This is a genomic window from Neorhizobium sp. P1_A6 (assembly GCF_056406795.1).
In genome coordinates, this window is the sequence record NZ_JBFTZM010000011.1 from 53,421 (window position 1) to 107,653 (window position 54,233).

61 protein-coding genes and 1 tRNA gene (2 of these 62 cut by a window edge) are annotated in these 54,233 nt (G+C 62.6%); 32 read left to right on the plus strand and 30 right to left on the minus strand.

The window, feature by feature from the left end:
- The 4 genes from AC1D3C_RS21250 to AC1D3C_RS21265 all read right to left on the minus strand — a co-directional run.
- Positions 1 to 76, minus strand: the 5' portion of a protein-coding gene (locus tag AC1D3C_RS21250) for a PIN domain-containing protein (protein ID WP_477484232.1). It extends 302 nt beyond the left edge of the window; the window shows 76 of its 378 coding nt (coding positions 1-76); the start codon lies at positions 74 to 76; its stop codon lies beyond the left edge, outside the window.
- Positions 70 to 285, minus strand: a complete 216-nt coding sequence (locus AC1D3C_RS21255) for a ribbon-helix-helix protein, CopG family (RefSeq protein WP_080719124.1) — start codon at positions 283 to 285, stop codon at positions 70 to 72. Before AC1D3C_RS21255 ends, AC1D3C_RS21250 begins: the two co-directional genes overlap by 7 nt.
- 126 nt (positions 286 to 411) lie before the next feature.
- Positions 412 to 1,770, minus strand: coding sequence for a virulence factor family protein (locus AC1D3C_RS21260; protein ID WP_477484233.1), 1,359 nt, complete (start codon positions 1,768 to 1,770; stop codon positions 412 to 414).
- Complete coding sequence (locus AC1D3C_RS21265; RefSeq protein ID WP_247137340.1) at positions 1,767 to 3,086, minus strand: phosphatidylglycerol lysyltransferase domain-containing protein; 1,320 nt, start codon at positions 3,084 to 3,086, stop codon at positions 1,767 to 1,769. The genes AC1D3C_RS21260 and AC1D3C_RS21265 overlap by 4 nt, the downstream gene beginning before the upstream one ends.
- Before the next feature lie 257 nt (positions 3,087 to 3,343).
- Here AC1D3C_RS21265 and AC1D3C_RS21270 point away from each other — a divergent pair, with 257 nt between their 5' ends.
- Positions 3,344 to 4,687, plus strand: coding sequence for a chloride channel protein (locus AC1D3C_RS21270; protein ID WP_477484234.1), 1,344 nt, complete (start codon positions 3,344 to 3,346; stop codon positions 4,685 to 4,687).
- A gap of 10 nt (positions 4,688 to 4,697) precedes the next feature.
- Here AC1D3C_RS21270 and AC1D3C_RS21275 read toward each other — a convergent pair whose 3' ends face one another.
- The 6 genes from AC1D3C_RS21275 to AC1D3C_RS21300 form a co-directional block, all read right to left on the minus strand.
- Positions 4,698 to 5,735: a sulfate/molybdate ABC transporter ATP-binding protein gene (locus AC1D3C_RS21275; RefSeq protein WP_477484235.1), complete on the minus strand. Its 1,038-nt coding sequence runs from the start codon at positions 5,733 to 5,735 to the stop codon at positions 4,698 to 4,700.
- A 15-nt stretch (positions 5,736 to 5,750) separates the two neighbouring features.
- A complete protein-coding gene (cysW, locus tag AC1D3C_RS21280; protein ID WP_477484236.1) occupies positions 5,751 to 6,629 on the minus strand; it encodes a sulfate ABC transporter permease subunit CysW in 879 nt (292 codons plus the stop codon).
- On the minus strand, positions 6,622 to 7,479 hold the full coding sequence (gene cysT, locus AC1D3C_RS21285; protein ID WP_038540790.1) for a sulfate ABC transporter permease subunit CysT: 858 nt from the start codon (positions 7,477 to 7,479) through the stop codon (positions 6,622 to 6,624). Before cysT ends, cysW begins: the two co-directional genes overlap by 8 nt.
- A gap of 13 nt (positions 7,480 to 7,492) precedes the next feature.
- Complete coding sequence (locus AC1D3C_RS21290; RefSeq protein WP_038540787.1) at positions 7,493 to 8,539, minus strand: sulfate ABC transporter substrate-binding protein; 1,047 nt, start codon at positions 8,537 to 8,539, stop codon at positions 7,493 to 7,495.
- A gap of 435 nt (positions 8,540 to 8,974) precedes the next feature.
- Positions 8,975 to 9,127, minus strand: a complete 153-nt coding sequence (locus tag AC1D3C_RS21295) for a type II toxin-antitoxin system ParD family antitoxin (protein ID WP_105419099.1) — start codon at positions 9,125 to 9,127, stop codon at positions 8,975 to 8,977.
- Positions 9,128 to 9,190: 63 nt separating this feature from the next.
- The gene (locus AC1D3C_RS21300; RefSeq protein ID WP_247138699.1) at positions 9,191 to 9,646 is read right to left on the minus strand and encodes an RrF2 family transcriptional regulator; all 456 of its coding nucleotides are present in this window, start codon (positions 9,644 to 9,646) and stop codon (positions 9,191 to 9,193) included.
- Positions 9,647 to 10,006: 360 nt separating this feature from the next.
- On the opposite strand from AC1D3C_RS21300, the gene AC1D3C_RS21305 reads away from it, so the two are divergent.
- Genes AC1D3C_RS21305 through cysN form a run of 3 tightly spaced genes read left to right on the plus strand, consistent with a single transcriptional unit; the run spans position 10,007 to position 13,273 of the window.
- A complete protein-coding gene (locus AC1D3C_RS21305; RefSeq protein ID WP_477484237.1) occupies positions 10,007 to 10,777 on the plus strand; it encodes a phosphoadenylyl-sulfate reductase in 771 nt (256 codons plus the stop codon).
- A gap of 41 nt (positions 10,778 to 10,818) precedes the next feature.
- Complete coding sequence (cysD, locus tag AC1D3C_RS21310) at positions 10,819 to 11,772, plus strand: sulfate adenylyltransferase subunit CysD (protein WP_105432736.1); 954 nt, start codon at positions 10,819 to 10,821, stop codon at positions 11,770 to 11,772.
- Between the two features lies 1 nt (position 11,773).
- A complete protein-coding gene (gene cysN, locus AC1D3C_RS21315; RefSeq protein ID WP_477484238.1) occupies positions 11,774 to 13,273 on the plus strand; it encodes a sulfate adenylyltransferase subunit CysN in 1,500 nt (499 codons plus the stop codon).
- A gap of 64 nt (positions 13,274 to 13,337) precedes the next feature.
- Here the strand turns inward: cysN and AC1D3C_RS21320 are convergent, their stop codons facing one another.
- Both AC1D3C_RS21320 and AC1D3C_RS21325 read right to left on the minus strand, forming a co-directional pair.
- The gene (locus AC1D3C_RS21320; protein ID WP_477484239.1) at positions 13,338 to 14,363 is read right to left on the minus strand and encodes a LacI family DNA-binding transcriptional regulator; all 1,026 of its coding nucleotides are present in this window, start codon (positions 14,361 to 14,363) and stop codon (positions 13,338 to 13,340) included.
- A gap of 282 nt (positions 14,364 to 14,645) precedes the next feature.
- Positions 14,646 to 14,722 (minus strand) — tRNA-Pro (locus tag AC1D3C_RS21325).
- Between the two features lie 283 nt (positions 14,723 to 15,005).
- Here AC1D3C_RS21325 and AC1D3C_RS21330 point away from each other — a divergent pair.
- Both AC1D3C_RS21330 and AC1D3C_RS21335 read left to right on the plus strand, forming a co-directional pair.
- Positions 15,006 to 15,362: a hypothetical protein gene (locus AC1D3C_RS21330; protein WP_038584378.1), complete on the plus strand. Its 357-nt coding sequence runs from the start codon at positions 15,006 to 15,008 to the stop codon at positions 15,360 to 15,362.
- Positions 15,363 to 15,581: 219 nt separating this feature from the next.
- Positions 15,582 to 16,493, plus strand: a complete 912-nt coding sequence (locus tag AC1D3C_RS21335; RefSeq protein ID WP_477484240.1) for an MBL fold metallo-hydrolase — start codon at positions 15,582 to 15,584, stop codon at positions 16,491 to 16,493.
- A gap of 102 nt (positions 16,494 to 16,595) precedes the next feature.
- On the opposite strand, the gene AC1D3C_RS21340 is transcribed toward AC1D3C_RS21335, so the two are convergent.
- Positions 16,596 to 17,489, minus strand: a complete 894-nt coding sequence (locus AC1D3C_RS21340) for a DUF1499 domain-containing protein (RefSeq protein WP_477484341.1) — start codon at positions 17,487 to 17,489, stop codon at positions 16,596 to 16,598.
- 109 nt (positions 17,490 to 17,598) lie between these two features.
- Here AC1D3C_RS21340 and AC1D3C_RS21345 point away from each other — a divergent pair, with 109 nt between their 5' ends.
- The 3 genes from AC1D3C_RS21345 to AC1D3C_RS21355 all read left to right on the plus strand — a co-directional run bounded on the left by AC1D3C_RS21345 (position 17,599) and on the right by AC1D3C_RS21355 (position 19,792).
- Positions 17,599 to 17,877 carry a hypothetical protein gene (locus AC1D3C_RS21345; protein ID WP_151041327.1) on the plus strand — a complete coding sequence of 93 codons (279 nt, stop codon included), beginning with the start codon at positions 17,599 to 17,601 and terminating at the stop codon, positions 17,875 to 17,877.
- Between the two features lie 86 nt (positions 17,878 to 17,963).
- Positions 17,964 to 18,437, plus strand: a complete 474-nt coding sequence (locus tag AC1D3C_RS21350; RefSeq protein ID WP_477484241.1) for a DUF2231 domain-containing protein — start codon at positions 17,964 to 17,966, stop codon at positions 18,435 to 18,437.
- Positions 18,437 to 19,792 carry a PQQ-dependent sugar dehydrogenase gene (locus tag AC1D3C_RS21355; protein ID WP_477484342.1) on the plus strand — a complete coding sequence of 452 codons (1,356 nt, stop codon included), beginning with the start codon at positions 18,437 to 18,439 and terminating at the stop codon, positions 19,790 to 19,792. Before AC1D3C_RS21350 ends, AC1D3C_RS21355 begins: the two co-directional genes overlap by 1 nt.
- A 3-nt stretch (positions 19,793 to 19,795) precedes the next feature.
- On the opposite strand, the gene AC1D3C_RS21360 is transcribed toward AC1D3C_RS21355, so the two are convergent.
- Together AC1D3C_RS21360 and AC1D3C_RS21365 are read right to left on the minus strand one after the other, a co-directional pair.
- On the minus strand, positions 19,796 to 20,155 hold the full coding sequence (locus tag AC1D3C_RS21360) for a VOC family protein (RefSeq protein ID WP_477484242.1): 360 nt from the start codon (positions 20,153 to 20,155) through the stop codon (positions 19,796 to 19,798).
- An 88-nt stretch (positions 20,156 to 20,243) separates the two neighbouring features.
- Entirely contained in the window at positions 20,244 to 20,675 is a 432-nt protein-coding gene (locus tag AC1D3C_RS21365; protein WP_477484243.1) for a GNAT family N-acetyltransferase, read from the minus strand.
- Between the two features lie 117 nt (positions 20,676 to 20,792).
- Here AC1D3C_RS21365 and AC1D3C_RS21370 point away from each other — a divergent pair, with 117 nt between their 5' ends.
- Positions 20,793 to 20,981, plus strand: a complete 189-nt coding sequence (locus AC1D3C_RS21370) for a hypothetical protein (protein WP_038584365.1) — start codon at positions 20,793 to 20,795, stop codon at positions 20,979 to 20,981.
- A complete protein-coding gene (locus AC1D3C_RS21375) occupies positions 20,974 to 21,261 on the plus strand; it encodes a type II toxin-antitoxin system RelE/ParE family toxin (RefSeq protein ID WP_477484244.1) in 288 nt (95 codons plus the stop codon). Before AC1D3C_RS21370 ends, AC1D3C_RS21375 begins: the two co-directional genes overlap by 8 nt.
- A gap of 10 nt (positions 21,262 to 21,271) precedes the next feature.
- Here the strand turns inward: AC1D3C_RS21375 and ppdK are convergent, their stop codons facing one another.
- From ppdK to AC1D3C_RS21395, 4 genes are all read right to left on the minus strand, one after another.
- A complete protein-coding gene (gene ppdK / locus AC1D3C_RS21380) occupies positions 21,272 to 23,944 on the minus strand; it encodes a pyruvate, phosphate dikinase (protein WP_477484245.1) in 2,673 nt (890 codons plus the stop codon).
- Positions 23,945 to 24,386: 442 nt separating this feature from the next.
- The gene (locus AC1D3C_RS21385; protein WP_477484246.1) at positions 24,387 to 27,848 is read right to left on the minus strand and encodes a chromosome segregation SMC family protein; all 3,462 of its coding nucleotides are present in this window, start codon (positions 27,846 to 27,848) and stop codon (positions 24,387 to 24,389) included.
- 36 nt (positions 27,849 to 27,884) lie between these two features.
- Positions 27,885 to 28,589, minus strand: a complete 705-nt coding sequence (locus AC1D3C_RS21390; RefSeq protein WP_477484247.1) for a DsbA family protein — start codon at positions 28,587 to 28,589, stop codon at positions 27,885 to 27,887.
- 144 nt (positions 28,590 to 28,733) lie between these two features.
- Positions 28,734 to 29,237: a DUF721 domain-containing protein gene (locus tag AC1D3C_RS21395; protein ID WP_037084405.1), complete on the minus strand. Its 504-nt coding sequence runs from the start codon at positions 29,235 to 29,237 to the stop codon at positions 28,734 to 28,736.
- Positions 29,238 to 29,324: 87 nt separating this feature from the next.
- Here AC1D3C_RS21395 and mutY point away from each other — a divergent pair, with 87 nt between their 5' ends.
- Positions 29,325 to 30,410, plus strand: a complete 1,086-nt coding sequence (mutY, locus tag AC1D3C_RS21400; RefSeq protein WP_477484248.1) for an A/G-specific adenine glycosylase — start codon at positions 29,325 to 29,327, stop codon at positions 30,408 to 30,410.
- Positions 30,411 to 30,428: 18 nt separating this feature from the next.
- Positions 30,429 to 31,043, plus strand: coding sequence for an HAD family hydrolase (locus AC1D3C_RS21405; protein WP_477484249.1), 615 nt, complete (start codon positions 30,429 to 30,431; stop codon positions 31,041 to 31,043).
- 25 nt (positions 31,044 to 31,068) lie between these two features.
- Here the strand turns inward: AC1D3C_RS21405 and AC1D3C_RS21410 are convergent, their stop codons facing one another.
- A complete protein-coding gene (locus tag AC1D3C_RS21410; protein ID WP_477484250.1) occupies positions 31,069 to 31,848 on the minus strand; it encodes a S24 family peptidase in 780 nt (259 codons plus the stop codon).
- 244 nt (positions 31,849 to 32,092) lie between these two features.
- On the minus strand, positions 32,093 to 33,223 hold the full coding sequence (locus tag AC1D3C_RS21415) for a DNA methyltransferase (RefSeq protein WP_477484251.1): 1,131 nt from the start codon (positions 33,221 to 33,223) through the stop codon (positions 32,093 to 32,095).
- A 182-nt stretch (positions 33,224 to 33,405) separates the two neighbouring features.
- Between AC1D3C_RS21415 and AC1D3C_RS21420 the strand changes: the two genes are divergently transcribed.
- Positions 33,406 to 33,600, plus strand: coding sequence for a hypothetical protein (locus AC1D3C_RS21420; RefSeq protein WP_105401947.1), 195 nt, complete (start codon positions 33,406 to 33,408; stop codon positions 33,598 to 33,600).
- A complete protein-coding gene (locus tag AC1D3C_RS21425; protein WP_477484252.1) occupies positions 33,597 to 34,049 on the plus strand; it encodes a hypothetical protein in 453 nt (150 codons plus the stop codon). The genes AC1D3C_RS21420 and AC1D3C_RS21425 overlap by 4 nt, the downstream gene beginning before the upstream one ends.
- A gap of 4 nt (positions 34,050 to 34,053) precedes the next feature.
- On the opposite strand, the gene AC1D3C_RS21430 is transcribed toward AC1D3C_RS21425, so the two are convergent.
- Positions 34,054 to 34,401 carry an antibiotic biosynthesis monooxygenase family protein gene (locus AC1D3C_RS21430; RefSeq protein WP_477484253.1) on the minus strand — a complete coding sequence of 116 codons (348 nt, stop codon included), beginning with the start codon at positions 34,399 to 34,401 and terminating at the stop codon, positions 34,054 to 34,056.
- Complete coding sequence (locus AC1D3C_RS21435; RefSeq protein WP_210010954.1) at positions 34,398 to 34,727, minus strand: NIPSNAP family protein; 330 nt, start codon at positions 34,725 to 34,727, stop codon at positions 34,398 to 34,400. The genes AC1D3C_RS21430 and AC1D3C_RS21435 overlap by 4 nt, the downstream gene beginning before the upstream one ends.
- Positions 34,728 to 34,800: 73 nt before the next feature.
- Here AC1D3C_RS21435 and AC1D3C_RS21440 point away from each other — a divergent pair, with 73 nt between their 5' ends.
- A complete protein-coding gene (locus tag AC1D3C_RS21440) occupies positions 34,801 to 35,484 on the plus strand; it encodes an ArsR/SmtB family transcription factor (protein ID WP_477484254.1) in 684 nt (227 codons plus the stop codon).
- Here the strand turns inward: AC1D3C_RS21440 and AC1D3C_RS21445 are convergent.
- The 3 genes from AC1D3C_RS21445 to AC1D3C_RS21455 all read right to left on the minus strand — a co-directional run bounded on the left by AC1D3C_RS21445 (position 35,435) and on the right by AC1D3C_RS21455 (position 37,348).
- Positions 35,435 to 35,905 carry a DUF1284 domain-containing protein gene (locus AC1D3C_RS21445; RefSeq protein ID WP_477484255.1) on the minus strand — a complete coding sequence of 157 codons (471 nt, stop codon included), beginning with the start codon at positions 35,903 to 35,905 and terminating at the stop codon, positions 35,435 to 35,437. The genes AC1D3C_RS21440 and AC1D3C_RS21445 overlap by 50 nt on opposite strands.
- A complete protein-coding gene (locus tag AC1D3C_RS21450) occupies positions 35,902 to 36,489 on the minus strand; it encodes a biotin transporter BioY (RefSeq protein WP_477484256.1) in 588 nt (195 codons plus the stop codon). The genes AC1D3C_RS21445 and AC1D3C_RS21450 overlap by 4 nt, the downstream gene beginning before the upstream one ends.
- Before the next feature lie 190 nt (positions 36,490 to 36,679).
- Positions 36,680 to 37,348: a GntR family transcriptional regulator gene (locus AC1D3C_RS21455; RefSeq protein ID WP_477484257.1), complete on the minus strand. Its 669-nt coding sequence runs from the start codon at positions 37,346 to 37,348 to the stop codon at positions 36,680 to 36,682.
- 149 nt (positions 37,349 to 37,497) lie between these two features.
- Between AC1D3C_RS21455 and AC1D3C_RS21460 the strand changes: the two genes are divergently transcribed.
- Positions 37,498 to 38,187: an HAD family hydrolase gene (locus AC1D3C_RS21460; protein WP_477484258.1), complete on the plus strand. Its 690-nt coding sequence runs from the start codon at positions 37,498 to 37,500 to the stop codon at positions 38,185 to 38,187.
- A 40-nt stretch (positions 38,188 to 38,227) separates the two neighbouring features.
- On the opposite strand, the gene AC1D3C_RS21465 is transcribed toward AC1D3C_RS21460, so the two are convergent.
- Positions 38,228 to 38,797, minus strand: a complete 570-nt coding sequence (locus tag AC1D3C_RS21465) for a PilZ domain-containing protein (RefSeq protein WP_477484343.1) — start codon at positions 38,795 to 38,797, stop codon at positions 38,228 to 38,230.
- A gap of 126 nt (positions 38,798 to 38,923) precedes the next feature.
- Here AC1D3C_RS21465 and thrC point away from each other — a divergent pair, with 126 nt between their 5' ends.
- The 9 genes from thrC to AC1D3C_RS21510 all read left to right on the plus strand — a co-directional run bounded on the left by thrC (position 38,924) and on the right by AC1D3C_RS21510 (position 47,389).
- Positions 38,924 to 40,327, plus strand: coding sequence for a threonine synthase (gene thrC / locus AC1D3C_RS21470; protein WP_477484259.1), 1,404 nt, complete (start codon positions 38,924 to 38,926; stop codon positions 40,325 to 40,327).
- Between the two features lie 33 nt (positions 40,328 to 40,360).
- Entirely contained in the window at positions 40,361 to 41,659 is a 1,299-nt protein-coding gene (locus AC1D3C_RS21475; RefSeq protein ID WP_038584335.1) for a M16 family metallopeptidase, read from the plus strand.
- A gap of 30 nt (positions 41,660 to 41,689) precedes the next feature.
- A complete protein-coding gene (locus tag AC1D3C_RS21480) occupies positions 41,690 to 42,301 on the plus strand; it encodes a GNAT family N-acetyltransferase (protein ID WP_038540698.1) in 612 nt (203 codons plus the stop codon).
- Entirely contained in the window at positions 42,298 to 45,210 is a 2,913-nt protein-coding gene (locus tag AC1D3C_RS21485; protein ID WP_477484260.1) for an EAL domain-containing protein, read from the plus strand. Before AC1D3C_RS21480 ends, AC1D3C_RS21485 begins: the two co-directional genes overlap by 4 nt.
- 195 nt (positions 45,211 to 45,405) lie before the next feature.
- On the plus strand, positions 45,406 to 45,729 hold the full coding sequence (locus tag AC1D3C_RS21490; RefSeq protein ID WP_038584330.1) for an ArsR/SmtB family transcription factor: 324 nt from the start codon (positions 45,406 to 45,408) through the stop codon (positions 45,727 to 45,729).
- Positions 45,726 to 46,157 (plus strand): SRPBCC family protein, encoded by a 432-nt coding sequence (locus AC1D3C_RS21495; protein ID WP_255758869.1) that lies wholly within the window; start codon positions 45,726 to 45,728, stop codon positions 46,155 to 46,157. Before AC1D3C_RS21490 ends, AC1D3C_RS21495 begins: the two co-directional genes overlap by 4 nt.
- Positions 46,158 to 46,229: 72 nt before the next feature.
- The gene (locus AC1D3C_RS21500) at positions 46,230 to 46,445 is read left to right on the plus strand and encodes a hypothetical protein (protein WP_038540691.1); all 216 of its coding nucleotides are present in this window, start codon (positions 46,230 to 46,232) and stop codon (positions 46,443 to 46,445) included.
- Positions 46,446 to 46,456: 11 nt separating this feature from the next.
- Positions 46,457 to 46,924: a DUF1801 domain-containing protein gene (locus tag AC1D3C_RS21505; RefSeq protein WP_477484261.1), complete on the plus strand. Its 468-nt coding sequence runs from the start codon at positions 46,457 to 46,459 to the stop codon at positions 46,922 to 46,924.
- A 21-nt stretch (positions 46,925 to 46,945) separates the two neighbouring features.
- On the plus strand, positions 46,946 to 47,389 hold the full coding sequence (locus AC1D3C_RS21510; protein WP_477484262.1) for a DUF1801 domain-containing protein: 444 nt from the start codon (positions 46,946 to 46,948) through the stop codon (positions 47,387 to 47,389).
- A 335-nt stretch (positions 47,390 to 47,724) separates the two neighbouring features.
- On the opposite strand, the gene AC1D3C_RS21515 is transcribed toward AC1D3C_RS21510, so the two are convergent.
- The 3 genes from AC1D3C_RS21515 to AC1D3C_RS21525 all read right to left on the minus strand — a co-directional run bounded on the left by AC1D3C_RS21515 (position 47,725) and on the right by AC1D3C_RS21525 (position 49,775).
- Positions 47,725 to 48,792: a zinc-binding metallopeptidase family protein gene (locus AC1D3C_RS21515; RefSeq protein ID WP_477484263.1), complete on the minus strand. Its 1,068-nt coding sequence runs from the start codon at positions 48,790 to 48,792 to the stop codon at positions 47,725 to 47,727.
- A 92-nt stretch (positions 48,793 to 48,884) separates the two neighbouring features.
- A complete protein-coding gene (locus tag AC1D3C_RS21520) occupies positions 48,885 to 49,076 on the minus strand; it encodes a CsbD family protein (RefSeq protein ID WP_038540680.1) in 192 nt (63 codons plus the stop codon).
- 93 nt (positions 49,077 to 49,169) lie between these two features.
- Positions 49,170 to 49,775 (minus strand): YqgE/AlgH family protein, encoded by a 606-nt coding sequence (locus AC1D3C_RS21525; protein WP_247038606.1) that lies wholly within the window; start codon positions 49,773 to 49,775, stop codon positions 49,170 to 49,172.
- Positions 49,776 to 49,936: 161 nt separating this feature from the next.
- Here AC1D3C_RS21525 and AC1D3C_RS21530 point away from each other — a divergent pair, with 161 nt between their 5' ends.
- From AC1D3C_RS21530 to AC1D3C_RS21555, 6 genes are all read left to right on the plus strand, one after another.
- Entirely contained in the window at positions 49,937 to 50,794 is an 858-nt protein-coding gene (locus tag AC1D3C_RS21530) for a protein-disulfide reductase DsbD domain-containing protein (protein ID WP_247038608.1), read from the plus strand.
- A gap of 140 nt (positions 50,795 to 50,934) precedes the next feature.
- Entirely contained in the window at positions 50,935 to 51,420 is a 486-nt protein-coding gene (locus AC1D3C_RS21535; protein ID WP_477484264.1) for a redoxin family protein, read from the plus strand.
- 164 nt (positions 51,421 to 51,584) lie between these two features.
- On the plus strand, positions 51,585 to 51,707 hold the full coding sequence (locus AC1D3C_RS21540; protein WP_258718945.1) for a hypothetical protein: 123 nt from the start codon (positions 51,585 to 51,587) through the stop codon (positions 51,705 to 51,707).
- A complete protein-coding gene (locus AC1D3C_RS21545; protein ID WP_477484265.1) occupies positions 51,704 to 52,471 on the plus strand; it encodes a metal ABC transporter ATP-binding protein in 768 nt (255 codons plus the stop codon). The genes AC1D3C_RS21540 and AC1D3C_RS21545 overlap by 4 nt, the downstream gene beginning before the upstream one ends.
- A complete protein-coding gene (locus AC1D3C_RS21550; protein ID WP_477484266.1) occupies positions 52,468 to 53,340 on the plus strand; it encodes a metal ABC transporter permease in 873 nt (290 codons plus the stop codon). The genes AC1D3C_RS21545 and AC1D3C_RS21550 overlap by 4 nt, the downstream gene beginning before the upstream one ends.
- A gap of 16 nt (positions 53,341 to 53,356) precedes the next feature.
- Positions 53,357 to 54,233, plus strand: the 5' portion of a protein-coding gene (locus AC1D3C_RS21555; protein WP_477484267.1) for a metal ABC transporter substrate-binding protein. It continues 23 nt past the right edge of the window; only the first 877 of its 900 coding nucleotides appear in the window; the start codon lies at positions 53,357 to 53,359; the stop codon falls past the right edge of the window.

Genomic DNA, 54,233 nt, shown 5'->3' on the forward strand with positions numbered 1-54,233 from the left:
CCTCACGCCCTTCGGGTACGGAGTTCAGATAATCGACAATAATATTCGTACCGAGAAGGGCGCTATCGCTCACCATTCACCGCGAACTTTTCGTTGAAAATCCAAGCCGTCCACGGCGCGATCACCCCACAGGCCAAAAGCTTCAGCTCTCTTTTGCTTGTCACTTTTTTGCAGAAAATCCCGCACAGCACGCTCGATCAGAACAGACCGAGATATGTTTTCCTTCTGCGCCAGACGGTCCAGTGCCTCGACTTCAGCTTCTGGCAACTCAACAACGGTCTGCAAGTCAGCCTCCACAGCCATGATTGATCGATAATACTAAAAATGATGCGACGAAACCAGCCTACAAGAACCGGATCCACCTGCCGCCAGCTACCACCGTCTCTTGAACGTCAGCCCCGCGATCGAACGTCAGTTGACGGCCATCAGCGCCACGGCCCTGTCGACGATCAGGCGGTTGAGGGCGCGGTAGTCGCCGTCGAAATGGTGGCCTCCTTCGCGGGCGAGAACCTGGGCGCCTGGGATTTCCCTGACGGCAGGGCAGCCGCTGTCCTTTTCCTTCAGCCCATAGATGCACTGGATCTTGGAGGGCTCGACCTTGCGCAGGTCGTCGACAGGATCACCGTGGCCGGTGCCGCGCATACCGAGCCAGCCGCCCACGTCGATCTCGAAATCCGCGTGATGCGACAGCGCCAGAAGCGAAACAAGCGTAATCACCCGCTTGTCGGCCTCCGGCAGAAGCCGATAGGTGGCCGGCAGGACATTGGCACCGAAGGAATATCCGATCAGCAGGACATTATCGACATTCCACCGCTTTCGGTAGGAGGTCATGATCCGCGAAAGATCGGCGGCGGTCTGTTCCGGCGTCCGCTCGCTCCAGAAATAACGCAGCGCATCGACGCCGACGACCGGGATGCCCTCTTCCTTCAGATAGGCGCCGAGCTGCTGGTCGATATCGCGCCAGCCGCCGTCGCCGGAATAGATGATCGCCATCGTGTTGTGCTTCGGCGTCGCGTGGATCGGCACGATCGGCAGATTGAGCGGCGAAGCGGAATGGGCGAGCCTCCGGGCGATGGCCGATATGTTCTCCAGCAAGGCGACATCCGCGCCCTCAGCCGTTTCGCGGAACTCGATCGCGGGATGGATCTCCTTTAGTTCTTCGGCATGGATGCGACCTGCCGCGTCGGCTGACGGACTGAAGACGACACGGATCGGATTGGGGAGGTCGCCTTCGGTCAGGCCGTAGACCGTGCCGCCGGGAACGGGCGTCTTGGGGGCCGGCGTGCAGAGAATGGTCGATAGCGGGATGGTGGTCTGGGGATCGATGGCGAGGGTCTCGGCGATCGTCGAATCCGGTGTCTGGGCGGCGATCGCGAGCGCCAGCGTCGCGCCGTCACCGATCCCCGCCACGACCGGCGGGTGATAGTTGGCAATGTCGGCCGAACGGTGCAGCTGATGCGACAGGGTCTCGATATCGGAGACCAGGTACAGGCAGTCGTCCCGCTCTTCTTCGAGCGCCGCATAATATCTGCGAATATCCACGCCGACCACCAGCGCACCATGCGCGGTCAGCACCTCGGAAACCTGCTCTTCGCGATCCGTCCAGCCTTCGCCATCCGAAAGCAGCACCACGACGCCGGTCGCCTTGCCTTCGGGGAAGGAGATCCGGTCCGTCGGAAGGCTCTTGGTCTTCAGGGCCGGCTCGGAGACGATATTGAAGATGGCAGCGGCCAGCGTGATACCGGCAAAAACAATCGGCAGAAGCCTCATTTGCGAAGGATGCCCTTCAGCCCGCCACCGATCAACATGGTAATGTCGAGCATCGAAACGACCGGCATGCCGCGGCCGGAGACGACCAGATACCGCGGCTGCCATTCCGGATCGAACTTGGCCTTGAATGCCAGCACGCCCTGAAAATTATAGAAACGCTCGCCGCTCCTGAATATCCGTTCGCCCACATGGTTCCAGAGCGGCGCCTTGTTGTGGGTCGAGAGACCGGCAAGCGGCGCCATGCCGAGATTGAGCGTACGGAACCCTTGCGCCTTCATGTGCTCCATGATGCGCACGAAGAGCAGGTCCATCATGCCGCGATGGGTATCGGGAATATGCCGCATCAGGTCGATGAAGGCGTCGCCGTCGGACGCGACCGAAAGGATATTGGCGAAGGCGACGATGCGGCCTTCGAGGCGGATGACCGCGACCGGCCCGGCCGCAACATATCGCGGCTGGAACGTGCCGAGCGAAAATCCTTTTTCGGCAGCGTTCTGGGCCTCGAGCCAGGTACTGGAAACGGCAAGCAACTCATCGAGGACAGCCGGCACGTCCTGCGGCTGCAGCATGGAGAATTGCAGGCCGTCGCGTTCGGCACGGTTGATGGACCGGCGCAGCTTCAGCCAGGCGCCGCCCTTGAGATCGAATTTGGTCAGATCAACGACCGCCTGTTCGCCGAGTTTGTAGGGCTTCAACCCGGCTTCGACGGTGACCGGCAGGAAATCCGGGGAGACCTGGTAGAAAACAGCGCGGCAGCCCGCCTGGCGGGCATGTTCCATGAATTTCAGCGTCAGGCCGGACCAGGCCTTGCGACAGCCGACAGGGTCGAACAAGGCCACCCAGGAACGGCCCTGCTGGGCGTACATGATGAAAGCCTTGCCGCATTCGGAAAACAGGATCTTCTTGTCGCCAAGGCGCACCAGGCCGGCACTGGCATTCGGCTGGGTGGCGAGGATCTCGATGGCGCGGTCCATATCGTCGTTCGCCGGCGGCTTGCGGCAGCGTCGCGGGCGCCGCAGCCGGTTGGTGGCGAATGTGCCGATCAGCAGCGTCAGCGCCAGACCGGTCGGCGCATGAATATCGCTGTTCGACAGAAGCAGGCTCCAGCCGAGCCTCGCCAGGCTTTCCTCCAGGAAAAGATTGACGCCCAGCGAAACCACAAGCAGGGCCAGACCGAATGCCAGGAGAACGCCGGTATCTGGGGTAAGGCGGTCAATCAGTACCCTTCCCATCGACACGGCAGTTTGAGCAGAATGCTTTGCCGGCGAACCGGAAACCGGCTCGGAGGTGTCGTCGAGTTGGGCAAAATCTGCCATAGGTTACCCGTCACAGAAAGAACTTTACGCCAGCGTTCGTCAGGGCCTGCGCCCGTGAGGTTCATACCCGTTCATTGCAAATCAAAAATTGACGCATATCAATTTTGAAAAACTTTTCGTGATTAAGGTAAAAACGTCACGCAATAAATGCAATCCGGACGGTGTTTAGTTGAAAGATTACATCGTATTCGGTGTAACGGGTTTGAAATTATCGCCGCCAAAGCGAATAAGCGAATGCGAATATAGGTCTTCCCTCCATGACTACCCCCAATCGAAGGTCCAGGATGTTCCGCCGCTCCCGCGTCATGCGCGGCTCCTGGCGCGTCTGGAAGCCCCGGATCGTTTTCTGGATCGGCGCGATCGCGATCGGTGTCGTCAGCGTCGGCTTCGCCCGGGCCGCGGACGAAGCCCATCGGCTTTTCGATGTCCTGACCGGAACCGGGACCTACGGTTTGCTGCTGCCAATTGTTCTGACACCCGCCGGCTTTACCCTCTGCGCCTGGCTGGCGATCCGCGTGTTTCCGAACTCTCAGGGAAGCGGTATCCCGCAGGCAATCGCCGCGCGGCATCTCCATGACGATGCGGACAGGCTCGGACTGCTATCGCTGAAGCTTGGCGTCGGCAAGATCGTGCTGACCGTCGTTGGGCTGCTGTCCGGTGCTTCGATAGGGCGCGAAGGGCCGACGGTTCAGGTGGGTGCCTCGATCATGCTCGCCGCCGCCCGTTTCGGCGGAATGGCGCAGGCCCGGGGCCTTATTCTCGCCGGTTCGGCCGCCGGTATCGCCGCGGCCTTCAACACGCCGCTCGCTGGCATCGTCTTTGCGATCGAGGAGATGAGCCGCACCTATGAATCGCGCTCGAACGGCCTGGTCCTGACCGCGGTTATCGTATCGGGCCTCGCGGCGCTCGGGCTGGTCGGCAGTTATACCTATTTCGGCGAGACCTCGGTCATGGCGGCGTCACGCCTCGACTGGGCGATGGTGATCGTCTGCGGCGTCTGCGGTGGAGCGCTCGGGGCCGGCTTCAGCACCGCTGCGATCCGTGCGTCGCGCCGCATCCGCCGCTGGGCGCACCCCGATCCGTTAAAGCGGCTTGTCGGCCTCGCCGCCCTCTGCGGGCTGGCCGTCGCCGCGATCGGTCTCGTCTCCGGCGGGCAGACTTTCGGCACCGGCTACGATCAGGCAAAATCGATGCTGGAGGGCCAGACGATCTCGCCGGTGTTTTTCATCGAGAAGCTCGCGGCGACCTTCCTATCGATGATTTCAGGCATTCCGGGCGGTATTTTCGCGCCATCGTTATCGGTCGGAGTCGGGTTGGGCGCAACACTCGGAACGCTCCTCGGGGCCAGTGTCGCCCTTTCGGCCCTGCTCGGCATGGCGGGTTACTTCGCCGGCGTTGTGCAGGCGCCGATGACGGCCTTCGTGATCATCATCGAGATGACCGGCAACCATCAGGCCGTCATCCCGATCATGGCGGCGTCGATGCTCGGCTACATCACCTCGCGCATGCTTTCGCCGGAACCACTTTATCACGGCCTGTCGCGCGCCTTCATCGCCGCCAGCATCCGCGCGAGACGCGCGGAGGAGCGCACGGCAAGCTAGACCTTAGACCTTATTTGCGGAAAACCTTCCAGCGGGTCGGGCGAAAACGCGTTTCGCTGCCGAGCTCGATCGGCGCATGCAGCGGCACTTCGACCTCGACGTGATAAGGCGCGTGGCCGTCATTGGCGATGTCGATTTCGGCGATGCGGGTGCCGGCAAGGCGGCGACAGGCGGTGACCTTGCCGAACAGCGCGTCCGGCGCGTCGACGAGCGTCACGTCCTCCGGCCGGAAGAACAGTTCCCCTGCCCCGCTGCCGGTTTCCGCAATGCCGATCGGATGGCCCTGGAAAAGCATGGTGCCATCCCTGACCTCGACCGGGAGCTGCGAGGACTCGCCGATGAAGGAGAAGACGAAGGGCGAGCCGGGCCGGTCATAAACGTCGTCGGCCGAGCCGACCTGCTCGATCTTGCCCTGGCTCATGACCACGACGCGGTCGGCGAGTTCCAGCGCCTCTTCCTGGTCATGGGTGACGAAGACGGTGGTGTGGCCGGTGCGGTCGTGGAATTCCCGCAGCCAGCGGCGGAGTTCCTTCCTGACTTTGGCGTCGAGTGCGCCAAACGGTTCGTCGAGCAGCAGGATGCGCGGCTCGATCGCCATGGCGCGGGCAAGCGCGACGCGCTGGCGCTGGCCGCCGGACAGCTGGTTCGGATACCGCTTCTCGAGCCCGCCGAGCTGGACCATCTCCAGGAGCTCGGAGACCCGGCGGCGGATTTCCGTCTTCGGCGGGCGGCTGGCAGCCGGGCGGACCTTGAGGCCGAAGCCGATATTCTCGGCGACCGTCATATGCCGGAACAACGCATAATGCTGAAAGACGAACCCGACATTGCGCTCCTGCACCGAATGGTGCGAGGCGTCCTGATCGCCGAAGAAGATCTTTCCCGATGTCGGGAAATCGAGGCCGGCGATCAGCCGCAGCAGCGTCGTCTTGCCGGAACCCGACGGACCGAGCAGCGCGATCAGCTCGCCGGAGGCGATCTTCAAGGACACGTCGTTCAGCGCCGGGAAACGTTCGAATTCCTTGCGGATATTGTTGATGGTGACTTCCATCTAGCCTCAGACCTTTCAATGCCTGCCGCCGGCAGCGCCGGCACCGAACCGAAGTTCGAGAAGGGTTTTCAATGCAAGGGTGACGAGCGCCAGCAATGCCAGCAGCGACGCCACCGCGAAGGCCGCGACGAAGTTATACTCATTATAGAGTATCTCCACATGCAGCGGCATGGTGTTAGTGAGACCGCGGATATGGCCCGAAACCACCGAGACGGCGCCGAACTCACCCATGGCGCGGGCGTTGCAGAGGAGCACGCCGTAAAGCAGGCCCCACTTGATGTTCGGAAGCGTCACGTACCAGAAGGTCTGCCAGCCGGACGCGCCGAGCGACAGGGCCGCCTCCTCGTCGCCGGTGCCCTGGTCTTCCATCAGCGGGATCAGTTCGCGCGCGACGAACGGAAAGGTGACGAAGACGGTGGCAAGCACGATGCCCGGCACGGCAAACAGGATGGTGATGCCGTGGCTCTTGAGGATCGGGCCGAGCAGACTGTTGGAGCCGAAGAGCAGCACGTAGACCAGGCCGGAGATGACCGGCGAGATCGAGAACGGCAGATCGATCAGGGTGATCAGGAAGGATTTGCCCTTGAACTCGAACTTGGCGATCGCCCAGGCGGCGCAGAGCCCGAAGACGAGATTGAGCGGAACGGAAATCACAGCCACCAGAAGCGTCAGGCGGATCGCCGCGGCGGCATCGGGCTCTATCAGGGCCTCGTAATATTCCAACCAACCCTTGCGGAAGGCTTCGACGAAGACGGATACCAGCGGCAGGAGCAGGAAGAAGGCGAGGAAAACCAGCGCCAGCCCGATCAGCAGGAACTTTGCGAGCGGCCGCTCGTCGGCGGGGCTCCGGAATCGCGGCGGGTTGCCGAGCACTGCGCGGGAGACTTCAGACATTGCCGTATCTCCTGCGGTTCCAGGCCTGGATGAGGTTGATAACGAAGAGCATCACGAAGGAGATGGTCAGCATGATGGTGGCGATCGCTGTCGCACCCGCATAGTTGAACTCCTCCAGCCTGATGACGATCAGCAGCGGCGCGATCTCCGAGACGTAAGGGATGTTGCCGGCAATGAAGATGACCGAACCATATTCGCCGACGCCTCTGGCGAAGGCGAGCGCAAAACCGGTCAGGATCGCCGGCGTCAGCCCCGGCAGGATCACCTTCGAAATCGTCTGGAAGCGATTGGCGCCGAGGGTGGCTGCGGCTTCCTCCACCTCGCGGTCCAGCTCTTCCATGACCGGCTGCACCGTGCGCACCACGAAGGGAAGCCCGATGAAAACCAGTGCCACGATGATGCCGAGCGGCGTGAAAGCGATGCGGAACGGCATGAACAGCGATCCCACCCAGCCGTTCGGTGCATAGAGCGCCGCGAGCGCAATACCGGCGACCGCCGTCGGCAGTGCGAACGGCAGGTCGACGATCGCATCGATCAGCCGGCGACCGGGGAAATTGTAACGGGTCAGCACCCAGGCGACGACGGTGCCGAAAACGACGTTGAGCAGCGCGGCCACGAAGGCCGTGCCGAAGGATATATAAAGTGCGTCCAGCGTGCGCCGGTCGGTCAGAACAGCGAAAAACCCGCTCCAGCCAAGCCCGGCAGTACGCCAAAGCAGGCCAGCAACGGGGATGAGAATGATCAGCGACAGGTAGGCGAGCGAAAAGCCGAGCGTCAACCCGAAACCCGGGATGATGCTCGGCCGTTTCAGTCGCCACTTTGCCGGTGAGGCAGTGGCGTTATGGATCATTTAATATTCCGACTTACTTACCGGGCTTGTAGATCTGGTCGAAAATGCCGCCGTCACCGAAATGTTCGGGCTGCGCCTTCTTCCAACCGCCGAAGATCGGATCGTCAATGGTGACGAGCTTGATGTTCGGCAGCGCCTTCAACAATTCCGGCTTTACCACATCGGGCTTCGAAGGACGATAGAAGTGCTTCGCCGCGATGTTCTGGCCCTCGTCGGAGTAGAGATACTGCAGATAGGCCTCCGCCTGCTTGCGGGTACCCTTGGAATCGACGGTGGCGTCAACGACGGCAACCGGCGGCTCGGCGAGGATCGAGATCGGCGGAACGACGATTTCAAAGGCATCCTTGCCGAATTCCTCGCCGGCGAGATAAGCCTCGTTTTCCCAGGCAAGCAGAACGTCGCCGATCTGGCGCTGCGCGAAGGTGACCGTCGAGCCGCGGGCGCCGGTATCGAGAACCGGGGCGCGCTTGTAAAGCTCGCCGACATAGGCCTTGATCTTGGCCTGATCGCCTTTGTACTCCTCGTTGGCCCAGGCCCAGGCGGCAAGGTAGTTCCAGCGGGCACCGCCCGAGGTCTTGGGGTTCGGCGTGACGATCGCAACGTCGCCCTTCACCAGGTCGCCCCAGTTCTTGATCCCTTTCGGATTGCCCTTGCGGACGAGGAAGACGATCGTCGACGTGTAGGGCGATGCATGGTTTGGCAGACGGTCGCGCCAGCCGGCCTTGATCTTGCCGGACTTCTCGATCGCGTTGATGTCGCTTTCGAGCGCCAGCGTCACGACGTCGGCCTCAAGGCCGTCGATGACGGAACGGGCCTGCGCGCCGGAACCGCCATGCGACTGGCGAATCGTCACATCCTCGCCGCCTTGCGCCTTCCAGTATTTGGCGAAGGCGACGTTGAAATCCTTGTAGAGCTCGCGGGTCGGATCGTACGAGACGTTGAGAAGCTGGCTATCGGCAAAAGCCGGCGCCACGATGCCGGCCGTCAAGGACAGACCGAGAGCGACGGCGCCCAAACGCGCACCTAGCCGCCAGCCCAATCCCGGGGCAAATTTGAACATGAGGTCCCTCCTGTGGTTCTGCCAAAACTCTATCGGTTGGGTCGTCTTAGTCAATCGAGGCCGGCAAGAAGGCAAAACTGTTTCCCTTTGTCGGCCCGCGACGACAAAGAAACCATTAACCCTCACTACATGGACAGAACGCCCGCGTTGGCAAACGGGCGGTTTGCAAAATCACAATCCGGCCATAATCGGGGCTTTGGGGGTGCGGGAGGAGAATTTTGCGGGCGATTTGCGAGAAATCTGCTGAGGTGCTCGCGGATAAGGGTTGGCCATCGAGGCTGGCACCCTCTTCTCCCCAGCGGGGAGAAGGTGGCCCGAAGGGTCGGATGAGGGGGTAGCCGACACCAGGCGAACTTTGCGGGCGCGGCCCCCTCATCGCCTCGCTTTGCTCGGCACTTCTCCCCGCTGGGGAGAAGAGGGAATTCCGTAGTGCGGCTACCGGCCGTACCGTTCACGCATGCGCTTGAGGAAAGCTTCGTTGTCGAAGGACTGCGGCGGCCCGGATAATTCGCCGGCGATCAGGGCATCCTGCAATGCCTTGATCCGCGCTAAATGATCATCGAGGGAGATCGGAGTGTTGTGCGACATGTCAGCCTCCAGCTTCGCGACCATACCAAATTTTGGTACATCACCAAGCCGAAACCAGAGGCCTCAAGCCGTCAGCAGTTCCCTGACCGGGGCCTTGGCGTCGCCGGCGCCTTCGACGGCATCGGCGATCGTGGTGTTGAACAGCACGTCGCGGGTCGCATCGGCGACGCGGGCGAAGACGTGGCGGATTTCGCAGAGGTGTTCGCCGTCGCAATCCTCGCATTTGCGGTAGGCGGTCTGCGACAGGCAGGGGAGCGGCGCGATCGGGCCGTCGACCAGGCGCAGGACTTCGCCGAAGGTGATGGCGTCAGCGGGCTTCAGGAGAAGATAACCGCCCTGCTTGCCGCGGCGGGAAACGACGATGCCGGAGCGTTTCAGGTCGAGCAGAATCTGTTCCAGGAATTTCTTCGGAATGCTCTGCTGGAGGGCAATCTCGGAAATCAGCATTGGCTCTTCGGGATCGGCCTGGGCCAGGGCGGCCAGTGCCCGCAGAGCGTATTTCGCTTTCTGGGATATCATCACGCAACCATCGACAATAGCGCCGCCGCAAGGTAAATAGTCCTTACGGCGCCGCTCAGTTCAGCTTCGTTCGGGGCATCCACGGGGGCGCCGGAAGGGCGCTCAGGGGCTGCATATCCGCCAGGGGAAACAAAGCCCCGGAGACATGTTCCCGCAATAGCCCAAATCACGAGAAAATACAAACCAATGCAGGGGTTTCCGGGATAAATTCGGTCACTTTTGGTTAAGGCGGCAGGTTTTCTGTGTGAGCGTCGCTTTGGAGAGATATTTGCTCCGCATCACCATGGGAAGAAACGGGTTTTCCTGTCTTTACGCGCGTGGAATCTGGATAATCCAGCAATTGCTCACGGAAGAAGACCCATGACACTGCACGACGCCGCCGGCCAGGATCGCTTAGGATTGGCCGCCACCCTCGACGCAAAGCTTGAAAGCCTCGACCTTGCCGGCCGCCTGGCGCTTGCCGCCGAGCTCGGCCGCGCCGTCTTCACCACCTCGCTCGGCATCGAGGATCAGGTGATCACAGCAGCGATCGGCACGCACCGCCTGCCGGTCGAGGTCTCGACGCTCGAAACCGGGCGGCTGTTCAAGGAAACCGTCGACCTGATCGGCGAGACCGAAGAACGCTACGGCATCGAGATCCACCGTTTTCGGCCGGAGCAGGACGACGTCGACGAATACGCCGCGAAATATGGTCTCAACGGCTTCTACGACAGCGTCGAAGCCCGCCACGCCTGCTGTCATGTGCGCAAGCTGAAGCCTCTGGCCAAGGCCTTAGCCGGCGCCGACGTCTGGATCACCGGCCTTCGCCGCGGCCAGTCGGGCAATCGCGCCACGACGCCGTTTGCGGAATACGATGCCGAGCGCAACCTGATCAAGATCAACCCGCTGGCCGACTGGGACATCGAGACGATCAACGCCCATGTGGCGTCGGAAGCGATCCCGGTCAATCCACTCCACAAGCGCGGTTATCCTTCGATCGGCTGCGAACCCTGTACCCGCGCCATCAAGCCCGGCGAGCCCGAGCGCGCCGGCCGCTGGTGGTGGGAAAACGACGAGAAGCGCGAATGCGGCCTGCATGTGCCGGAGAACGCCGCTCAACCGATCGCAGAACCTGGCCCCCAAGCGAACTGAAGCCTTTTTTGTTTGTTTCTAGAGACTACCCGGAGACCGAAATGCCCTTGTCAGTACAGGAAACGGAAGTGAAGAACCCGCCCGTTTCCAGACCGCCGCTCGATCCGCATCTAAAGGCCCTCGAAAACGAAGCGATCCACATCTTTCGCGAAGTGGCGGCGGAATTCGAAAAACCCGTTATGCTCTATTCGATCGGCAAGGACTCCTCCGTCCTGCTCCATCTCGCCCGCAAGGCCTTTTATCCCGGCCGCGTCCCCTTCCCGCTCTTGCATGTGGACACGACGTGGAAGTTCAAGGAGATGATCGAGTTCCGCGACCAGATCGCCGAGAAATACGATCTCGACCTTGTGGTCCACACCAATCCGCGCGGCGCCGAAGAAGGCATCTCGCCGTTCAGCCACGGTTCGGCGCTCTACACCGACATCATGAAGACCGAGGCGCTCCGCCAGGCGCTGGATGCCGGCGGCTATGACGCGGCCTTCGGTGGCGCCCGACGCGACGAGGAAGCCTCCCGCGCCAAGGAACGCATCTATTCGTTCCGCACCCCGGACCACAAATGGGACCCGCGCAACCAGCGCCCGGAACTGTGGAACGTCTATAACGGCATGGTTCGGAAAGGGGAAAGCGTGCGCGCCTTCCCGCTCTCCAACTGGACCGAGGTCGACATCTGGCGTTACATCCAGGCGGAGGACATCCCACTCGTGCCGCTCTATTACGCCGCCGAACGCCCCTATGTGGAGCGCGACGGGATGATGATCCTTGCCGAGGATCCGCGGCTTGAACTGCTGCCCGGCGAAACCGTGCAGCAGGGCATGATCCGTTTCCGCACGCTCGGCTGTTTCCCGCTGACCGGCGCCATCCGCTCGACAGCCTCCAACCTCGAAGAGGTGATCGCCGAGCTCGAAATCGCCACCGTTTCCGAACGCCAGGGCCGCGCGATCGACCGCGACCAGTCCGGCTCGATGGAAAAGAAGAAGCGCGAAGGATATTTCTGAGATGACCGCTCCCGCCCAAAACGCCTCGGCGACCATCCTGCCCTTCGCAGAACCCTTGAAGGCGGTGCGCGACACGCGTCCGCTGCGCCTCATCACCTGCGGCTCCGTCGACGACGGCAAGTCGACGCTGATCGGCCGGCTGCTCTGGGACACCAAGGCGGTCAAGGAAGACCAGGCCGCAACGCTTGCCCGCGACTCGGGCGGCCAGAACGACCTTGGCCTGCCGGACTTCGCCCTGCTGCTCGACGGCCTGCAGGCCGAACGCGAACAGGGTATCACGATCGACGTCGCCTATCGTTATTTCTCGACCGACCGGCGCTCGTTCATCGTCGCCGACACGCCCGGCCATGAGCAATATACCCGCAACATGGCGACCGGCGCCTCGACCGCCGATCTCGCCATCCTGCTTGCCGACGCCCGCGCCGGGCTTCTTGAACAGACCCGCCGGCACGCGACGATCGCCGCCCTGATGGGCATTCGCCAGTTCGTGCTCGCAGTCAACAAGATCGACCTCGTCCACTACGACAAGGCTGTCTTCGACAGGATCTCCCACGATTTCCGGGAATTCGCCCTGTCGCTCGGCGTGCGCCAGATCACCGCCATCCCGATGTCGGCGCTGAAGGGCGAAAACGTCGTTTATCCGGCCGATGCCTCGATGCCCTGGTATGACGGCCCGACCCTGGTCGAGACGCTGGAACTGGCGACCGTGCGCTCCACCCAGGCCGGCGGTTTCCGCCTGCCGGTGCAGCGCGTCGTGCGTCCCGGCGAAAGTTTCCGCGGATATCAGGGGACTGTCGCGGGTGGCTCGGTGAAGCCGGGCGACTCCGTCGTCATCCTGCCTTCCGGCACGGTCGCCAATGTCAGCCGGATCGTCACCTTCGACCTGGTGCGCAACGCTGCAGTGGCGGGCGATGCCATTACGCTGGTCCTCGACCGGCAGGTGGACGTGGCGCGCGGYGACGTCATCGTTTCGCTCGACGGCCAGCCGATGACCGGCCACCATTTCGACGCCCAGCTCGTGTCGCTGCAGCCGGGCGGCATCGAGCCCGGCAAACGCTACTGGCTGAAGAGCGGTTCGCGCCGCCAGCGCGTCGCCGTCGAACCGATCAGCCAGCTCGAGCTTGCGACCGGCAAGTGGCAACCGCATGCCTCGACGCTCGCCATGAATGCGATCGGCAAGGTGCGCCTCTCCTTCGAGGAACTGGCGGTCTTCGACGCTTACGAGCAGAACCGCTCGACCGGCGCCTTCATCCTGATCGATCCGGATACGATGAACACGGTCGCAGGCGGCATGATCACCGCCAAGCGCGCCGAAATCGGCGGCATCCACCGCACTGATGCCCCAGGCGGCCAGCGCGTCGTGCTGTCGCTGCCGGCCGATCTCGCCGAACAGTTGATGGCCAGCGAACTCTTCGCCAGCCGCCGCGACGAGACCGAGGTCAAACGGATGACCGCCAAGCAGGCGGCAGAGCTGTTCTCCAACGCCGGCGGCGATATCTGATCGTTCGGCAGGAAATAGAAAAGGGGCCGGAAGGAAGGTCCCTTTTTTCGTCGCCAGGGTCCCGTCAGGCGATCGCCCGCGTCGAACCGCGCTGGATGAGATCGAACGGCAGCTGGATTACCCGGCTCGGCAGGCATTCGTCGTTGATGGCGCGGATGATGAGATCGGTGGCGCGATAGCCCATCTGGAAACGCGGCACGCGGATGGTCGTCAGCCTCGGTTCGGCGCAGAGCGCAAAATCCAGGTCGTTATAACCGCAGATCCCGAAATCATCCGGCACGCGCAGCCCCGCCCGTTGCGCCTCGAACAGCGCGCCAAGCGCAAGATCGTCGTTCTGGCAGAATACCGCGTCGACATCGGGCGCCGTTTCCAGCAGCCGCTTGAAGAGGTCGCAGCCGAGCTGCATGCTCGTTTGCTTGTGCTCGGTCATGACGAGGCCCGGATCGTAGAGCCCCGCCTCCTGCATCGCCAGCGCATAGCCATCATGCCGCCGCTGGGCGCGAAGATCGCGGCTGCCGCCGATCAGACCGATGCGGCGATATCCGCAGGCGAGCAGATGGCGCGTCGCGGTCTCCGCCGCCTCGCGGTGATTGATGCCGACCGCGATACCCGAGGGCAGCAGGTTGAGATCGACGATCTGAACCACCGGGCACGGCGCGAGTTCAAGCAGATCGCTGACCCGCTGGTCCTGCAATCCCGTCAGCAGGATGCCGGCCGGATGCTGCGACAGGAAAAGCTTGACCTGACGGTATTCCTGGTCCGCATCGTGGTTGGTATTGGCATATTGGATACGGAAATCCGTATCGCGCACCCGATCCTCGATGCCGCTCATGATGCCGAGATAGGCATGATTGGTCAGCGCCGGCGCCAGAACCCCGATAATGCCGTTGTGGCGGCTTGCGAGCGCCCGGGCGGCAAGATCGGGCACGTAACCCATCTGCTCCACCTGGCGGAGGATCTTCTGCCGAAGCGGCTCGGACACCTTTTCCGGTTCTCGCAGGGCGCGGGACACGGTGATCGAGCTGATTCCGAGAACATTGGCGACATCGAGCAGGGTCACCCGTTCCGATCTGGCGCGTCTAGGCGGCATGCGCTTTGCGGCCCTCTCCCCTGCCAGGCGCAGGCACTACCGCCGAAGCGGATCCTGAGCCGGAAGGTCTTTCAACAAGTTACACGTTCCCGCCGCCATGATGCATTAACGGGATGGCGATCCCTAGTATAATCTCGCCCTGCCAAAGTGCGGGTTGTGGATAAGACCGATCCAAAGCGCCAAGCCCGACGCAATCGGCCGTGCCGCGCGCGAGCTGAAACTATGGTTTTTACAGGAAAGGCTATCGGGAGAGCGAAATCTCTTGGGAAACCAAGGATCGGCTGGTCGGAGTGGAGTGATTCGAACACTCGACCCCCACGTCCCGAACGTGGTGCGCTACCAGACTGCGCTACACTCCGTGACCAGCGGCGCCTCTATAGACCAGCATTTTTCATTGCACAAGCGCCGCTCATGAAAAATATGCGACAGCTTCGCGATCGTGCACGCCCTCGCTCCGGAAAGGCGGAAAACCAAGGCGTTGCAAAAAAGCGGCGCAGGAGAAATTTGATGTCGAGGGGCGTTCATCGCCTCGCGAAGCCTGACAAAAATCTGTTACGTGCAGTCTCGAAAGACTTGCCTCAAAAAGCCTCAAAAGCCTTGCCTCCCGGGCACAACAGAAGACATGAAGGATTTTTCACGATCATGAGCCGCCGCGTCCTCGCATCGACCGCCCTTTTCGCRCTCGCCCTTTCGGCCTGCACCACCGTCAGCGTTGCCAGCAATCCGATCGAGACCCGCTGGGTGGGCCACTCGGCCGGCGAGTTCTTCGCAAAGTTCAGCCCGCCGATCAGCGACACCAGCGACGGTTCCACGACCGTTTATACCTGGCGTGGCGGCTACAATCGCATCAAGCAGCAGGGCGGCCGCAGCGCCAGCGTCAGCTGCACCGCGAAGATCACCGTCTCCTCCAGCTACGTGATCCGCGACATCACCATCATTTCCGATCGTCCGGGCGCCAACGGCCCGAGCTACTGCACGGAACTGCTGGCCGCCAGCTGAGGCGAGCGAGCCCGCGATAGCGGATCCACGTCATGAAAGCCATCGGCCGTCGCCCGACGGGGTGACGGCCGGTGGCTATTTTTGAATGCGCCGCAGCAAAAGCGGTGCTAGACCTCTCCAGCGCCTTGAACGGCGCAATCGATGCGATCCGAGACCTGGCGCAAACCGGCAATGCCGTAATGGCCATCATCGATATCGCATCAGGCGCGGAGGCCCGGCATGGCGGAAGACGTTACCTTCGATATGGAATTCACTCCTTCCTACGGTGTGCCGGTCAGCGTGGCCGAAGGCGTGCAGCGGCTGACCGTCAACAATCCCTCGCCCTTCACCTTTCACGGCACCAATAGCTATATCGTCGGCGGCTCGTCGGTGGCGGTCATCGATCCGGGCCCGGAAAACGAGGCGCATTTCGAAGCGTTGATGGCAGCGCTGAAGGGCCGCGAGGTCACCCATATCTTCATCAGCCACACGCACCGCGACCACTCGCCGCTTGCCCGTCGGCTGAGCCAGGAGACCGGGGCGCCGACCGTTGCCGAAGGCCCGCACCGGGCCTCGCGGCCGCTGCATGCAGGCGAAGTCAACCCGTTCGCCGAAAGCGCCGACACCGGCTTCGTGCCCGATATCATGGTCGCGGATGGCCAGGTGATCGAAGGCGACGGCTGGGCGCTGTCGGCCGTACATACGCCGGGCCACACAGCCAACCATTCCGCCTTCGCATTGGAAGGAACCGGCGTCTTGTTTTCCGCCGACCACGTGATGGCCTGGGCGACGACGATCGTCGCGCCGCCGGACGGTTCGATGGCGGATTTCATGGCCTCGATCGAAAAACTGCTGCCGCGCGAGGACCGCATCTTCTTTCCGGGCCATGGCGGACCGGTGAAGGAACCGGGCTCGTTCCTGCGGGGGCTTCGCACCCATCGGCGCATGCGCGAACGCGCCGTGCTGGAGCGCATCAAGGCCGGTGACCGGCTGATCCCCGACATGGTCAAGGTGATCTATGCCAGCACCGATCCGCGCCTGCATGGAGCGGCGGCCCTTTCGGTGCTTGCGCATCTGGAAGACCTGGTCGAGAAAGGCCGCGTGCTGACCGAAGGCCCGCCGTCGCTTGCGGGTACTTACTGGCCGGCTTGAAGCGTGCCGCAATCCTTCGGATTTAGCATGACCCGCTTCAAATCCTTAGTTTCTCCGCATGTCGTTATCGCAAAACCGCCGCACACTTTTGCCCGACATGCTTTAATTCCCGGCGATCCCCAGAAGTTCGGTATCGAGCCGGTCAAGAAAATCCTCGGCGATCGCCTGGCTCATTCCCAGATCGTGCGGGCCGTAGCGCGAGGCGACCCGGATATCGACCGAGGTCGTCTCAGCCTCTTCCCGCAGCCGGATGACGAGGTCGAAACGCAGGCCGAGGATCAGGGTGCGGGCCTCGCCCTGCAGCAGGACATCGCCGGAATTGACGAAAACCGGTGCGAGCGAGGGTTCCGGGCGCGGCAGCGGGATCGGCGCCACGTCCGGCACCGGCGCCTGTTCGTCCTGCGGCGCGGGGCGCTGGGAGATATCCGGCGCAATCAGTTCGACGCCCTCCTTCTTCGTGATCGCGATGCGGGCGGAAAGCACCGCCTTTTGCACACCCTGGTAGACGCGGTCGAGCGCGCCTTCGTAACGCCTGCCGGTGAGGCCGGGATAGGCGGCGAACTGGACCCGCCGATCGGCAGGCGTGATTACCGTCGCGCGCGGCAGCCATTTCTGGCTGGCCTTCGGCTCAGCGATCCATGGCGGCGGGTCGGCAATATCGGTGGAAATGTCGTAGAGCGGCGGCAGGGTGAAATAATAGAAGGCGCCGGTCGCCACCACGGCGAGCGGAACCACCGCATAGATCAGCCCTTTCGTCGCCGCAACGCCGCCGCTCGCGCCGACCTGCCAGAGCCGCATCAGGCCGATCAGCGACAGGGGCACGGAAACGGCGGCGATTGCGACGGAAAGAAAGAGCAGAGCCAGGAAATCCGGGGTCGCCAGGGGACCGAAACGATGTGCCAGCGCGGCGATCACGAACAGCGCCAGAGCCGAGAAGGCCAGCCTGCGGGCCGTATAGGCCGAATGGGAAACGGGCCGGACAAAACGGACGGGCATGGGATCGGCAAAGGCTCCATGGCAAAAGCGCTCGCTCATGTGTAAAACAGCTTCGCCCGGAATGAAATCCCAAGGTTGCAGCCCGGCCGAATGAAAAGGAGTTCATTTCATGCGCCCTCACAGCCTTCTCCTCATCACCTCGCTTATCGCCCCGCTTTGCGTCCTGCTGGCCGGCTGCCAGACGATGACGCCGGAGGAACGCCGTGCGGCGGATGAGACCACCTGCGCCAGCTACGGCTTCAAGCGCGGCACGGACGCGATGGCGCGCTGCATGCTCGACATCGAACTCGACCGCCGCGCCGAAGGGCGCTCGATGCAGTCCCGCGCCGATGCGATGATGTGGCGGCCGATGGTGGTCGAACGCCGGGTAATCGTGGAGCGGCGCTAGGCGGGCGCGATCGCCCGCCGGGAACTTCTTCCCCTGTCGAATTGTTTGGATCTCCCAATAAGTCGACGGCTTGAAGGACGTTTCCCATGGCCCATTCGCCCACCCATTCCACGACCTCCCATTCCCCCCATTCGACGGCCCGCATTGCCCGACATCCGATCCATCCGATGCTGGTGCCCTTCCCGATCGCGTGTTTCGTCGGCACGCTTCTGACCGACATCGCCTATTGGCGAAGTGCGGAGATGATGTGGGCGAATTTTTCCGCCTGGCTGATCAGCGCCGGCGTTATCCTCGGCTTGATCGCGGCGATCGCCGGGCTTGTCGATTTCATCGGCGACCGGGCGATCCGCAGCCAACGCCCCGCCTGGCCGCATGTGATCGGCAACCTGATCGTGCTCGTCATCGCCACGATCAACATGTTCATCCACACGCGCGATGCCTGGACCTCGGTCGTGCCCTGGGGGCTGACGCTCTCGGCCGTCACGGTCGTGATCCTGATCGTCACCGGCTGGCTCGGCTGGTCGATGGTCTATCGTCATGGCGTAGGAGTAACCGAATGATGTCCAGGATGATTTTTCCCAGAGGCGCCGCCGCTGTCGCGCTTCTTTTCACCTCGACCTTCGTCGTGGCGGCACAGGCGGCCGACGACTTCGATCCGATGAGCCAGGTCGGCCCGAACCCCGTACTTCCCGAACCGCAGCAATATCTATTTCCGCCGATGCACCTCGCCAAGGTGGTTGGCTGGAAGCCCGGCGAAACGCCGACAGTAGCGGCCGGGCTGAAGATCGAAGCGATGGCGACCGGGCTTCAGCATCCGCGCTCGCTCTATACGCTGCCGAACGGGGATATCCTGGTGGTGGAATCAAAGGCGCCCGGGCTCGAACCGGTCAAACGGCCGAAGGATCTTGTGATGGGCTGGATCGAGTCGATCACGACGGGCGGCGGCGGTGAAGGCGGCGAAAGCAACCGCATCACCCTGTTGCGCGATGCCGATGGCGACGGCAAGCCGGAAACGAAGAGCGTGTTTCTCGATCACCTCAACTCGCCGTTCGGCGTGGCACTGGTCGGCAGCGACCTCTATGTCGCCAATACCGATGCGATCATGCGCTATCACTACAATACCGGCGACACCAGGATCACCGACCCCGGCACGCGGCTGACCGAGCTTCCGGGCGGCCCGATCGACCACCACTGGACCAAGAGCCTGGTGGCAAGCCCAGATGGCTCGCTGCTTTATGCCGGCGTCGGCTCGAACAGCAACATTGCCGAGAACGGCATGCAGGCGGAGAAGGACCGGGCGGCGATCTGGGAGGTGGACCGGGCGAGCGGCCGTTCGCGGATCTTCGCGACCGGCCTTCGCAATCCGAACGGGCTGACGTTCGAGCCGACCACCCACGCGCTCTGGGCTGTCATCAACGAACGTGACGAACTCGGGCCGGACCTGGTGCCGGACTATATGACCTCGGTGAAGGACGGTGCCTTTTACGGCTGGCCCTACAGCTATTACGGCCAGCATGTGGACCCGCGGGTGCAGCCGCAGCGGCCGGACCTGGTCGCCAAGGCGATCCCGCCGGATTATGCGCTGAGCTCGCACGTGGCGCCGCTGGGCATGACTTTCTACACTGCCGATGCTCTGCCGGCCAAATACAAGGGCGGTGCGTTCGTCGGCGAACACGGCAGTTGGGACCGAGACAAGTTCAACGGCTACAAGGTGGTGTTCGTACCCTTCAAAGACGGCAAACCCAACGGCAAGGCGGAAGACGTGGTCACCGGCTTCCTCGACAAGGACGAGGCGGCCCGCGGCCGGCCGGTCGGCGTCGCGGTCGACAAGGCTGGCGCACTGCTGGTTGCCGACGATACCGGCAATACCGTCTGGCGCGTCACCGGCGCTCAGCAGACGGCAGCGGTGAAATGACGATCACCGGCGGTATTGCAGCTCGATTTTCAGGCCTTCCGGACCATAGACGAAGATCTGGCCGATGTCGGTATCGGGTATGGCGTCGTGTTCGAAGTGGTAACCGGTCGCCGTGATCCGCTCGATGGCGGCGTCGTGATCGTAAAAGCCGAAAGCCACATGGTTGAACATGCCGGGCGGAAAATCTTCGTCACGGGTGACGATGCTCAGATGAATGAAGGGATGGCCGTCGAGATAAAGCCAGCGGCCGGGGTCCGAAAAGGGCGGCCGGTAGCCTTCCTCGGCACCGAGCACCCTGCCGAGGAACGCGGTCATCGCATCGGCGTCGCGCGTATGAATGTTGACGTGGTCCAAGCGCGGCATGTTTCCTCCCTGTCGCTCCCGGCAGATAAGCTAACACGGGAAGGTCGTCGTCCTAAACCCCATGGGCAGAAACGGAAAACGGCGGACTTCAGAAATTCTTCATGTCGTAATGGGGAATGCCAACATCGAAGAATTCTTCGCCATAAGCCTTGAAGCCGAAACGTTCGTACATGGAGATCTTGTCCCTCTGGGCCGCCAGATGAAAGCGGTTGCCGCGGGCTTGTCCGTGCGCTTCCATGGCAGCGCGGATCATGGCGCTGGCGACGCCCTTGCCGCGCCACGGGCTGGTGACCGCGACCCGGCCGATCTTGACGCAATCTTCCGCGTAAATGACCCGCAGCGTGCCGCAGACCTCGCCGGAAACGACGGCCACGAAGTGGAAGGCGGTCAGGTCGTCGGCATCGAACTCCATGTCGGCGGGTACGTTCTGCTCGACGATGAAGACCTCGCGGCGCAGGCGGAAACCTTCGTTACAGAGCGTGCTGAAGACAGGCACGGCGAGAACGGTAACTTGGTTCATGATGGTCTCCTCGGCTGCATTTCCGAACGGCGATTTTGTTTTGCCAGTGACGGGCGGCATGACATAAACATCCCCAATCGGCTTTTAAAAGTGGGTTCGATCTGCCATGATCCTTCCATGAGCGAACCGCAGAAGCCAATCTCGATTGAAGATGCTATTTCGCCGGCGCCGACGGAGGCAGCCGACGACCTGCACGCGTGGCAGGTCAAAAAACTGGCAGAGCGAAAAAAGTCGGCTGATGACGGACGATTTGCTTCCGCCGAGACGGTGCGCGCGGTGATCCGCAAATTCATCCCCAATGGATGAACTCGTCTGGCTGGACGAGGCGCTGCAAGATCTCGATGAGATCGGCTCCTATATCGCACTCGACAATCCACAGGCTGCCGAAAACGTGGTTCGCCGCATCGTGGAAGCTGTTTCCATGCTGGCGTGGCACCCGAAAGTCGGCCGACTGACTTCGGATGGAGATACACGGCGCCTCACCATTGCCGGCACCCCTTATATCACGTTTTATCGTCTTCGCGAACGGGCGGAGATACTGGCCATATTTCACACGTCCCGAAAATGGCCGGACCATCTGAAATAGGTACGGGCACTCATCCCCTCCTCCTTTCGATCGCCGCCTGGGCCGCCGCAAGGCGGGCGATCGGTACGCGGAAGGGCGAGCAGGAGACGTAGTCGAGGTCGGCATTCTCGCAGAAGCGGATCGAGGCGGGATCACCGCCGTGTTCGCCGCAGATGCCGAGCTTCAGGTCGTTGCGGGTCCGGCGGCCGCGTTCGGCGGCCATCTGGATGAGTTCGCCGACACCGTCGAAATCGAGCGAGATGAACGGGTCGTGCTCGATGATGCCCTTCTTCTGGTAGGTCGGGATGAAAGCGGCCGCATCGTCGCGCGACATGCCGAAGGTCGTCTGGGTCAGGTCATTGGTGCCGAAGGAGAAGAATTCGGCCGTCTCGGCGATGACATGGGCGCGGATGGCGGCGCGCGGCAGCTCGATCATCGTGCCGGCGAGATAAGCGATCGGCACGCCGGTCTCCTTAGCGACATCCTCAGCGACGCGGTCGATGACGCCCTTCACGTAATCCAGTTCCTTGCGCAGGCTGACGAGCGGCACCATGATTTCCAGTTCGACCGGTTCGCCGGTCGACTTGCCGGCCTCGACCGCCGCCTCGAAAATGGCGCGCGCCTGCATTTCGGCAATTTCAGGATAGGAGATCGCCAGCCGGCAGCCGCGATGGCCGAGCATCGGGTTGAATTCGTGGATGGCGTCGATGCGGCGGGCGAGGAAGGCCGGCGGCATTGCCATCGCCTTGGCGACCTCGGCGATCTCTGCTTCCGTCTTCGGCAGGAATTCGTGCAGCGGCGGATCGAGCAGGCGGATCGTCACCGGCAGGCCGTGCATGATCGAGAACAGTTCGATAAAATCCGAGCGTTGCATCGGCAGGAGTTTTCCGAGCGCCTCGCGACGGCCCTTCTCGTCTTCGGCAAGGATCATCTCGCGCATGACGTGAATGCGGTCGCCCTCGAAGAACATGTGCTCGGTGCGGCAGAGGCCGATGCCTTCGGCCCCGAAGGAACGGGCGGCGCGGGCATCCTGCGGGGTGTCGGCATTGGTGCGCACGGTCATGCGGCGGGTCTTGTCGGCCCAGGCCATCAGCTTGCCGAAATCGCCCGACAGTGCCGGCTGGATCATCGACACGGCGCCCTTCAGCACCTGGCCGGACGAACCGTCTATCGTCACCGTGTCGCCGCGCTTCAGCGTCATCCCGCCGCTTCCGATCAGGAGTTCGTTGCGCATGTCGACGCGCATCGAGCCGGCACCGACGACGCAGGGAATACCCATGCCGCGGGCAACGACGGCCGCATGGCTGGTCATGCCGCCGCGGGTGGTGAGGATGCCTTCAGCGGCGTGCATGCCGTGGATGTCTTCCGGGCTCGTTTCGATGCGCACCAGGATGACCTTGCGGCCTTCGTGCTCCGCCTCGACCGCCTCCTCGGCGGTAAAGACGATCTCGCCGGTCGCAGCGCCGGGGGAAGCCGGCAGGCCGGACCCGACCACGTGGCGCTCGACGCGCGGATCGATGGTCGGGTGGAGAAGCTGGTCGAGCGAGGGCGGCTCGATGCGGCAGACGGCCTCTTCCTCGGTGATGACGCCTTCCTCCACCATGTCGACGGCGATCTTCATCGCCGCGCGGGTGGTGCGCTTGCCGGAACGTGTTTGCAACATCCATAGCTTGCCGCGCTCGATGGTGAATTCGAGGTCTTGCATGTCGCGGTAATGGATTTCCAGCCGGTCGCAAATCGCCTTGAATGCGGCAAACGCCTCCGGCATCAGCTTTTCCATCGACGGCTTTTCCGAGCCGGAGGCGATACGCCCCTCTTCGGTGATCGATTGCGGCGTGCGGATGCCGGCGACGACATCCTCGCCTTGGGCATTGACCAGAAATTCGCCGTAGAGCTCCCGTTCGCCGGTCGAGGGGTTGCGGGTGAAGGCGACGCCGGTCGCAGACGACGAGCCGAGATTGCCGAACACCATGGTCTGGACGTTGACCGCCGTGCCCCATTCCTCCGGAATGCGGTGAAGCATGCGGTAGGTCACGGCGCGCGGGTTCATCCAGCTCGAAAAGACGGCGCGGATGGCGCCCCAGAGCTGCACATGCGGATCCTGCGGAAAGCTGGTGTCCAGCTCGTCCTCGATCATCCTCTTGTAGAGGCTGACGATATGCTGCCACTCGACCGCCGAAAGATCGGTGTCGTAGTCGTGGCCGAGGCGGGCTTTTTCGTCTTCCAGGATCTCTTCGAAGATCTCGTGGTCGAGGCCCATGACCACATCCGCATACATCTGGATGAAGCGGCGGTAACTGTCCCAGGCAAAGCGCGCATCGCCGGCATCGTGCCCGAGCGCCTGCACGGTCTCGTCGTTGAGGCCGAGGTTGAGGACGGTGTCCATCATGCCCGGCATCGAGGCGCGGGCGCCGGAGCGCACCGACAGCAGCAGAGGCTTGACCTTGCCGCCGAAGACGCGTCCGGTCTGGCCTTCGATGACGGTTATCCCTTCGAGGACCTGCGTCTTCAGGTCATCGGGAATGGTTCTGTTGTTGTTGAAATAGAAAACGCAGGCATCGGCGACGATGGTCAGTCCCGGAGGAACGGGCAGGCCGAGGCTTGCCATCTCGGCGAGATTGGCGCCCTTGCCGCCCAGCCGCTCGACATCCGCGGCGCGGCCCTCCGCCTCGCCGCCGCCGAAGCGATAGACCCATTTCGACATTGCTGCTCTCCACCCGTCGCAGTCTTTTACGCATAACTACAAGTTTTATGACGGTTTGGAAACGGATATGGGCAGGATTATGTTGCGCCGCAACAAAAGCGGTCACATGCGGTTCCGAAACGGGCTTGGGAGCGCTTAAAAACAAAGCTTTGCGGGGCCGGATCACAGGCGGCCCCGCAAAGCTTTCCGCCCAGGACAGGAAACCCGGACGGGGGGTGGGAAACTTTCAAGTCGGACTGCGAAGCGTATGGACGCTCAGGCGCGTTCCAATTCCACAGTCAACAAAACAACAATAATCCGAAAATTACATCCCCCATATGGGTGATTCTACGTAGATGCAGGTAAATTTATACCGGAGACATAAAGCTGAAAATTGATCCTCGTCAATGACTGGCAAAAATCATGTGCGACGGAACGGTCAACCCGCCTCAACCGGACCCGCTCAGCTCGCCTCGCGCAGCAGTTCCGCGGTCTGCAGATCGACGGAAACGAGCTGGGAAACGCCCTGTTCAGCCATTGTCACGCCGAAAAGACGGTTCATGCGGGCCATGGTGATGGGATTGTGGGTAATGATGATGAAGCGAGTTTCGGTGGAGGCCGCCATCTCGTCCATCAGATTGCAATAGCGTTCCACATTGTGGTCATCCAGCGGCGCATCCACCTCGTCCAGCACGCAGATGGGCGCCGGGTTGGTGAGGAAGACGGCGAAGATCAGCGCCATCGCCGTCAGCGCCTGCTCGCCGCCTGACAGGAGCGTCATGGTCTGCGGCTTCTTGCCGGGCGGGCGGGCGAGGATTTCGAGGCCCGCCTCGAGCGGATCGTCCGATTCGATCAGCTGCAGCTCCGCCGTGCCGCCGCCGAAGAGATGGGTGAAGAGCCGCTGGAACTGCTCGTTGACCACGTCGAAGGCGGCGAGCAGCCGTTCGCGGCCTTCGCGGTTGAGGCTCTGGATCGCGCCGCGCAGCTTGCGGATGGCGTCGATCACGTCGGCGCGCTCGCGCATCAGGTTGTCGAGCTTGTCGGAAAGCTCCTTCTGCTCTTCGTCGGCGCGCAGGTTGACGGCGCCAAGCCGTTCGCGCTCCATGCGCAGGCGATCGACCTCGCGCTCGATCTCGCGGATATCGGGCAGCGTCGAGTCGGGCTTCAGGCCTGCCAGCCGCAGGACCTCGTGCGGCGAGACATTGAGCGTTTCGCGGATGCGGACCTCGCTCTCGTGACGTTTTTCCGCCGCCGAGACCAGGCGCTCCTCGGCACGGCCGCGCTTCTCCCGCGATTCGGCGAGTTCGGACAGGGCAACGACCGCGATCCGATCGGCTTCGCGCTGATAGGTTTCCGCTTCGGTCAGCCGGTCGGCGGCGGCGCGGCGGGCCTCTTCGGCCTTCTGGAGTTCGGTCAGCAACGCACGGCGTTTATCGTCGAATTCCTCGGGCGCGGCTTCGAGATCGGCGATCTCTTCGCGGGCCTCTTCCTCACGTTCTCTGAGGCTCTCGATATGGTCGGCGGCGCTTGCCGCTCGGGCGGTCCAGGAGGCGCGCTCCTGCGCGATCGCGGCAAGGCGCCGCTTGCGGGCCTCGGTCTCGCGGCTCAAGCCCTCGTAACGGGCGCGCGCCTCGGCGAGCAGGCCGCGGTCGGTCGCGACAACCGCCTGCTGATCACGCAGCCGGCTGTCGAGATCGGAAATATCCGGCGCATCCTCGAGTTCGATGCGGGCGTTTTCTTCCTGGACGCCGAGATCCTCGATCTGGGCCGTTACCTGGCTGACCGCCTCGCCTGCCACGTCGCGGCGACGCATCAGGTCGCCGGCGGCGCGTTCGGCAGCGGCCAGCGCATCGCGGGCTTCGGACAGATGGCGGGCGGCGATGCGGGCGCGGTCGCGGGCATCCGTAAGGCGCCGTTCCGCAGCGGAAATTTCCGAGGCGGCGACAGCGAGCGCCACTTCGGTCTCGGAGAGCACGATGCGCGCTTCGTCGATCTCGGCTTCCAACTCAGAGAGGCGGTTCTTCTGGGAGAGCCGCAAGGCGGCGGCACCCGGCGCCTCGGAGCCGGTAACGTGGCCGTCCCAACGATAGACGGCGCCTTCGCGGGTCACCAGGCGTTGGCCGGGCCGCAGCAGGCGCATCATCCGCTGGGCGTCCGCTGCCGCGACGACGCCGATCTGGCCAAGGCTGCGGGACAGCTCCGGCGGCGCGGTAACATGGGCGATCAGCGGCTCAGCACCCTGGGGCAGGCCGGGATCACCGGACCCGTCGCCATTCACCGACCAGTAGGTCGGAGCCGCGGCATCGACCGGGCTGTCGAGATCCTCCCCGAGTGCTGCACCGAGGGCTGCCTCGAAACCGCGATCGACGCGGATCATGTCAGCAACCGCGACGAAATCCCCCGACGTCGCACCGGCTGCGAGCATTTTCGAAATGGTACGGGCCTCGGTCTCCAGCGCATTGAGCGCCGAGCGGGCCGCTTCCACCGGACCACGCGCCAAAAGCTCGGCGGAGCGCGCGGCAGAAAGTGCGGCTTCCACGTCCTCGGCAGCGATCGTCGCATCCTCGACGGCGATTTCCGCCGCTTCGACCGCGTCGCGCCTTTCGGCCGGGTCGTCGAGGCCGGAGAGACGCTCGTTGATGGCATCGAGTTCGTTCGTCGCATCGCCAAGCTGCCGGTCGAGGCGCTGGCGGCGCTCGGTCAGATCGCGGATCAGCCGTTCGAGCTGGTTACGGCCGGCGGCGGCCTCGGCGCGCTCGGCGGTGATTGCCGAAAACAGCGCTTCGCTCGTCGCCAGCGATGCGGCGGCGGCCTCGAAGGTCTCGCGCATCTCCTCGGCTTCGGCACCGGTATCGGCGAGCATATCGTTGAGCTCGGCCTCTTCCTCGCCAAGCTTTTCAAGGAAGGACATATTGTCGGCGGCGAGCCGCTCCTCGCGGCTGATATCCTCGCCCAGCTGGACGAGCCGGCGGGTCAGTTCGTCGCGGCGCTTTAGCAGGCGGTTTGCCTCGTCCTCCAGCTGGCCGCGGGCGATCTGCAGGCGCTGCAGGGCGGCACCTGCCTTCGCCTCCTCCTCGCGCAGTTCAGGCAGCTTGAGGCTGGCGATCGCCTGGTTCTTGGCGGCCTCCATCTGACCTTGAGCCTTTTCGGCGACTACGCTGGTCACCTGGTTGAGAGCGCTTTCCGCCTCGCCTTCCGCCTCCTTGGCCTGAACCCAGCGGATATGCAGCAACATCGCCTCGCGGGCTCGGATATCGGCCGACAGGGTCTTGAAACGGTTGGCTTGCCGGGCCTGGCGCTTGAGGCTCTCGATCTGGCTTTCGAGCTGCGAGAGCACGTCGTCCAGTCGTTCGAGATTGCCTTCGGCGGCCCGCAGCCGCAGTTCCGCCTCGTGGCGGCGCGAATGCAGGCCGGAAATGCCAGCGGCTTCTTCCAGGAGCTGGCGGCGTGCCTGGGGTTTTGCCTGGATCAGTTCGCCGATGCGGCCCTGCCCGACCATGGACGGCGAGCGGGCGCCGGTCGAGGCATCGGCAAACAGCAGCTGCACATCTTTGGCACGGGCTTCCTTGCCGTTGATGCGGTAGACGGACCCAGATTCGCGCTCGATGCGGCGGGTTACCTGGATCTCGTCGGAATCGTTGAAGGCAGCAGGCGCCGTGCGGTCGGAATTGTCGAGATAAAGGCCGACTTCGGCCGTATTGCGGGCTGGCCGGTTGCCGGAGCCCGAGAAGATCACGTCGTCCATGCCGGACGCGCGCATGTTCTTGTAGGAGTTTTCCCCCATCACCCAGCGCAGCGCTTCGACAAGGTTCGACTTGCCGCAGCCGTTCGGGCCGACCACACCGGTCAGCCCGCGCTCGATGATGAATTCCGTCGGTTCGACGAAAGACTTGAATCCGAGAACGCGCAGCTTGTTGAACTTCATGCCGCGCCCCTCACCTTCCCTTTAAGGAAGGTGTGCTCACAACAAGCTGTCGATGAGCTTGGACATGGATTCAACCGACATATCTCCCGAATACTTCTTGCCGTTGATCAGGAAAGTCGGCGTGGAATTGACGCCAAATTCGTCCGCAGCCCTCTTCACGACAGCATTCACTTCATCGAGAAGCTTCTGGTTCGTCAAGCAGGCCTCGAAAGTCTGCTGTGAGTAACCTGCCAGTTTGACCGTCTGGAGCAGCGCATTGCGCACATTTCCGTCCGCCGGCGACGCCCAGCCGCGCTGCTGCTTGAAGAGCATCGAGACCATCGGGAAATACTGGGCCGGCGTCGAAAGCTCCGCGGCGTTCTGCGGGCTGCAGCGGGCCAGCATGAAAGCGGCGGTCGCAACCGGATCGAACGGGAATTCGCGGATGATGAAGCGCACCTTGCCGCTGTCGATATACTTGGTCTTGATCGTGTCGAAGGTCTTGTTGTGGAAGTTGGCGCAATGCGGGCAGGTCATCGACATGTATTCGATGATTGTGACCTTGGCCTTTTCGTCGCCCAGCGCCATTTCCGGCAGCGGGCCCGGCTTCAGTGCAGCGGCCATGTCCACGTCGCCCTGGGATTCCGGCATTTCCTGCGCAAAGGCTTCGGAAGCGCCGAGCGGCAGCGCCAGGCAAAGGGCGGTTACAGCCACTCCGCCGAGAAGCGTGCGCCTGGTCATGGTCATTTCGTTCATCTGCATGGAACACCCGTGTGCGAGAAATCTTCAATAAAGGTGACATTCCGTATCGCGGCGCCCCAGCGCGAACAAGCTGTCGATAAGCAAATCTCTTCAAAGAATTGTGACAAATCGGAGGTCTATCAAGAGGATCGGCAGGTTTATCTCTCAGACTTTGCGTTTCTGCTGCAGAACGGCGGTGCCAAGCCTTGCTACCGCCTTCTTCAGCGCCTCGCTTTCGATGCCTTCCATCATGGTTTCCAGCCGCTTGGCGGCCTCGCCCTTCAAAGGCGGCGGCTTGCGGGGATGCTTGAAGGTCTGGGATACCGGTTTCTGGACGATGCGGATCTGGCGCACGGCCGGGAAACCGAAAAAGCCGTTGATGCGGGCGATCAGTTCGCCCTGGGCATGGGTGAGGAAAAGAGCGCGCGCCCCTTCGCAGGCGATCGTCAGCACACCGGCCTGATGACCGCCGCCCGAACCGGTGCCCTCGTCGCGGCGCGGCCAGGCGATCTTTTCCGGTCGGGTGCAATCGGCAAAGTCCTCGCCGGCGATCTCGTCCCAGGAGCCGAGCAGCGCCGTCGATATGCCGGCGCGGCGGGCGAGCACCGGATCGATGATGCCGTTGGCGATTTCCGATATCTGCAGCTCGCGTTTCTTGGGATAACTCATGACGCCCGCCATTGCGGCACCGGCAGGCCTTGATGCCGGCGCACTATTCCCACAACTATACGCCATCTCTTCCCATTACGGCAAACGATGCTCCAGACGATCAACATCACCCATGCGCAGAAGCTTCTGACCTGGTACGACCGGCATCACCGCGAGCTTCCATGGCGGGTGAGCCCGGCCGCGGCAAAGGCCGGAAAACGAGCCGATCCTTACCACGTCTGGCTTTCGGAAGTGATGCTGCAGCAGACCACCGTGCAGGCGGTGAAACCCTATTTCGCCAAATTCCTGACGCTCTGGCCCAAAGTGACCGACCTTGCCGCAGCACCGGTCGAGGACGTGATGGCAGCCTGGGCGGGGCTTGGTTATTACGCACGCGCCCGCAACCTGAAAAAATGCGCCGAAGCGGTTGCGGCCGAGCATGGTGGTGTGTTTCCCGACACGGAGGAAGGCCTGCGAGCGCTTCCCGGCATCGGCGACTATACGTCAGCCGCCGTTTCGGCCATCGCCTTCAACCGCCAGTCCGCCGTCATGGACGGCAATGTCGAGCGAGTGATTTCGCGGCTCTATGCCATCGACGCGCCGCTTCCGGGCTCGAAGCCGGCGATGAAGACAAGGGTTGCTGAACTGACGCCCACTGAACGGCCCGGCGACTTCGCGCAGGCGATGATGGATCTCGGCGCGACGATCTGCACCCCGAAACGGCCGGCCTGTGCGCTCTGTCCCTTCCGCGACGACTGTCTGGCCTTTGCAGAACGCGACCCGGAGCGGTTTCCGGTAAAGGCAGCAAAGAAGGAAAAGCCGGTGCGGCTTGGCGCGGTGTTCATCGCTGTGACATCGGAGGGCGAAGTGCTGCTCAGGCGGCGGATCGACAGCGGCCTCCTCGGCGGCATGACCGAAGTGCCGACCACAGCCTGGACGTCGCGCATCGACGGCGGGACGACGACGGAGCACGCCCCCTTCCCGGCAGCATGGGAAGCGTCCGGCACCGTCACCCATGTCTTCACCCATTTCGAACTGAGGCTCTCGGTCTTCCGGGCGAAGACCGAGAGGGTCGCCACCGCCGACGGATGGTGGGAACCGGTCACAAATCTCGAGGCCCAGGCCTTGCCGACGGTGATGAAAAAAGCGATCACCCAGGCTATTCCGCTGGCCTTCGAAAAATCCCCGAACTGATATTCCCAGGACATGTTCATGGCAGCCAAGATCGACCACATCGTCTTCGACATCGGCAAGGTGCTGATCCATTACGATCCGAACCTTCCCTATGCCCGCGTCATCCCGGACGAGGAGGAACGCAGATGGTTTTTTGAGAACGTCTGCACCCATGAATGGAACCTGGAACAGGATCGCGGCCGCAAGTGGGAAGATGCCGAGGCGCTGCTAGTCGAGCAGTATCCGGAACGCGAGGAACAGATCCGCGCCTTCCGCAAATGCTGGCACGAAATGGTGCCGCATGCCTATGACGGCTCGGTCGCGATCATGGAAGGCCTGATCGACAAGGGCCGCGACGTGACGATGCTGACCAATTTCGCCGCCGACACGTTCGCCGAGGCTAGGCAGATCTTCCCCTTTCTCAACAGACCGCGCGGCGTCACCGTGTCTGGAGAGATCGGCCTGATCAAACCGGACATGGAGATCTACGAAAAGCACGCCCGCGACTTCGGCCTGGTTCCGGAAGCCTCGATCTTCATCGACGACAGCCAGGCGAACGTTGAAGGCGCGCGCGCGGCTGGCTGGCAGGCGGTGCATTTCAAGGATGCCGAGACGCTGCGCCAAGACCTGATCGCCCACGGTATCGAGATATAAGGACTTTGGGCTGACGCCGCCGGATCTACAGGACCCGGCTTACGGCGCAGACGCGGCCGACGACCTTCAGATCGGACAAACTGTCCTTGAGGACATGCTGCGGGCGATAGCGTTCCAGATTGTCCGGCAGCAGTTCGAGGCTGCCGTTGGCAAACCGTTGCACCCGCCGCGCGATCAGTTCCGCGCCGGTATCGAACAGGTAGACGCGCCCGTCTTCCAACTTTCGGTCGCTGGTATCGACGAACATCGGGACGCCGTCGACGATCGTCGGAGACATGCTATCGCCGCTTGCGGGCACGACCCGCATGTTTTCCGGTTCGGCCGAAAGTTTGGCCCAAAAACCTCGGGGGATGGCCGCCCATGTGGTGTCGTGCGGTTCGAGCGGGGGCTGCCCGGTCGCCTCGTTTTCATAAGCCGGGATGACGATACGATCGGCGAGATCCCAGACCGGGCTCGGCTCGGAAAATCCGGCCGGCTGGTTTTCCGGCGCCGCGAAATGGACGACGCCTTCTTCCACCGACCAAACGCTGCCGAGATATTCGATCGGCACGTCGGCCAGTTCCGCCATCATGTTGAGCGTGCTGTGGCGCGGCTCGGTCTTGCCGTGCCGGTAGTTGTCGAGGGTGTTGTCGTTGAGGCCCAGCGCATCGACGACCCGCAGGCGACCGCCGGCCAGTTCGCAGAGGATCAGCATCTTCAGCGCCACGGCCTGGCGCGCGGCATCCCTGCCCTCCCAGCTTGGAGAGAACCGCGCCAACGCACGCTCGATCCGGTGGCGCAGCTCGCCATTGACAGGCATGGACATTCTAAAAAACGCTAACCTGGAAATTCGTTCAACCTGATACAACCTACGATATCAAGCGCAGGTGACGGCGGGAATACCGGAAATTTCGCAAAGTCGAGTTTGGCCGGGCGGCAGTGACCGTCAGCGCGACGCCAAAAAAGAAATGGCGCCCGGGATCAGCCTTCCCGGGCGCCAATTATCCTCGTCCGGGACTAGAGGTACGAAACCGGACGAGGCATTCGGTCGATGTGGCGGGACCGGTGGATCAATCCATTTTCGCCATATCGTTTCGGATCACGGATCGCAGTTCGTCGATGGGCTTGAGGGATTTGCCATCGTCGAAATGCCAGAAAGTCCATCCGTTGCATGCATCAAGGCCCTGCACTTTCGCGCCGAGGCGATGAATGGAACCGGCGTCGCCATTTGCCGAGAGCGTGCCGTCGGCGCGGATGATCGCGCTGTGGCGGCGCTTCGCATCGGTCAGGACCTGACCGGGCTTGACGAGACCGCTTTCGACCAGGGTGTTGAAGGCGACACGGGGTTCGGCCTTCTTGCCGGTCATGACCGTCAGTTCCGCCTTGCCGAGCGGTTCGACGGAGGCGATGCGCTCGGAAGCCGCATCGATGTAATCCTGCTCGCGCTCGATGCCGACGAAATTGCGGCCGAGGCGTTTTGCGACGGCGCCGGTCGTGCCGGTGCCGAAGAAGGGATCGAGAATGATGTCGCCGGGCTTGGTCGAGGCCATGATCACACGGGCAAGCAGCGCTTCCGGCTTCTGGGTCGGATGGACCTTCTTGCCGTCATCGCCCTTCAGGCGTTCGCCGCCGGAGCAGATCGGGAAGAGCCAGTCGGAGCGCATCTGAACGTCGTCGTTGGAGGCCTTCAGCGCATCGTAATTGAAGGTATAGCCCTTCGACTTGGCGTCGCGGCTCGCCCAGATCATCGTTTCATGGGCATTCTGGAACCGGCGGCCCTTGAAGTTCGGCATCGGGTTCACCTTGCGCCAGACGATGTCGTTCAGCAGCCAGAAGTTCAGGTCCTGCATGATCGCGCCGACGCGGAAGATGTTATGGTAGGAGCCGATGACCCAGATCGTGCCATTCGGCTTGAGGACGCGGCGGCAGGCGAGCAGCCAGGCACGGGTGAAGGCGTCATAGACTTCGAAGGAGGCAAACTGGTCCCATTCATCGTCGACAGCATCGACCAGCGACTGGTCGGGACGGTGAAGCGTGCCGCCGAGCTGGAGATTATATGGGGGATCGGCGAAGATCGCATCGACGGAATGATCCGGCAGAGCCTCCAGAGCGGCGACGCAATCGCCCTTGATGATGGAGTTTAGCCAAGTGTCCGGACGGACCTGACGCTTCAGGTCGGCCAGCGGAAGAACTGCTGCCATTTGCTACTCGCTACACTCTACTCGATACGAATTTTTACTGCCTGTTATGGTTACCCATTTTGGTTACCAAAGCCTGAAGCGGCGTGCGGTTTCGGGAAAAATTTTGAGGCGTGGAAAGATGGTGCCGGCTTGATCATTCCGACACATGCCGTATCTTTGGAGAACAATGATGGAGTGCAATCATGCCCACCACAAAGGCATCCGCAAAGCGAGGCGAGCAGCCGACAAGAAGAGTGCTTCTTGCTCGAGAGCTCAGCGATGCGGAAATGGCAGCGATCCGCGCCGCGCAGGTCAAGGCGGACGTGCCCTATAATCTCGACGACCTCGACGACGAAGGCAATCTTGTCTCCCGGAAACCCTCGGATCGGGCGCGTTGAAAATCCCTCTTTCGGCGCCAGTCGGTAGCATTGTCGCCTACGAATATCTCTGGCATTCCCAATCCGGAACAAGGGACGACGGTGAGAAAACGCGCCCTGCGATTATCGTCTTGTCCGCCGTCCGCGATGGAAGCAAAGAGATCGTCTATTGCCTCGGCATCTCGCATAGCGAACCGAAATCTCACCAACGCGCATTACCTCTGCCAACAAAGCTGCTGAGGTATCTCGGCCTCTCGGAGGAGCCGTCCTGGGCTTATACCGACCAGTTGAATGTCTTCATCTGGCCGGGTCCCGATTTACGTCCCGCTTCATGGCTGTCGAGCCGACCGCACACCGACGACAGCTGTTTGATTGGCCATTTGCCGAGCGACTGGTTCGAGTTGCTCAAGATGCATCTTGGAGAAAGCCGGCAGCTCGGCAAGCTCGCCGCCATCAAACGCAGCGAATAAACATCTAAGCCGCATGCACCTCGCGGCTGTCATTCGGCGCCTCGTCCCTCTCGAACATGCCGTAGTCTCTGACGACGTGGCCGATGCGCAGGCGGTAGTCGGCAAAGATGCCGCCGCGGCCGGCTTTCTGGGCGGCGCGATGGCTTTCGAGGTTGCGCCACGCCTTGACCGCCTCCTCGTCCCGCCAGAACGACAGGGAGAGGATTTTTCCGCGCAGGGTGAGGCTTTCGAAACGCTCGATCGAGATGAAGCCGTCGATGGTTTCCAGTTCGGACCTGAGTTCGCCGGCAAGGTCGAGATATTTGTGGCGCTCGCCCATATAGGGGATGACTTCGAAGATAACGGCGATCATGGCTTTACCAAAGCTCCATGCGGCATGGAGACGTTCTTGAGGAAGATCCGGTCCTCCTTAAGGATGAAACGCTCGCGCTTCGAGAACGCATAGTTTTCCTGCCCCAGCGGATCGGCCATCAGCCGGGCGCGATAGGTCTCGTAAGCGGCGAGGCTGTCGATATTGTAGACGCCGTAGGCCGTCGTCGCCGAACCCTCGTGGGGGCCGAAATAACCGATCAGATCGGCGCCGCAGCGCGGGATCGCCTGGCCCCAGTTGCGGGCATACTCAGTGAACTCATCTTTTTTGAACGGGTCGATTTCGTAGCGGATGAAACAGGTGATCATGACTTCGTCTCCTTGTGTTGTGGAGATGTTTTGCCATATTGCCAGACGAAGATGCTTCGGTTACGGTCGAAGTATGAAAGAAGGTCCAGACATTGCCCGCATCGGGATGCTGTTCGGCGATCCCGCCCGCGCCAACATGCTGACTGCCTTGATGGGCGGCCAGGCGCTGACGGCGACCGAGCTTGCGCAAGCCGCCGGCGTGACGGTGCAGACGGCGAGTTCGCATCTCTCCAAGCTCGAGGAAGGCGGCATTCTCGCCCAGCGCAAGCAGGGCCGGCATCGTTATTTCACGCTTGCAGATGCCGCCGCCGGCACGTTGCTCGAAAACATCATGGGGTTTGCGGCAAGCCGAGGCCACCTGCGCCACCGGCCGGGGCCGAAGGATCCGGAACTGCGCAAGGCGCGCGTCTGTTACGATCATCTTGCCGGAGATTACGGGGTGAGGATGCTCGACAGTTTCGTCGCCCGCGGCGCGATCGAGAGCGATGGCGACAACTTGACGATGACCGAGGACGGCCGCGCGGAACTCGGCACGCTCGGCATCGATGTGGCATCGCTCACATCCAATCGCCGGCCGCTCTGCAAATCCTGCCTCGACTGGAGCGAGCGGCGCTCGCATCTGGCCGGCACGCTCGGCAAGGCGCTGCTTGCCCATTTCCTCGAAAACGGATGGGCACGGCGCAGTGACGAGAGCCGCGCGGTGCTGTTCACGCCGGATGGGGAACGGAAGTTTCTTTCGCTGTTTCCGGCGGGCTGAACGTCATGACCAGCGCGCCTGCATAATCTTCTGCCGCGATGCGATCGCAAAGGCTGCTCCATTCACAGCCCGTGCAAGCGCGGCGGGTCACGCCGGCAGAGAAGGCGCGGCGCAGTTTCTCGAACAGCGCCTGATCGGGTGTGATCACCGAACCGGTCTCAAGCTCCCGCCCAAGCAGGCGGGCAATATCCGCCAGCGCCGCGGCATCGCGGCCGGCAACCGAAGCAGCGAAACAATGCGCATCTTCGTCCGAGAGAAGCGGGGCGCAGATATCATCGGGACCGGAGACGATCTCGACCGGCTCGCCAGCAGAAAGCCGGCCGGCGAGACGACGATAATTGGCGACGAAGGCCGGGCTGTAGCCCTCGCCGACAAAGGTCAGCATGCAGAGAAGATGATGCGGCCGCAGCCTCACCGTCACTCTGCCGCGGCGCGATTGCGGGAGGCGACGGCGGCAAGGGCGGCTGCCGCCAGGCCCGATTTCAGCGCAGCGCCGACGATGAACGGACTAACACCGGCCCAGAACGCCTTTTCAGCGCCGATCAGTGCCGCGAGCCAGGCCCAGCCGAGCGCAAGGCATAGCAGGTTTGCGATCAGATGCGCCGAGAAGCTGGCGAGGATGCGGCGCCCGCTCCAGCCACGTTCGGCAAGCCAGCCGGCAACGGCCGCAATCACCGGAAAGGAAAAGAGATAACCGGCGGTCGGCCCTGCGAACACGGCAATACTGCCCGCCCCACCCGCGAGCACCGGCGCTCCAAGTGCTGCTTCTCCAAGCCAAGCAAGCACCGTCAAGGCGCCGAGCCGCCAGCCGTAAAGCGTGCCGATCATGGTCACGGCAAAGGTCTGCATGGTGATCGGCACCGGAACCATCGGCACGGCGATCCGGGACGCGATCGCCAGCACCAGCGTGCCCGCAAGCACGAACAGGATTTTGGCGGGCAAGGACCGCTCGACAAGCCGAAAGGGATCGAAAACAAGCGTCTGGGGGGAATTAATCAGGGACATCGGGCTCTCCTTCTCAAATTATAGATAATTTTGATTCCCATCTATTTTATGAGGCGAATTTTTGACAGAGGCAAGGGGCACGGTGCCGAGTACACAGCGGGCGCAGAGGAAACGATGGCACATCTCGGCCAAAACATACCTATAGAGCCGGTTTCCGCGGAAATAAATTATCTATAATTTTTGGAAATGATCAGCCGACGATGGCGAAAGTCTCGCGCGCGGCACCAGTCTTGGCCGGTTGTGGGCCACGGCCGATCCATTGCACGTGCTTCTGCAGGATGGCGGCGGCCTCGTCGATCTTGCCCTGCCTGAGCGCGGCGAGAATGGCGCGATGGTCGTGGTCGGTGCGCTTTTCCCAGCCGGACTGCCAGGCGGAAAACAGGAACCTGGCGCTTGCGGCATGCAGGTCGTCGATCGAGGCGAGCAGGCGCTTCATGCCGCAGGGGGCGAGAATCAGCCGATGGAAGCGGCGGTTCGCCTCTTCCCAGGCATGCACGTCGGCGGCGGCATCGCCTTGCCTCGCCGCCTCCTCCGCCGCGTCCAGAATGGCGGGGGTCAGGTGGCGGGCGGCGTGGCGGAGGGCCAGCACTTCAAGCACGGCGCGCATTTCCGCCACTTCGCGGACTTCGGCGAGATCGAAGGAGGCGACCCGCACGCCGCGGCGCGGCTCGCTGATCGCCAGGCCCTGCGCTTCCAACCGGCGGAATGCCTCGCGCACCGGCACGTGGCTGGTCTCGAATTCCTCGGCGATATGATCCTGGCGAAGGCGGGCACCGGGGGCGAGCTCGCCACGCACGATGCGGTCGGCAAGCACGCGGCTGATGCGGCTGGCGATGGTGTCTTCCGGTTCCTTGCCCATCAGCGTTCCTTAGTGCGCCGTTTTCCGCTTGTCGAGAGCCGCCCGCTCCGCTTGTCCCAGCCATGCGTGACGGTTGGTTGAGGTTTGTCCTGCCATCGTATAAAAGGCCGCCTCACCCTCCATGCAAGGCCCATAAAAGGCATTCCCCCATGAGCAGCTTCGACCTCATCATCTTCGATTGCGACGGCGTGCTCGTCGATTCAGAAATCATCGCGGCGCAGGTGGAATCCAGGCTGCTGACCGAAGCGGGTTATCCGATCAGCGTCGAGGAAATGGGCGAGCGCTTCGCCGGCATGACCTGGAAGAACATTCTCCTGACAGTGGAGAAGGAAGCCGATATTCCCCTGTCGGCCTCGCTGCTCGACAAGTCCGAGACGCTGCTCGATGCGCGGCTTGCCCGCGACGTGAAGATCATCGACGGCGTAAAGTTCGCGCTGGCAAGGCTGACGACGCAACGCTGCATCTGCTCCAATTCAAGCACCCACCGCCTCGATGTGATGCTCGAAAAGGTCGGTCTGAAACCTTATTTCGCGCCGCATATCTATTCGGCCAAGGATCTCGGGCCGGATCGGGTGAAGCCGAAGCCGGATATCTTCCTGCATGCGGCCGAGCAGTTCAAAGTCTCGCCGGAGAAGTGCCTGGTGATCGAGGATTCCACCCATGGCGTCCATGGCGCCAAGGCGGCCGGCATGCGCGTCATCGGCTTTACCGGCGCATCGCATACCTATCCGAGCCATGCCGACCGGCTGACCGATGCGGGTGCCGAAACGGTGATCTCGCGAATGATGGATCTGCCGGCGGTCATCGCCGCCCTCGGCGAATGGGCCGGGGCGCTCTGAGCGCCCCGATCGGGTCTTTCCAGATTGGTTCCGGCCTCGATTATTTCCGGCGGACCGGCTTCTTGGCCGGGCCGGTGTCGAAGCCGAGGCGGACGCGGGTGAAGCGCGAGGCGCCGCCTTGCGCGTTCGGGATCTGTACATCTGCCTTGTTGAAGATGAACTGGGTGCCGCCGGCCGGCATGTCGACCGGGAAAACTACCTTCTGCGAATAGATGACGCTGTCACCGTCCACGACTTCGACAAGGATCGGCAGGGTAATCTTGCCGGGTACGCCGACCGGGCCCTGCACGAGGCGCCCTTGCGCCACGACGTTGATGGTCAGCGTCGTCTCATTGGCGGTGCACTGGCGCGTCGCGTCGGCAAGCGACGCCTGGTAGAGCAGTTGTTCCGGCTTGTTTTCGCCGCCGCGCGCATAGGCGCGGTGAATGGCGGTCTGTTCCAGCATCACGACCGGTGGGCAGAACGCCTGCACGACGGGAGTTGCTGCCTCAGCGGCGGGGGCGGCGGTAGCGGTCGGGGTCAGCCCCTCTGTCGGCGCCGAGGAATTGCAGCTTGCGAGAACCGCTACGAGCGATACCGCCAGAAGACCACGCGAAATCTTTGCAAACACCGTACTCAACCCTCTTCCATCCCACTATCCGGGCAACATCGAAGCGAACCGGAGCTTCACTTTCCGGTCTTTCACCGCCCATTTTCCTGGTCTATATCAGCGGCGCGAATAAAAATCGATTGGGGATTGAAGGTCGTGGACTACATTTCTACCCGGGGCGAAGCTGCCCCTCTCGGATTCCGCGATGCGCTGATGGCGGGACTTGCCCGCGATGGCGGCCTTTACGTGCCACGCCAATGGCCTTCGCTCTCCAAAAAGGAGATCCGCGCCCTGCGCGGCAAGACCTATCAGGAGGTCGCCTTCGAGATCCTCAAGCACTTCGTCGGCGACGAAATCCCCGCCGAAAAGCTGAAAGGCATGATCGACGAGGCTTATGCCACGTTCCGGCATCCGGCCGTCGTGCCGCTGGTGCAGACGGGACCGAACGATTTCGTGCTCGAACTCTTTCACGGCACGACGCTCGCCTTCAAGGACGTGGCGATGCAGCTGCTCGCCCGGCTGATGGATTATGTGCTCGCCGAGCGCGGCGAGCGGGCGACGATCGTCGGCGCGACGTCGGGCGATACCGGCGGCGCGGCGATCGACGCATTCGCGGGCCGCGAGCGCACCGACATCTTCATCCTTTTCCCGCATGGCAAAGTCTCGCCCGTGCAGCAGCGGCAGATGACGACCTCCAGTGCCGCCAACGTGCATGCACTGGCGCTGAAGGGCAATTTCGACGACTGCCAGAACATCGTCAAGGAGATGTTCAACGACGTCGCCTTCCGCGACAGGGTGAGGCTGTCGGGCGTCAACTCGATCAACTGGGCGCGGATCATGGCGCAGGTGGTCTATTATTTCACCGCCGCAGTTTCGCTCGGCGGGCCGGACCGGAAAATCTCCTTCACCGTTCCGACCGGTAATTTCGGCGATATCTTCGCCGGTTATGTGGCCAAGAAGATGGGCCTGCCGATCGACCGGCTGGTGATCGCTACCAATGACAACGACATTCTTGCCCGGACGCTGAAGACTGGGCGCTACGAGATGCGCGACGTCAAGGCAACCACCTCGCCTTCGATGGACATCCAGATCTCGTCCAATTTCGAGCGGCTGCTGTTCGAGGCCTATGGCCGCGACGCCGCTTCGGTGCGTGCTGCGATGGCCGGGCTGAAGCAATCCGGCAGCTTCGAGATCAAGCCGGAGGCGCTAAAAGCCGTCCGCCGCGAGTTCCGTGCCGGGCGGGCGACGGAGCGGCAGGTTGCCGCGACCATCCGCGAGACGCTTGCCGAGACCGGTTACCTGCTCGACCCGCATACGGCGACCGGCGTTTTCGTCGCGAAAAAGAACGCAAAGCCGGCGAGCCCGATGGTGACGCTTGCGACCGCCCACCCGGCCAAATTTCCGGCCTCGGTAAAATCCGCTTGCGGAATTGATCCGGCGCTTCCATCATGGCTTGCTGATCTTATGCAAAGGGAGGAGCGCTTCGATATCTTGGAGCCTGAGCTTAAGTCCGTCGAAACTTTCATCGGCGAGCATGCCCGCGCTAAGTAAGTAAGGTATCGGCGGCGCCGGAAAGACGTAAACATGAATGTAGAAATCACCCGGCTCGCCTCCGGGTTGACGGTCGTCACCGAAACCATGCCGCATCTGGAGAGCGTCGCGCTGGGTGTCTGGATCAAGTCCGGATCGCGTAACGAGACCGAGGACGAACACGGGATCGCCCATCTCCTCGAGCACATGGCCTTCAAGGGCACCGCCCGCCGCAGCGCCCGCGACATCGCAGAGGAAATCGAGAATGTCGGCGGCGAGCTCAACGCCGCGACATCCACCGAAACCACCTCCTATTACGCCCGCGTGCTCAGGGACCATGTCCCGCTGGCGGTCGATATCCTTGCCGACATCCTGACGGAATCAGCCTTCGACGAGGAAGAACTGCGTCGCGAAAAGCACGTCATCCTGCAGGAGATCGGCGCGGCCAACGACACGCCCGACGACGTTGTGTTCGACAAGTTTTCCGAGGTCGCCTATCGGGGCCAGACGATCGGCCGGCCGATCCTCGGCACGCCGGATACGGTCAAGGGGTTCACCCCGGGGCAGATCCGCAACTATCTTTCGCGCAATTACACGACGGACCGGATGTTCGTGGTCGCCGCCGGCGCCGTCGATCATGCGACGTTCACCAAGCAGGTGGAAGAGCGCTTCGCCAGCCTGCCGATGACCCCGAGTTCGCCGCCCGTGCTCGAAACCGCCCGCTATATCGGCGGCGACGTGCGCGAAACACGCGACCTGATGGACGCGCAGGTTCTGCTCGGTTTCGAGGGCAAGGCCTATCATATGCGCGACTTCTACTGTTCGCAGATTCTGGCGAACATCCTCGGTGGCGGCATGTCCTCGCGCCTGTTCCAGGAAGTGCGCGAGCACCGCGGCCTCTGCTATTCGGTCTATGCCTTCCACTGGGGTTTTTCCGATACCGGCATCTTCGGCATCCACGCGGCAACCGGCGGCAACGAGCTGCCGACGCTGGTGCCAGTCATCATCGACGAGCTGCGAAAGTCTTCGGAAACCATTCATCAGCAGGAAATCGACCGCGCCCGCGCCCAAATCCGCGCCCAGCTTCTGATGGGCCAGGAAAGCCCTGCGGCACGCGCCGGCCAGATCGCGCGCCAGATGATGCTCTACGGACGCCCGATCCCGAACCCGGAAATGATGGAACGGCTGGAAGGGATCACGACGGAGCGGCTCACCGATCTTGCCGGGCGGCTGTTTTTCGATACAGTTCCGACATTATCGGCGGTCGGCCCAATCGAACAGCTTGCACCGTTGAGCGACATCACCACGGCACTTGCCACGCCGGGGATCCAGACCAAGAAGGCTGCCGGTTAAACCGGCCGCCCTGCCCGGAGCAGCACTAGCATGACCAAGTCGGTGTTTCGGTTCCTGTCGCGACAGCCGGACACACCAGAGCTTTATGGCGAAAACCACCTGCTCCGGCTCCCCCGTTATTCCGACTACAAGCAGTGGCAGCGGCTGCGCTCGGAAAGCCGTCCCTTTTTACAGCCCTGGGAGCCGGTCTGGCGGCCGGATGAACTGACCGAAGGATCGTTCCGCCTGCGGGTCGTCAGAAGCGGCCAGGAATATGCCTCGGGCCTTGCCGTGCCGCTGCTTCTCTTCCGCCGCGACGACCAGGTGCTGCTCGGCGGCCTGACCATCGGCTATATCCGCCGCGGTGCGGCGCAGAGCTGCATGGTCGGCTACTGGATGGGCGAGAAACATTCCGGCCAAGGCCATATGTTGGCCGCATTGAAGGTGGCTATCCCGTATATCTACGGCGGACTTCAGTTGCACCGGATCGAGGCAGCCTGTATTCCGGAGAACTGGAAGAGTGTACGGCTTCTCGAAAAGGCCGGTTTCGAGCAGGAAGGTCTTTTGCGCAAGTATCTCAAAATCAATGGCGAATGGCGCGACCACCTGATGTTTTCCCGGCTGCCGGAAGACGGTGAGTTCGGGAAGATGCTGAAGCCATGAGCGCCTCGTTCTTGCGTCTTGCGCCGTTGACCCGATTTATGCCGGCGATCATCGCCCTCCTTGCTGCCGCCATGTTTTTGACGGCGGCGCCGGCTGCGCGCGCCGCCGAACCGGTCAAGATTTCGCGAGACGACACGGCGCTCGACCTCACGAGAACCACGGATATCTACGTCAACCAGGGCGAAGCCTTCCAGGTATCGACGGCCGCCGGCTCGGACGGCATCCGCCGCCGTATCGAGGTGCGTGCCAGCTCCCCCGGCCACCAGGGCGACTGGGCTGTTTTCGCACTTTCCAACGTCTCCGAAGAACAGCTCGAACGGGTGATCGTCGCGCCGCATTTCCGGCTCGCCAATTCGAAAATGTTCTGGCCGGATCTCGGCTCGCAGCGCATCATCTCGATCACGCCTTCGGAAGGTTTTGCGCTCGACCGGATACCGAGCCCGGACGCCGACGTCTTCCGGATCACGCTGAACCCCGGTTCGACCATCACCTTCGTCGCGGAACTGGCGACGCCCTCGCTGCCGCAGATCTATCTCTGGCAGCCGGACGCCTATAAGGACACGGTCAACTCGTTCACCCTCTATCGCGGCATCGTGCTCGGCATTGCCGGCCTTCTGGCGGTGTTCCTGACCATTCTTTTCGTCGTCAAGGGCACCTCGATGTTGCCGGCGGCGGCGGCACTTGCCTGGGCGGTGCTTGCCTATATCTGCGTCGACTTCGGTTTTCTCGACAAGTTGATCACCGTCACGTCGGGCGACCAGCGCATATGGCGCGCGGCGGCGGAAGTGGCGCTCGCCTCCTCGCTTGTGATCTTTCTGTTCACCTATCTCAACCTCAACCGCTGGCATGTGCATCTCGGCTACGCGACGCTTGCCTGGGTGGTCGGCCTGGTGCTGCTCGGTGGCGTCGCGATCTACGATCCGTCAGTCGCGTCGGGCATTGCCCGCCTTTCGTTCGCGCTGACCGGCACGGTCGGCATCCTTTTGATCATCTATCTCGGCTTCAGCCGTTACGACCGGGCGATCCTGCTGGTGCCGACCTGGGCGCTGATCCTCGTCTGGCTGTTCGGCGGCTGGCTGACGGTGACCGGCAGGCTCGACAACGACATCATCCAGCCGGCGCTCGGCGGCGGCCTGGTCCTCATCGTTCTCCTGATCGGCTTCACCGTCATGCAGCATGCCTTTGCCGGTGGCGCCTATCAGCAGGGCCTGTTCTCCGACCTCGAACGGCAATCGCTGGCGCTGACCGGCAGCGGCGATACCGTCTGGGACTGGGACGTGGCCCGCGACCGCGTCGTTACCACGCCCGACATCTCGACCCGCCTCGGGCTCGATTCCGGCGCCATGCACGGGCCGGTGCGCAATTGGGTGCCGCGGCTGCATCCCGACGACCGCGATCGTTTTCGCGCGACGCTGGACGTGCTTCTGGAACACCGCCGCGGCCGGCTGAACCATGAATTCCGCATCCGCGCCGAGGACGGGCATTTCCACTGGCTGCAGATCCGCGCCCGGCCGGTGCTCGGCTCCAACGGCGAAATCATCCGCTGCGTCGGTACGATCATCGACGTCACCGAGCAGAAGAACTCCGTCGAGCGCCTGCTGCAGGATGCGATGCACGACAACCTGACCGGCCTGCCGAACCGCCAGGTCTTCCTCGACCGGCTGCAATCGGTGCTGACGCTGGCGCCCGGCGGCGATACCGTGCGTCCGACTGTGATGGCGATCGACATCGACCGTTACAAGCAGGTCAACGACTCACTCGGGATTGCGGCCGGCGACAATATCCTGATCGCGCTGACCCGGCGCCTGCGCCGCCTGCTGAAGCCGCAGGATACGCTGGCGCGGCTTGCCGGCGACCAGTTCGGACTGATCCTGGTTTCGGAGCGCGATCCCGCCAAGGTGGCGGATTTTGCCGATGCGGTCTCCAAGGCGATCATGGTGCCGATCAACTTCGCCAACCGCGAGATCATCCTCACCGCCTCGATCGGCCTCTCCTCCTGGGTCGACCAGCAGGAAAGTGCTTCGGGCATGCTGGCCGACGCGGAACTTGCCATGTACCGGGCGAAACGCGCCGGCGGCAACCGCGTCGAGCCCTTCCGCCCGGCATTCCGTGCCGCCGGCGCCGACAAGTTGCAGATCGAAACCGACCTTCGCCGGGCCATCGAACGCAAGGAGCTGTTTCTGGCCTATCAGCCGATCATCCGCCTGAAGGACGGCGAGATTGCCGGGTTCGAGGCACTGATGCGCTGGGATCATCCCAAGCGCGGCAGCATTCCGCCGTCGGAATTCATTCCGATTGCCGAAATGTCGGACCTGATCGGCCCACTCGGCCTGTTCGCCATCGACCGTGCCGCCTCGGACCTGATGGTCTGGCAGCAGCAGACAGGCGACCTGCCGGTGTTCGTATCGGTCAACCTGTCGAGCGCGCAGCTGCTCAACGCAGACCTTTATAACGACGTGCGGGCGCTGCTGCAGAAGACCCAGGTCAACCCGGGCCAGCTGAAGCTCGAGCTTACCGAATCACTGATGATGGAGAACCCGGAACAGGCGCGGCTGGTGCTCGGCAAGCTCAAGGAGACGGGCCTCAGCCTGGCGCTCGACGATTTCGGCACCGGCTATTCGTCGCTTGCCTACCTCACGCAGTTCCCCTTCGACACGATCAAGCTCGACAAGGCGCTGGTCCGCAACGCAACGGAAAAGCGGGCCGTGCTGCTGCGCTCCGTGATCGCCATGGCCCGCGCGCTGGAGATGACGGTGGTGGCGGAAGGTGTCGAGACCGACGAGGATGCGGCGGAACTCGCCAAGATGGGCTGCCATTTCGGCCAGAGCTATCTGTTCGGCCCGCCTGCCCCGGCAGACGCCGTGCTCCGGCTTCTGAAAGAGCGCTTTCCGCTGACCAAGCGGGCCTGAAGCGCACTGCGCCTGGATCCGCCGCCCTTCGCGGACCGGTAACTGCATCACAGGATGCATAGCCCCCGGGGCATGAGAAATCCACACACGGCTACTCGGGTCCAGCGAAACCGCTTCGAGGCCTCCTGTTCCCGCTTGACTCATTCATACCTCCTTGGCTATACGTTAATCCATAGCCAACGAGGTATGAATTTAGTGTCGGACGCTCACGATGTGCTCTTCAGAACGCTCGCCGACCCCACGCGCCGTGCGATCTTCGAACGGCTGTGCCGCGAAGGCGAGAAGACGGTCGGGGTGCTCACGGCGCAGGCCGGGGTTTCGCAGCCCGTCGTCTCGAAACATCTCGGATTGCTGAAGCGCGCCGGGCTGGTGCGCGATCGTCATGAAGGCCGCCAGACGCATTATAGCGCGCAGCTCGGCGCACTCGCCCCGCTGGTAGACTGGACAAGCGAGATGGCCGGGTTCTGGCAAAACCGCTTCGACAAGCTCGAAGACCTGCTCAAAAGGATGGACCAATGAACGAGACCTCGACCGAAACCCGCACCGTCGTTGTCGAACGCGATATTCCTCACCCGGCGGAAAAGGTCTGGCGCGCACTGACGCAGCAGCACCTGATCGAGGAATGGCTGATGAAGAACGATTTCCAGCCGGCCGTCGGGCACCGCTTCAAGCTTCGCGGCGAATGGGGCGGCGTGCTGGACTGCGAGGTGCTGGCCGTGGAACTTCATAAAAAGCTTTCCTACACCTGGGACCATGCGCATGACGATGCTGCCTATAATCTCAAAAGCGTGGTGACCCTGACGCTCACCCCGACCCGCACCGGAACCCATCTGCGCATGGAGCAGTCCGGCTTCAGGCCCGAGCAGAAGCTCGCCTATAACGGTGCCCGCCACGGATGGCAGGGATTCCTCGGAGCGCTGGAGACGGTTTTGGCGGGGATCGACTGAGGTCTGGCGACAGGCACGGCTGGATTTTTTTACAGGGCGGCAGGGCCGCTCGTTTCAGAGGAGGTATTACCGTTGAACTGGAACTCGTTGACCCGGCAGGTCCACCGCTGGCTGTCGATCGTCTTCACGATCACCGTCGTCGCCAATTTCGTCGCCATGGGCTTCGGGGAACCGCCCTTGTGGGTGGTCTATTCTCCCCTGCTCCCGCTCTTCCTGCTATTGTTCAGCGGCCTATATCTGTTTGCGCTGCCTTACGCCCGCCGTGGCGGGCAAGGTATTCGTGGATAGGAGTGAAGCGAATGGCCGGCAAAGCGTCCAAAACGTCCGTGAATATTGCCAGGGCATCCGCCGGTGATGTCGGTGCGGGGCCGGTGCTGCTCTCGGGCGGCAATCCGCAGATCGCCAAGGGTTATGGCGACGCCCCGGTGCAGGCCTATATCGCGGCCATGCCGGGCTGGAAAAGCGATGTCGGGCGCCGCCTCGACGCGCTTGTCACCAGCACCGTCCCCAACGTCTGCAAGGCGGTCAAATGGAACTCGCCGCTCTACGGCATAGAGGGCGACGGCTGGTTCCTCGGCGTCCATTGCTTTGCCAAATACATCAAGCTGGCCTTCTTCCGCGGCGCTTCGCTCAGTCCAATCCCTCCCGGCACCTCCAAGACGCCGCAGACACGCTACGTCCATATCCATGAGGGAGACGAACTCGACGAAGCGCAGCTTGCCGATTGGGTGAAGCAGGCCAGCCAGTTGCCCGGCGAACGAATGTAGCAACGGGCGAAACGCAACAGCATGAAGGAAGCGACGGCAACCATGGAAACGATGAAAAGCAATTCGACGGACAAGCAAGCCTCTCCGGCACAGCTGATCGACGCGCGGATCAGCGAGCTTGGCGATTGGCGGGGCGAGACGCTCGCTCGTGTCCGGTCTCTGATCAAGCAGGCAGAACCCGACGTGGTCGAGGAGTGGAAGTGGCGAGGGGTTCCGGTCTGGGAACTCGGCGGGATCATCTGCACTGGCGAGACCTACAAGAATGCAGTGAAACTGACCTTTGCCAAAGGGGCTTCGCTGGAGGATCCGTCGGGCCTCTTCAACTCCAGCCTCGATGGCAATACCCGGCGCGCCATCGATTTCCACGAGGGCGACAAGATCGATGAAGAGGCGCTGAAGGCACTTATTCGCGCCGCCGTGGCACTGAATTCCGCCCGGTCCCAAAAGAAGCCGAAGAACGCCTGATCAGGGGTTTAACTGTTAGACCGGCCCCGATCATTTCCCACGCCGCAGCGGCGCAGCCTTCTATCGGGACGACACCCTCGGGATCTATCGAGGGACAAAAACTAGATATAATAACGGGTAATAAATAAGATACGTCGTCGTTTGTCAGGAATGAGAGGCGAAAAGCGTTGTTTCAATACGGTGCAGCCTCCCCCAAAATATGAAAATGCATATTTCGAGTTGACGAAATCGTGATCTTGCCCCCTAATTCCCAGGGGTCTCTGAATGCGCCCCACAAACTACACCCCGCCTTTCGATCCACCGAAAGGCGGGTTTTCTTTTTCCGGCGGAGTTCCTTATCCCCTCCGGGAACGGATCAGCCGGTGAATATATTCCAATTTCACCATGACGGCCTGCGACAGCACGAACGGGTAGAGATCCGGCTGGCCCATCGAGCGGTGGATGCTGTTGAGCGCCATGCTGAACGGCACCCAGGCGGAGACAAGCTGCTCCGCATCACGCGCCGCATAGGGGTTGAAGGCCACTTCCGCCGCCATTTCCGCATGGCCGCGAGGCTCGATCACCATGCCGTAGGCACGGGCGGTCTCCAGCGTGTCTACGATATGCAGATAGTGGGCGAAGCACTCGGCGAAATCCTCCCAGGGGTGGGTGCTGGCATAGGTGCTGATGTAGAAATCCTGCCAGCCGGGCGGCGGGCCCTGTTCATAATTTCTCTGCAGCGCCGCGCCATAATCGACGGTCTCGTCACCGAAGATGGCGCGGAATTCCTCCAGCCTGCCGCCGTCGCGCACCAGCTTGTCCCAGACATAATGGCCGGTCTCATGGCGAAAATGTCCGAGCATGGTGCGATAGGGCTCGTTCATCGAGACGCGCACCTGCTCGCGGGTCGCATCGTCGGCCTCGGCGGCGCGGATCGCGATCAGGCCATCCTCGTGGCCGGTCATGGCCGGCACGACAGTGCCGTCCGGCTGCACCGCGTCGATCAGGAAATCGAAGACGAGGCCGCCCTGGGGATCCTCGTCGCGATTGGTGTGCGGCAGGTTCCAGCGCAGAAGCGAATAGAAGAGATGCCGTTGCGCCTGGCTGATACGCCGCCATTGGCTGAGGCCGACCTCGGTCGAGGCATCCGGAACCAGTCGGTTATGCCGGCATGCGGGGCAAAACGGATGCGGATCGTCGGCGCTGATCGTCCAGTTGCAGATGTCCATCGCCGCGTTGGCGCAGTGTCGAACCTTGTAGTCCGGCCGGGCGACAAGATGCCATGTTTCCTCCCCCTCATCCTGCACCAGCGCATGCATCGCCAGATGCTCCGGGACGAAAGCCAACCTGTGGCCGCAGTTGACGCAGGAGCGATTGTCGAAATGGATGGTCTGGCCGCAATGATCGCAGTCGTAGAGGCGCATGGAATGTCCGTCGGTTTCAAAGGAGCGGATACAGAAAACCTGCTCCGGCCGGAGCCGGAACAGGTTCGCATTCTAAGCTTGTAGCGTAACCGTTACATGCGGTCGACAACGCCCTTTGCGGCATCCTTGACCTTGCCCTTGGCCTGCTGCGCACGGCCCTTGGCTTCCTGGCCGGCACCCTTCGCCTTGAGCTTCGGATTGTCGGTCATGTCGCCGGCCGCCTGCTTGGCCTTGCCTGCCATTTCATTGGCCTTGCCGGCCATCTTGTCACTGGTGCTGCCCATCATGCTTCTCCTTCACGAGGACGTCCATCGTCCTGCGGGGAAAACAACTCCGGGCCGGGGGCTTCGTTCCGCAAATCTTTTCAAATTGAACGATCAGGCGTGGCCGGCTTCGCTGGAGAGCATTTCCGGGCTGACACCGAGCAGCGCCAGGGCACGTTCGTATTTGCCTTCCAGCGCCCGGTCGAAGATCAGTTCGTCGCTGGCGGGGCAATTCAGCCAGCCGTTATTGGCAATTTCGAGCTCCAGTTGGCCGGCGCCCCAGCCGGCATAACCGAGCAGCATCGTGGCGCGCGCCGGTCCCCGCCCGTCGCAGATGGCGCGGATGATATCGAGCGTGGCGGTCAGCGAGATGTCGTCACTGACGGGAATGGAGGATTCGCTGACAAAGTCGTCCGAATGCAGCACGAAGCCGCGGCCGCTCTCGACCGGACCACCCGAGAGGATCGGGAAATCGCGGGTCTGCACCGGCAGCATGATCGCATCGGCCTGATCCATGATCTTCAGGTGGAGGAGAACGTCCGTGAACGAAATCTGCTGGGCGCGATTGATGATGAAACCCATCGCGCCGGCCGGCGAATGGGCACATATATAAACCACGGCACGGGTGAAATTGCCGTCCTGCATGCTTGGCATGGCAATCAGGAACTGTCCGTCCAGGAAGCCCCGTTCGCTCTTGTCCCCGAGGGTCGAGAAAGACATGATGCCTCCAGCCTGCCTTCCGGCCCGGCCAACGGACAGGAAAGCGTCGATTGCAATTCCATCAAGATGGGGCAGTCCGACCGATCAATCAACTGAAAATGATCGACTTGCGTGGCGTCGTGACTGGTTCAAACAAGGCCAATCGGTTAAACGCTTGGTCGATGAAGAGAATTTCGCCGAGCAGCATGCCGTCCCGCGCGCCGACCTTGGTCGCCGCCTGCATCACCGTGGCCGCTGTCCTGGGCATTGCCTCGATGAGCCGCGCCGAGACCACGCCGTGGGCGAGCAACGAGGGCGGCCGCATGCGGATCGTGGCGATGCCGCCGGAGCCCGACGGCACGGTGCGCGGCGCGCTGCAGATCGAACCGAAAGCCGGCTGGATCACCTATTGGAAGGAGCCGGGCGATGCCGGCATTCCGCCGCAGATGGTGTTTTCCAAGGCAAGCGGCGTGACGCTGAGCAGCATGAGTTATCCCGTGCCGAAGCGGATCGACAATGGCAAATTGCGCGACATAGGCTACGACCATGCGGTCGCCCTGCCCTTCGAGCTGAAGATGGAAGATCCCGGCAAGCCCCTGAGCCTCGGCGCCTCCGCCTTCGTCGGTCTTTGCCGCAATATCTGTATTCCCTTCCAGGCGGAATTCTCGCTACAGCTCGGGGCCGTCAAAGGCACGCCGGTCGAAGAGGCGATGATCCTCAATGCCGCGACTTCAAAACTCCCGGAAGCCCCATCGGACGATTTCGCCGTCACCCATTATGCGATGACGCAAGGGCGCGACAATTTGAGCCTGAAGCTGAAGCTGCCGCCCGGCAGCGTGGTGCCGCCGCAGGTGATCGTCACCGGTCCGCAGGGCCATGTGCTCTTCGACGGCGTCAACGGCCGGCGCGACGGCGACGCCTACGCGCTCGACATGCCGGTCGGCAAGCTGCCGAAGAATTACGACATCAGGGGCAAACACTGGGGCATTCTCGTGATCGCCGGAAACCGGGCCATGGAAACCTCGCTCGCCTTCGAGTGACGTCACCTCCTGTTGATCGGACCTGCCGCTGGAGACCCTGTTGCGTGCGGCCCTCTCCCTTGTCTTGTGCCAAGTCCGCTCTATAGTGCGCCGCGAATGGCGGGCCTGAAACAGGCGCTCGCCCAACCGAGGAGAGCCCCATGACGATTGCCATCGGCGACAAACTTCCCCCAGCCAAGTTCAAGGAAAAGACCGCGGACGGCCCGGTGGAGATCACCACCGAACAGCTTTTCGACGGCAAGAAGGTCGTGCTTTTCGCCGTGCCCGGCGCCTTCACGCCCACCTGTACGCTGAACCACCTGCCAGGATATCTGGAAAACCGCGACACGATCCTTTCCAAGGGCGTGGACGATATCGCCGTTCTCTCGGTCAACGACTGGCATGTGATGGGCGCCTGGGCGACCCAGACGGGCGGTCTCGGCAAGATCCACTTCCTGGCCGACTGGGACGGCGCCTTCACCAAGGCGCTCGGCCTCGACGCCGACCTTTCCGCCGGCGGCCTCGGCGTGCGCTCCAAGCGTTATTCGATGCTGGTCGAAAACGGCGTCGTGAAGTCGCTCAACGTCGAGGAAAGCCCCGGTCAGGCCACCGTTTCCGGCGCCGCGGCGATGCTGGAACAGCTCTAAGCACGGATTTGTATTTCGTTTGAGGAGGGCGCCCGCAGGCGCCCTTTTTGTTTTCGAGAGTGCGAGGATGGGCCATGTCCGCGGGACGCGCTTCCTCCTCCGCCATCTTTCTGCCATATTTGTTATAACATAACTGTAATGTTATTACATAAATGGCAGCTGCAATGGCACGATTTTCTCCCTCCTTCAGCCTTATCGGTAGTTCTAGTCTCGGCCGCCTCGTTTATGTCGCGCTGCTCCTCGGCCTGCTCTGGCTGGCGATCGAGTGGGCGGTGATGCTGCCGTGAGTGCTGTCCTCACCCTCGACAACCTGACGGTCACCTACGACCGTCATCCCGCCGTTCATCACATATCGGGTTTCTTCCGGGTCGGCAGCCTGACTGCGATTGCCGGGCCGAACGGCGCCGGCAAATCGACGCTGATGAAAGCGATCATGGGCGAGTTGAGGCCGGCGGAAGGGCGGCTGCGGCATCAGCTTGCGCGCAGCGATTTCGGCTATCTGCCGCAAGCGGCGGATATCAACCGGCGTTTCCCGATCTCCGTCCTCGATACGGTGTTGCTCGGCGCCTGGCGGCATACGGGGGCGTTCAAGGCGAACGGACCGAAGGAATACACCCAAGCGGCGGAGGCACTCGCGGCCGTCGGCCTTAGCGGTTTTGACCGCCGGCCGATCGGCTCGCTCTCGGCCGGGCAGTTCCAGCGGGTGTTGTTTGCGCGCCTCCTGCTTCAGGATGCCAAAGTCATCCTGCTCGACGAACCTTTTACGGCGATCGACGCGCGTACCACCCAGGACCTGCTCGACATCGTCGCGCACTGGCATGGTGAAGGCCGCACGGTGATCGCCGTGCTGCATGACCTCGAACAGGTGCGGACCCATTTTCCCGAGACCCTGCTGCTGGCGCGCGAATGCATTGCCTGGGGGCCGACGGCAGAGGTGATGTCGGCCGGCAATCTTCTGAAGGCGCGGATGATGGCCGAGCGTTGGGACGACGGCGCCGGGATCTGTGAGCCGCCGGTCGGCGGCGCTTCGACCAACGGGGTTGTCGCATGAGCATTTACGATCTGCTGATCGCACCGTTTGCCGATTACGGCTTCATGCGCCGGGCGCTGGTCGCCTGCCTCTGCCTGGCGCTCGGCTCCGGACCGATCGGCGTTTTCCTGATGCTGCGGCGCATGAGCCTGATGGGCGATGCAATGAGCCATGCGGTGCTGCCGGGTGCGGCAATCGGCTACTTGGTCGCCGGTTCGCTGTCGCTGACCGCGATGGGGATCGGCGGACTTGTGGCGGGGCTTTCCGTGGCGCTGCTTTCCGGCGTGGTCAGCCGCGCCACGGTGCTGCAGGAAGACGCCAGCTTTGCGAGCTTTTACCTGACCTCGTTGGCCTTGGGCGTGCTGATCGTCTCGCTGCGCGGCTCCAATGTCGATCTCCTGCACGTGCTGTTCGGCACCATTCTCGCCATCGACGGCCCCGCGCTCGTCCTCATCGGCTCGATCACATCGGTGACGCTGGTCATCCTGGCGATCGGCTACCGGCCGCTGGTGGCGGAATGTTTCGATCCGGGTTTCCTGCGCACCGTCGGCGGCCGCGGGCCGGTCTATCACGCGCTGTTCCTGCTGCTCGTCGTGCTCAACATGGTGGCGAGCTTCCAGGCGCTCGGCACGCTGATGGCCGTCGGGCTGATGATGCTGCCGGCAGCGATCGCTCAGCTTTGGGCCCGCAGCCTGAGCGCGATGATGGCGCTTGCCGCCGCCGCGGCCGCTGTCTCCGGTTATGTCGGGCTGATCGCCTCCTACCATCTCGAACTTGCCTCCGGCCCGACGATCATCATGACGGCAGCGGTGATCTACGGCTTTTCCATCCTCTTCGCACCGTCCGGCCTTGCCCGGCGGCTCTTTCCCCGCCCGCATCTCGCAGGCTGACTTCAAGGAGACTTCGATGATATCCCGCAGACTGCTTCTCTCCGCCGCCGTTCCCGCCCTCATGGCCTTTTCCGCGGTGCCTGCCTTCGCGGACACGCTGAAAGTCGTCGCCTCCTTCACGGTGCTCGGCGATGTCGTCTCCCAGGTGGGTGGCAAACACGTGAAGGTGACGAACCTCGTCGGCCCGAACGGCGATCCCCATGAATTCGAGCCGTCGCCGGCGGATGCCAAAAACCTCAAGGCGGCGCAGGTGGCCTTTGTCAGCGGCGAAGGCCTGGAAGGCTGGATGGATCGGCTGATCGCCGCATCGGGCTACAAGGGCAAGCCGGTCGTGGTGTCTGAAGGAGTGAACACCCGCACCATGGACGAGGACGGCAAGACGGTGACCGATCCGCATGTCTGGAACAGCCCGGTCAACGTGAAGGTCTGGGTCGCCAATATCGAAAAGGCGCTGTCGGAGGCAGATCCAGCCGATGCCGGTGCCTTCAAGGCGAATGCCGAAGCCTATCTCCAGAAACTCGACGCGATGAACGCCTATGCGCATTCCAAGTTCGACGCGGTGCCGGCGGACCGCCGCAAGGTGCTGACCAGCCACGACGCCTTCGGTTATTTCGGCCGCGAATACAATGTCAGCTTTCTGGCGCCGCTGGGTCTCTCCACCGAAACGGAAGCCTCTGCCGCCGACGTCGCCAAACTGATCGAGCAGATCAAGGCCGAGGGGGTGAAAACCTATTTCCTCGAAAATTCCAACGATCCACGGCTGGTGAAACAGATCGCCAAGGCGACCGCTGCCCAGCCGGGCGGCGAGCTTTATGTCGAATCACTTTCGGATGCCAAGGGGCCGGCATCGACCTATGAGAAGATGTTCCGCTACAATGTCGACCAGATCGCCG

Coding starts and splice junctions, on each gene's coding strand:
- cysW (WP_477484236.1), bottom strand. CDS start 6,629: ATGTCTGAAGTCTCCCGCGCAGTGCTCGGCAACCCGCCGCGATTCCGG.
- AC1D3C_RS21375 (WP_477484244.1), top strand. CDS start 20,974: ATGGATGAACTCGTCTGGCTGGACGAGGCGCTGCAAGATCTCGATGAG.
- AC1D3C_RS21505 (WP_477484261.1), top strand. CDS start 46,457: ATGGCCGGCAAAGCGTCCAAAACGTCCGTGAATATTGCCAGGGCATCC.
- AC1D3C_RS21540 (WP_258718945.1), top strand. CDS start 51,585: ATGGCACGATTTTCTCCCTCCTTCAGCCTTATCGGTAGTTCTAGTCTC.
- AC1D3C_RS21355 (WP_477484342.1), top strand. CDS start 18,437: ATGTCCAGGATGATTTTTCCCAGAGGCGCCGCCGCTGTCGCGCTTCTT.
- AC1D3C_RS21360 (WP_477484242.1), bottom strand. CDS start 20,155: ATGCCGCGCTTGGACCACGTCAACATTCATACGCGCGACGCCGATGCG.
- AC1D3C_RS21350 (WP_477484241.1), top strand. CDS start 17,964: ATGGCCCATTCGCCCACCCATTCCACGACCTCCCATTCCCCCCATTCG.
- AC1D3C_RS21450 (WP_477484256.1), bottom strand. CDS start 36,489: ATGTCCCTGATTAATTCCCCCCAGACGCTTGTTTTCGATCCCTTTCGG.
- AC1D3C_RS21430 (WP_477484253.1), bottom strand. CDS start 34,401: ATGATCGCCGTTATCTTCGAAGTCATCCCCTATATGGGCGAGCGCCAC.
- AC1D3C_RS21365 (WP_477484243.1), bottom strand. CDS start 20,675: ATGAACCAAGTTACCGTTCTCGCCGTGCCTGTCTTCAGCACGCTCTGT.
- AC1D3C_RS21480 (WP_038540698.1), top strand. CDS start 41,690: ATGACCAAGTCGGTGTTTCGGTTCCTGTCGCGACAGCCGGACACACCA.
- AC1D3C_RS21530 (WP_247038608.1), top strand. CDS start 49,937: ATGAAGAGAATTTCGCCGAGCAGCATGCCGTCCCGCGCGCCGACCTTG.
- AC1D3C_RS21455 (WP_477484257.1), bottom strand. CDS start 37,348: ATGGGCAAGGAACCGGAAGACACCATCGCCAGCCGCATCAGCCGCGTG.
- AC1D3C_RS21305 (WP_477484237.1), top strand. CDS start 10,007: ATGACACTGCACGACGCCGCCGGCCAGGATCGCTTAGGATTGGCCGCC.
- AC1D3C_RS21300 (WP_247138699.1), bottom strand. CDS start 9,646: ATGATATCCCAGAAAGCGAAATACGCTCTGCGGGCACTGGCCGCCCTG.
- AC1D3C_RS21495 (WP_255758869.1), top strand. CDS start 45,726: ATGAACGAGACCTCGACCGAAACCCGCACCGTCGTTGTCGAACGCGAT.
- AC1D3C_RS21405 (WP_477484249.1), top strand. CDS start 30,429: ATGGCAGCCAAGATCGACCACATCGTCTTCGACATCGGCAAGGTGCTG.
- AC1D3C_RS21335 (WP_477484240.1), top strand. CDS start 15,582: ATGGCGGAAGACGTTACCTTCGATATGGAATTCACTCCTTCCTACGGT.
- AC1D3C_RS21345 (WP_151041327.1), top strand. CDS start 17,599: ATGCGCCCTCACAGCCTTCTCCTCATCACCTCGCTTATCGCCCCGCTT.
- AC1D3C_RS21275 (WP_477484235.1), bottom strand. CDS start 5,735: ATGGAAGTCACCATCAACAATATCCGCAAGGAATTCGAACGTTTCCCG.
- AC1D3C_RS21520 (WP_038540680.1), bottom strand. CDS start 49,076: ATGGGCAGCACCAGTGACAAGATGGCCGGCAAGGCCAATGAAATGGCA.
- AC1D3C_RS21320 (WP_477484239.1), bottom strand. CDS start 14,363: ATGCCGCCTAGACGCGCCAGATCGGAACGGGTGACCCTGCTCGATGTC.
- AC1D3C_RS21515 (WP_477484263.1), bottom strand. CDS start 48,792: ATGCGCCTCTACGACTGCGATCATTGCGGCCAGACCATCCATTTCGAC.
- AC1D3C_RS21395 (WP_037084405.1), bottom strand. CDS start 29,237: ATGAGTTATCCCAAGAAACGCGAGCTGCAGATATCGGAAATCGCCAAC.
- AC1D3C_RS21525 (WP_247038606.1), bottom strand. CDS start 49,775: ATGTCTTTCTCGACCCTCGGGGACAAGAGCGAACGGGGCTTCCTGGAC.
- AC1D3C_RS21415 (WP_477484251.1), bottom strand. CDS start 33,223: ATGGCAGCAGTTCTTCCGCTGGCCGACCTGAAGCGTCAGGTCCGTCCG.
- AC1D3C_RS21260 (WP_477484233.1), bottom strand. CDS start 1,770: ATGAGGCTTCTGCCGATTGTTTTTGCCGGTATCACGCTGGCCGCTGCC.
- AC1D3C_RS21510 (WP_477484262.1), top strand. CDS start 46,946: ATGAAGGAAGCGACGGCAACCATGGAAACGATGAAAAGCAATTCGACG.
- AC1D3C_RS21460 (WP_477484258.1), top strand. CDS start 37,498: ATGAGCAGCTTCGACCTCATCATCTTCGATTGCGACGGCGTGCTCGTC.
- AC1D3C_RS21475 (WP_038584335.1), top strand. CDS start 40,361: ATGAATGTAGAAATCACCCGGCTCGCCTCCGGGTTGACGGTCGTCACC.
- ppdK (WP_477484245.1), bottom strand. CDS start 23,944: ATGTCGAAATGGGTCTATCGCTTCGGCGGCGGCGAGGCGGAGGGCCGC.
- AC1D3C_RS21440 (WP_477484254.1), top strand. CDS start 34,801: ATGAAAGAAGGTCCAGACATTGCCCGCATCGGGATGCTGTTCGGCGAT.
- AC1D3C_RS21340 (WP_477484341.1), bottom strand. CDS start 17,489: ATGCCCGTCCGTTTTGTCCGGCCCGTTTCCCATTCGGCCTATACGGCC.
- AC1D3C_RS21390 (WP_477484247.1), bottom strand. CDS start 28,589: ATGCAGATGAACGAAATGACCATGACCAGGCGCACGCTTCTCGGCGGA.
- AC1D3C_RS21290 (WP_038540787.1), bottom strand. CDS start 8,539: ATGTTCAAATTTGCCCCGGGATTGGGCTGGCGGCTAGGTGCGCGTTTG.
- cysD (WP_105432736.1), top strand. CDS start 10,819: ATGCCCTTGTCAGTACAGGAAACGGAAGTGAAGAACCCGCCCGTTTCC.
- AC1D3C_RS21435 (WP_210010954.1), bottom strand. CDS start 34,727: ATGATCACCTGTTTCATCCGCTACGAAATCGACCCGTTCAAAAAAGAT.
- AC1D3C_RS21535 (WP_477484264.1), top strand. CDS start 50,935: ATGACGATTGCCATCGGCGACAAACTTCCCCCAGCCAAGTTCAAGGAA.
- AC1D3C_RS21410 (WP_477484250.1), bottom strand. CDS start 31,848: ATGTCCATGCCTGTCAATGGCGAGCTGCGCCACCGGATCGAGCGTGCG.
- AC1D3C_RS21370 (WP_038584365.1), top strand. CDS start 20,793: ATGAGCGAACCGCAGAAGCCAATCTCGATTGAAGATGCTATTTCGCCG.
- AC1D3C_RS21550 (WP_477484266.1), top strand. CDS start 52,468: ATGAGCATTTACGATCTGCTGATCGCACCGTTTGCCGATTACGGCTTC.
- AC1D3C_RS21385 (WP_477484246.1), bottom strand. CDS start 27,848: ATGAAGTTCAACAAGCTGCGCGTTCTCGGATTCAAGTCTTTCGTCGAA.
- AC1D3C_RS21420 (WP_105401947.1), top strand. CDS start 33,406: ATGCCCACCACAAAGGCATCCGCAAAGCGAGGCGAGCAGCCGACAAGA.
- mutY (WP_477484248.1), top strand. CDS start 29,325: ATGCTCCAGACGATCAACATCACCCATGCGCAGAAGCTTCTGACCTGG.
- AC1D3C_RS21295 (WP_105419099.1), bottom strand. CDS start 9,127: ATGTCGCACAACACTCCGATCTCCCTCGATGATCATTTAGCGCGGATC.
- AC1D3C_RS21270 (WP_477484234.1), top strand. CDS start 3,344: ATGACTACCCCCAATCGAAGGTCCAGGATGTTCCGCCGCTCCCGCGTC.
- AC1D3C_RS21265 (WP_247137340.1), bottom strand. CDS start 3,086: ATGGCAGATTTTGCCCAACTCGACGACACCTCCGAGCCGGTTTCCGGT.
- AC1D3C_RS21485 (WP_477484260.1), top strand. CDS start 42,298: ATGAGCGCCTCGTTCTTGCGTCTTGCGCCGTTGACCCGATTTATGCCG.
- cysT (WP_038540790.1), bottom strand. CDS start 7,479: ATGATCCATAACGCCACTGCCTCACCGGCAAAGTGGCGACTGAAACGG.